The sequence below is a fragment of the Paenibacillus sp. SEL1 genome (assembly GCF_054602535.1).
The window spans coordinates 727,843-785,513 of the sequence record NZ_CM137723.1 but is presented as its reverse complement, the minus strand read 5'-3'; the positions used below and the strand labels follow the sequence as shown (position 1 = coordinate 785,513).

Annotated in this window: 55 protein-coding genes and 1 pseudogene (2 of these 56 only partly in view); 33 read left to right on the top strand and 23 right to left on the bottom strand. The window is 47.2% G+C overall.

What is annotated here, in order from left to right:
- The 3 genes from ACYCSE_RS03565 to ACYCSE_RS03555 form a co-directional block, all read right to left on the bottom strand.
- Window positions 1-193: the 5' end (the start) of a PTS sugar transporter subunit IIC gene (locus tag ACYCSE_RS03565; protein WP_459701425.1), read on the bottom strand. Its footprint begins 1,103 nt before the window's first position; only the first 193 of its 1,296 coding nucleotides appear in the window; the start codon lies at window positions 191-193; the stop codon falls past the left edge of the window.
- Between the two features lie 18 nt (window positions 194-211).
- Window positions 212-535 carry a PTS lactose/cellobiose transporter subunit IIA gene (locus ACYCSE_RS03560; RefSeq protein ID WP_043882570.1) on the bottom strand — a complete coding sequence of 108 codons (324 nt, stop codon included), beginning with the start codon at window positions 533-535 and terminating at the stop codon, window positions 212-214.
- A gap of 168 nt (window positions 536-703) precedes the next feature.
- A complete protein-coding gene (locus ACYCSE_RS03555; protein WP_459701423.1) occupies window positions 704-2,629 on the bottom strand; it encodes a BglG family transcription antiterminator in 1,926 nt (641 codons plus the stop codon).
- Between the two features lie 158 nt (window positions 2,630-2,787).
- On the opposite strand from ACYCSE_RS03555, the gene ACYCSE_RS03550 reads away from it, so the two are divergent.
- Window positions 2,788-3,192, top strand: coding sequence for an Rrf2 family transcriptional regulator (locus ACYCSE_RS03550; protein WP_061830056.1), 405 nt, complete (start codon window positions 2,788-2,790; stop codon window positions 3,190-3,192).
- Window positions 3,193-3,298: 106 nt separating this feature from the next.
- Window positions 3,299-4,204: an NAD(P)/FAD-dependent oxidoreductase gene (locus ACYCSE_RS03545; protein WP_459701421.1), complete on the top strand. Its 906-nt coding sequence runs from the start codon at window positions 3,299-3,301 to the stop codon at window positions 4,202-4,204.
- Window positions 4,205-4,317: 113 nt separating this feature from the next.
- On the opposite strand, the gene ACYCSE_RS03540 is transcribed toward ACYCSE_RS03545, so the two are convergent.
- A complete protein-coding gene (locus tag ACYCSE_RS03540) occupies window positions 4,318-5,346 on the bottom strand; it encodes a LacI family DNA-binding transcriptional regulator (protein WP_459701419.1) in 1,029 nt (342 codons plus the stop codon).
- 243 nt (window positions 5,347-5,589) lie between these two features.
- Here ACYCSE_RS03540 and ACYCSE_RS03535 point away from each other — a divergent pair, with 243 nt between their 5' ends.
- Genes ACYCSE_RS03535 through ACYCSE_RS03520 form a run of 4 tightly spaced genes read left to right on the top strand, consistent with a single transcriptional unit; the run spans window position 5,590 to window position 10,918 of the window.
- Complete coding sequence (locus ACYCSE_RS03535; RefSeq protein ID WP_459702472.1) at window positions 5,590-6,870, top strand: apiosidase-like domain-containing protein; 1,281 nt, start codon at window positions 5,590-5,592, stop codon at window positions 6,868-6,870.
- Between the two features lie 33 nt (window positions 6,871-6,903).
- Window positions 6,904-7,938, top strand: a complete 1,035-nt coding sequence (locus ACYCSE_RS03530) for a Gfo/Idh/MocA family protein (protein WP_459701417.1) — start codon at window positions 6,904-6,906, stop codon at window positions 7,936-7,938.
- A gap of 11 nt (window positions 7,939-7,949) precedes the next feature.
- On the top strand, window positions 7,950-9,059 hold the full coding sequence (eutH, locus tag ACYCSE_RS03525) for an ethanolamine utilization protein EutH (protein WP_459701414.1): 1,110 nt from the start codon (window positions 7,950-7,952) through the stop codon (window positions 9,057-9,059).
- 5 nt (window positions 9,060-9,064) lie between these two features.
- Window positions 9,065-10,918 (top strand): beta-glucoside-specific PTS transporter subunit IIABC, encoded by a 1,854-nt coding sequence (locus ACYCSE_RS03520; protein ID WP_459702471.1) that lies wholly within the window; start codon window positions 9,065-9,067, stop codon window positions 10,916-10,918.
- Window positions 10,919-11,001: 83 nt separating this feature from the next.
- Here the strand turns inward: ACYCSE_RS03520 and ACYCSE_RS03515 are convergent, their stop codons facing one another.
- From ACYCSE_RS03515 to ACYCSE_RS03500, 4 genes and pseudogenes are all read right to left on the bottom strand, one after another.
- A complete protein-coding gene (locus ACYCSE_RS03515; RefSeq protein ID WP_250260513.1) occupies window positions 11,002-12,096 on the bottom strand; it encodes a glycosyltransferase family 4 protein in 1,095 nt (364 codons plus the stop codon).
- A 51-nt stretch (window positions 12,097-12,147) separates the two neighbouring features.
- Window positions 12,148-13,242 (bottom strand): tetratricopeptide repeat-containing glycosyltransferase, encoded by a 1,095-nt coding sequence (locus ACYCSE_RS03510; RefSeq protein ID WP_342418794.1) that lies wholly within the window; start codon window positions 13,240-13,242, stop codon window positions 12,148-12,150.
- Between the two features lie 57 nt (window positions 13,243-13,299).
- A complete protein-coding gene (locus ACYCSE_RS03505) occupies window positions 13,300-14,391 on the bottom strand; it encodes a glycosyltransferase family 2 protein (RefSeq protein ID WP_459701411.1) in 1,092 nt (363 codons plus the stop codon).
- Window positions 14,392-14,588: 197 nt separating this feature from the next.
- Window positions 14,589-15,884 (bottom strand): annotated as a pseudogene (locus ACYCSE_RS03500) (NTTRR-F1 domain); the annotation flags it as partial.
- Window positions 15,885-16,764: 880 nt separating this feature from the next.
- Between ACYCSE_RS03500 and ACYCSE_RS03495 the strand changes: the two are divergent.
- From ACYCSE_RS03495 to ACYCSE_RS03480, 4 genes are read left to right on the top strand one after another with little or no spacing between them, the layout of a single operon-like run.
- Entirely contained in the window at window positions 16,765-17,880 is a 1,116-nt protein-coding gene (locus ACYCSE_RS03495; protein ID WP_069292019.1) for an ABC transporter ATP-binding protein, read from the top strand.
- A complete protein-coding gene (locus ACYCSE_RS03490; RefSeq protein WP_013311725.1) occupies window positions 17,877-18,599 on the top strand; it encodes an ABC transporter permease in 723 nt (240 codons plus the stop codon). The genes ACYCSE_RS03495 and ACYCSE_RS03490 overlap by 4 nt, the downstream gene beginning before the upstream one ends.
- Window positions 18,600-18,604: 5 nt before the next feature.
- On the top strand, window positions 18,605-19,996 hold the full coding sequence (locus ACYCSE_RS03485) for a GldG family protein (RefSeq protein ID WP_254350195.1): 1,392 nt from the start codon (window positions 18,605-18,607) through the stop codon (window positions 19,994-19,996).
- Window positions 19,993-20,931 carry a DUF4340 domain-containing protein gene (locus ACYCSE_RS03480; protein WP_459701408.1) on the top strand — a complete coding sequence of 313 codons (939 nt, stop codon included), beginning with the start codon at window positions 19,993-19,995 and terminating at the stop codon, window positions 20,929-20,931. Before ACYCSE_RS03485 ends, ACYCSE_RS03480 begins: the two co-directional genes overlap by 4 nt.
- Window positions 20,932-21,004: 73 nt before the next feature.
- Here the strand turns inward: ACYCSE_RS03480 and ACYCSE_RS03475 are convergent, their stop codons facing one another.
- Window positions 21,005-21,202 (bottom strand): YvrJ family protein, encoded by a 198-nt coding sequence (locus ACYCSE_RS03475; RefSeq protein ID WP_223822138.1) that lies wholly within the window; start codon window positions 21,200-21,202, stop codon window positions 21,005-21,007.
- A 192-nt stretch (window positions 21,203-21,394) separates the two neighbouring features.
- On the opposite strand from ACYCSE_RS03475, the gene ACYCSE_RS03470 reads away from it, so the two are divergent.
- Genes ACYCSE_RS03470 through ACYCSE_RS03460 form a run of 3 tightly spaced genes read left to right on the top strand, consistent with a single transcriptional unit; the run spans window position 21,395 to window position 22,656 of the window.
- The gene (locus tag ACYCSE_RS03470; RefSeq protein ID WP_340956682.1) at window positions 21,395-21,751 is read left to right on the top strand and encodes a sigma-70 family RNA polymerase sigma factor; all 357 of its coding nucleotides are present in this window, start codon (window positions 21,395-21,397) and stop codon (window positions 21,749-21,751) included.
- 29 nt (window positions 21,752-21,780) lie between these two features.
- Entirely contained in the window at window positions 21,781-21,936 is a 156-nt protein-coding gene (locus tag ACYCSE_RS03465; RefSeq protein WP_254350198.1) for a hypothetical protein, read from the top strand.
- Window positions 21,937-21,990: 54 nt separating this feature from the next.
- Window positions 21,991-22,656, top strand: coding sequence for a hypothetical protein (locus ACYCSE_RS03460; protein ID WP_459701405.1), 666 nt, complete (start codon window positions 21,991-21,993; stop codon window positions 22,654-22,656).
- A gap of 115 nt (window positions 22,657-22,771) precedes the next feature.
- Here the strand turns inward: ACYCSE_RS03460 and ACYCSE_RS03455 are convergent, their stop codons facing one another.
- On the bottom strand, window positions 22,772-24,349 hold the full coding sequence (locus tag ACYCSE_RS03455; protein ID WP_459701403.1) for an esterase/lipase family protein: 1,578 nt from the start codon (window positions 24,347-24,349) through the stop codon (window positions 22,772-22,774).
- 195 nt (window positions 24,350-24,544) lie between these two features.
- On the opposite strand from ACYCSE_RS03455, the gene ACYCSE_RS03450 reads away from it, so the two are divergent.
- On the top strand, window positions 24,545-25,540 hold the full coding sequence (locus ACYCSE_RS03450; RefSeq protein WP_254350200.1) for a YhcN/YlaJ family sporulation lipoprotein: 996 nt from the start codon (window positions 24,545-24,547) through the stop codon (window positions 25,538-25,540).
- A 92-nt stretch (window positions 25,541-25,632) separates the two neighbouring features.
- On the opposite strand, the gene nagA is transcribed toward ACYCSE_RS03450, so the two are convergent.
- Genes nagA through ACYCSE_RS03435 form a run of 3 tightly spaced genes read right to left on the bottom strand, consistent with a single transcriptional unit; the run spans window position 25,633 to window position 28,446 of the window.
- Window positions 25,633-26,853 (bottom strand): N-acetylglucosamine-6-phosphate deacetylase, encoded by a 1,221-nt coding sequence (nagA, locus tag ACYCSE_RS03445; protein ID WP_459701400.1) that lies wholly within the window; start codon window positions 26,851-26,853, stop codon window positions 25,633-25,635.
- On the bottom strand, window positions 26,850-27,578 hold the full coding sequence (gene nagB, locus ACYCSE_RS03440) for a glucosamine-6-phosphate deaminase (RefSeq protein WP_069290271.1): 729 nt from the start codon (window positions 27,576-27,578) through the stop codon (window positions 26,850-26,852). The genes nagA and nagB overlap by 4 nt, the downstream gene beginning before the upstream one ends.
- 1 nt (window position 27,579) lies before the next feature.
- Window positions 27,580-28,446 carry a MurR/RpiR family transcriptional regulator gene (locus ACYCSE_RS03435; protein WP_459701397.1) on the bottom strand — a complete coding sequence of 289 codons (867 nt, stop codon included), beginning with the start codon at window positions 28,444-28,446 and terminating at the stop codon, window positions 27,580-27,582.
- Window positions 28,447-28,803: 357 nt separating this feature from the next.
- Between ACYCSE_RS03435 and ACYCSE_RS03430 the strand changes: the two genes are divergently transcribed.
- The 12 genes from ACYCSE_RS03430 to ACYCSE_RS03375 all read left to right on the top strand — a co-directional run bounded on the left by ACYCSE_RS03430 (window position 28,804) and on the right by ACYCSE_RS03375 (window position 41,155).
- Complete coding sequence (locus ACYCSE_RS03430; protein WP_254350203.1) at window positions 28,804-29,079, top strand: acyl carrier protein; 276 nt, start codon at window positions 28,804-28,806, stop codon at window positions 29,077-29,079.
- A 49-nt stretch (window positions 29,080-29,128) separates the two neighbouring features.
- Complete coding sequence (locus ACYCSE_RS03425) at window positions 29,129-30,322, top strand: radical SAM/SPASM domain-containing protein (protein WP_061828875.1); 1,194 nt, start codon at window positions 29,129-29,131, stop codon at window positions 30,320-30,322.
- 55 nt (window positions 30,323-30,377) lie between these two features.
- The gene (locus tag ACYCSE_RS03420; RefSeq protein ID WP_459701394.1) at window positions 30,378-31,754 is read left to right on the top strand and encodes a peptide ligase PGM1-related protein; all 1,377 of its coding nucleotides are present in this window, start codon (window positions 30,378-30,380) and stop codon (window positions 31,752-31,754) included.
- 17 nt (window positions 31,755-31,771) lie between these two features.
- Window positions 31,772-32,017 carry an acyl carrier protein gene (locus ACYCSE_RS03415; protein ID WP_459701392.1) on the top strand — a complete coding sequence of 82 codons (246 nt, stop codon included), beginning with the start codon at window positions 31,772-31,774 and terminating at the stop codon, window positions 32,015-32,017.
- Entirely contained in the window at window positions 32,010-33,140 is a 1,131-nt protein-coding gene (locus ACYCSE_RS03410) for a hypothetical protein (RefSeq protein WP_459701390.1), read from the top strand. The genes ACYCSE_RS03415 and ACYCSE_RS03410 overlap by 8 nt, the downstream gene beginning before the upstream one ends.
- 71 nt (window positions 33,141-33,211) lie before the next feature.
- Entirely contained in the window at window positions 33,212-34,204 is a 993-nt protein-coding gene (locus ACYCSE_RS03405) for an ABC transporter ATP-binding protein (protein WP_459701388.1), read from the top strand.
- Window positions 34,194-35,000: an ABC transporter permease gene (locus ACYCSE_RS03400; protein ID WP_061828871.1), complete on the top strand. Its 807-nt coding sequence runs from the start codon at window positions 34,194-34,196 to the stop codon at window positions 34,998-35,000. Before ACYCSE_RS03405 ends, ACYCSE_RS03400 begins: the two co-directional genes overlap by 11 nt.
- Window position 35,001: 1 nt before the next feature.
- Window positions 35,002-35,814 carry an ABC transporter permease gene (locus ACYCSE_RS03395; protein WP_061828870.1) on the top strand — a complete coding sequence of 271 codons (813 nt, stop codon included), beginning with the start codon at window positions 35,002-35,004 and terminating at the stop codon, window positions 35,812-35,814.
- 49 nt (window positions 35,815-35,863) lie between these two features.
- A complete protein-coding gene (locus ACYCSE_RS03390; protein ID WP_459701385.1) occupies window positions 35,864-37,396 on the top strand; it encodes a hypothetical protein in 1,533 nt (510 codons plus the stop codon).
- Window positions 37,397-37,413: 17 nt separating this feature from the next.
- Window positions 37,414-38,574 (top strand): UDP-glucuronosyltransferase, encoded by a 1,161-nt coding sequence (locus ACYCSE_RS03385; RefSeq protein WP_459701383.1) that lies wholly within the window; start codon window positions 37,414-37,416, stop codon window positions 38,572-38,574.
- Entirely contained in the window at window positions 38,571-39,659 is a 1,089-nt protein-coding gene (locus tag ACYCSE_RS03380; protein WP_459701381.1) for a Gfo/Idh/MocA family oxidoreductase, read from the top strand. Before ACYCSE_RS03385 ends, ACYCSE_RS03380 begins: the two co-directional genes overlap by 4 nt.
- Before the next feature lie 83 nt (window positions 39,660-39,742).
- Window positions 39,743-41,155 (top strand): type III PLP-dependent enzyme domain-containing protein, encoded by a 1,413-nt coding sequence (locus ACYCSE_RS03375; protein WP_459702470.1) that lies wholly within the window; start codon window positions 39,743-39,745, stop codon window positions 41,153-41,155.
- A 97-nt stretch (window positions 41,156-41,252) separates the two neighbouring features.
- On the opposite strand, the gene ACYCSE_RS03370 is transcribed toward ACYCSE_RS03375, so the two are convergent.
- The 3 genes from ACYCSE_RS03370 to efeO are packed head-to-tail and all read right to left on the bottom strand — an operon-like array spanning window position 41,253 to window position 45,348.
- The gene (locus ACYCSE_RS03370; protein WP_459701379.1) at window positions 41,253-43,076 is read right to left on the bottom strand and encodes an FTR1 family iron permease; all 1,824 of its coding nucleotides are present in this window, start codon (window positions 43,074-43,076) and stop codon (window positions 41,253-41,255) included.
- Between the two features lie 24 nt (window positions 43,077-43,100).
- Window positions 43,101-44,465 carry an iron uptake transporter deferrochelatase/peroxidase subunit gene (gene efeB, locus ACYCSE_RS03365; RefSeq protein ID WP_459701377.1) on the bottom strand — a complete coding sequence of 455 codons (1,365 nt, stop codon included), beginning with the start codon at window positions 44,463-44,465 and terminating at the stop codon, window positions 43,101-43,103.
- A gap of 4 nt (window positions 44,466-44,469) precedes the next feature.
- On the bottom strand, window positions 44,470-45,348 hold the full coding sequence (gene efeO / locus ACYCSE_RS03360; protein WP_025721876.1) for an iron uptake system protein EfeO: 879 nt from the start codon (window positions 45,346-45,348) through the stop codon (window positions 44,470-44,472).
- Between the two features lie 306 nt (window positions 45,349-45,654).
- On the opposite strand from efeO, the gene ACYCSE_RS03355 reads away from it, so the two are divergent.
- The gene (locus ACYCSE_RS03355) at window positions 45,655-45,882 is read left to right on the top strand and encodes a helix-turn-helix domain-containing protein (protein WP_007431813.1); all 228 of its coding nucleotides are present in this window, start codon (window positions 45,655-45,657) and stop codon (window positions 45,880-45,882) included.
- Between the two features lie 597 nt (window positions 45,883-46,479).
- Here ACYCSE_RS03355 and ACYCSE_RS03350 read toward each other — a convergent pair.
- Window positions 46,480-46,698, bottom strand: coding sequence for a hypothetical protein (locus tag ACYCSE_RS03350; protein WP_254326776.1), 219 nt, complete (start codon window positions 46,696-46,698; stop codon window positions 46,480-46,482).
- Window positions 46,695-46,955: a hypothetical protein gene (locus ACYCSE_RS03345; RefSeq protein WP_023990050.1), complete on the bottom strand. Its 261-nt coding sequence runs from the start codon at window positions 46,953-46,955 to the stop codon at window positions 46,695-46,697. The genes ACYCSE_RS03350 and ACYCSE_RS03345 overlap by 4 nt, the downstream gene beginning before the upstream one ends.
- A gap of 492 nt (window positions 46,956-47,447) precedes the next feature.
- On the opposite strand from ACYCSE_RS03345, the gene ACYCSE_RS03340 reads away from it, so the two are divergent.
- The 3 genes from ACYCSE_RS03340 to ACYCSE_RS03330 all read left to right on the top strand — a co-directional run bounded on the left by ACYCSE_RS03340 (window position 47,448) and on the right by ACYCSE_RS03330 (window position 49,101).
- The gene (locus ACYCSE_RS03340) at window positions 47,448-47,930 is read left to right on the top strand and encodes a hypothetical protein (RefSeq protein WP_440723118.1); all 483 of its coding nucleotides are present in this window, start codon (window positions 47,448-47,450) and stop codon (window positions 47,928-47,930) included.
- A 142-nt stretch (window positions 47,931-48,072) separates the two neighbouring features.
- Window positions 48,073-48,564, top strand: a complete 492-nt coding sequence (locus ACYCSE_RS03335; RefSeq protein ID WP_013311697.1) for a hypothetical protein — start codon at window positions 48,073-48,075, stop codon at window positions 48,562-48,564.
- A 153-nt stretch (window positions 48,565-48,717) separates the two neighbouring features.
- Entirely contained in the window at window positions 48,718-49,101 is a 384-nt protein-coding gene (locus tag ACYCSE_RS03330) for a hypothetical protein (RefSeq protein ID WP_459701372.1), read from the top strand.
- Between the two features lie 73 nt (window positions 49,102-49,174).
- Here ACYCSE_RS03330 and ACYCSE_RS03325 read toward each other — a convergent pair whose 3' ends face one another.
- The 3 genes from ACYCSE_RS03325 to ACYCSE_RS03315 all read right to left on the bottom strand — a co-directional run bounded on the left by ACYCSE_RS03325 (window position 49,175) and on the right by ACYCSE_RS03315 (window position 52,933).
- On the bottom strand, window positions 49,175-50,530 hold the full coding sequence (locus ACYCSE_RS03325) for a dipeptidase (protein ID WP_459701370.1): 1,356 nt from the start codon (window positions 50,528-50,530) through the stop codon (window positions 49,175-49,177).
- A gap of 190 nt (window positions 50,531-50,720) precedes the next feature.
- Entirely contained in the window at window positions 50,721-50,897 is a 177-nt protein-coding gene (locus ACYCSE_RS03320) for a YjfB family protein (protein ID WP_023990044.1), read from the bottom strand.
- Between the two features lie 56 nt (window positions 50,898-50,953).
- Complete coding sequence (locus ACYCSE_RS03315; RefSeq protein ID WP_459701367.1) at window positions 50,954-52,933, bottom strand: methyl-accepting chemotaxis protein; 1,980 nt, start codon at window positions 52,931-52,933, stop codon at window positions 50,954-50,956.
- Between the two features lie 164 nt (window positions 52,934-53,097).
- Between ACYCSE_RS03315 and ACYCSE_RS03310 the strand changes: the two genes are divergently transcribed.
- Window positions 53,098-53,514 (top strand): hypothetical protein, encoded by a 417-nt coding sequence (locus ACYCSE_RS03310; RefSeq protein WP_459701365.1) that lies wholly within the window; start codon window positions 53,098-53,100, stop codon window positions 53,512-53,514.
- 223 nt (window positions 53,515-53,737) lie between these two features.
- Here ACYCSE_RS03310 and ACYCSE_RS03305 read toward each other — a convergent pair whose 3' ends face one another.
- On the bottom strand, window positions 53,738-54,865 hold the full coding sequence (locus tag ACYCSE_RS03305) for an SGNH/GDSL hydrolase family protein (RefSeq protein WP_459701363.1): 1,128 nt from the start codon (window positions 54,863-54,865) through the stop codon (window positions 53,738-53,740).
- Window positions 54,866-55,124: 259 nt separating this feature from the next.
- The gene (locus ACYCSE_RS03300; protein ID WP_459701361.1) at window positions 55,125-55,838 is read right to left on the bottom strand and encodes a GT-D fold domain-containing glycosyltransferase; all 714 of its coding nucleotides are present in this window, start codon (window positions 55,836-55,838) and stop codon (window positions 55,125-55,127) included.
- A 216-nt stretch (window positions 55,839-56,054) separates the two neighbouring features.
- Between ACYCSE_RS03300 and ACYCSE_RS03295 the strand changes: the two genes are divergently transcribed.
- Complete coding sequence (locus ACYCSE_RS03295; RefSeq protein ID WP_459701359.1) at window positions 56,055-56,762, top strand: glycosyltransferase family A protein; 708 nt, start codon at window positions 56,055-56,057, stop codon at window positions 56,760-56,762.
- Between the two features lie 19 nt (window positions 56,763-56,781).
- Window positions 56,782-57,671, top strand: the 5' portion of a protein-coding gene (locus ACYCSE_RS03290; RefSeq protein WP_039272612.1) for a polysaccharide biosynthesis protein. Its footprint extends 91 nt past the window's final position; the window shows 890 of its 981 coding nt (coding positions 1-890); it begins with the start codon at window positions 56,782-56,784; its stop codon lies beyond the right edge, outside the window.

Genomic DNA, 57,671 nt, shown 5'->3' with positions numbered 1-57,671 from the left:
AGAACGGCTTAAAATGCGCAAGGCCATTGACCGGGTCCATGACCATATTAGAAATCAATACAGCAAAGGCACCGACAATAATAACAGGCATCAATGTGATAAAAGCTGATTTGATCGCTATAATATATTTAAAATTATTGATTGCATTTGCTACCGATGTGAGGCCATCGACCAGTTTGTCTTTGAATGCCATGGGATAGCGTCCCTCCCTCTACGATTTCGGTACGAATTGATCAATGCGTTCATACAGGTCTACAAACTCTGAGGCCATATCGCGAATGGTGATGGCATTCATCAGATGATCTTGAGCATGTACCATCATGACGGACATCTCTGTTTTTTCACCCGCTGCTTCCTTGCGGATAATTCTGGTTTGAATTTTGTGGGAAGACACCAGTTCTTTTTTTGCTGTAGCTAATTCATCTTTGGCTTCCTGAAATTTCCCCGCCTTTGCAAGCTCAATCGCCTCCATGGCCGAGCTGCGTGCATTCCCTGCGTATAATATAATTTGGAATACAATCTCTGTATCATCCATGTCCTCCATGTTCACGGCGTGCTCTGTAGATTCATCATTATTCACGTGATCCTCTCTCCTTTCAATCATCCTCGTCGTATGGCTATTATAATTTGGAATCGCTTTCAACATAACGCACATTATTTCCTCTTCTTAACGGAAATAAATTGTTCTTCATACTCCTCATGTTCAACAATTTTTATGCAACACTTCTATGAATTCTGTATATGATTTGCAGCGAATAAGCTGCTGGACGAGCTGTTCATTATTTAAAATTTCAAGCAAGATATGATACATAGTCTGTAAATCTTCTGATTTGGTGCGCTGTATACAGAGCATACAAATAAACTGTACCGGCTTGCCATCCCAATCGATTGCTTTTTGTAATGTACAGATGGCCCAAAACGTAGAATCTGCGAAAGGTTCCATCGGATGCGGGATCGCGACCAAGTTGCCAAATGAAGTGGGGGAAACGGCTTCACGCTCTATTACAGATTGCAGCAGGGGGCCTTTTACAAGATCTGCTTCGTGTATTTTTTCGGCTATAAATTCAAGCACTTGGAGTTTGTTCTCAAACTTCTGTTGAAGAAAGACCAATTTTTTTCGTACATACTGCACAGCAGGAAGTCTGGCCTCAGAAATGGCTTGCTCAATTTTAGTAATATCGGAATTGCCCAAAAATGTATTCACATGGATCATGGGGATAGAAAGCGGTTCTGAAATGGGGATCGTGCTAATGACAAAGTCCAGTGTATCCAACGGCATTTGTTTCAGCTTATAAAATTCAGTGGTTCCTACGATATCCAACCTGGAACCGAAGACCGATTGAAGCTTATAATACAGCAGCTTAGCGCTGCCGAGTCCAGAAGCACATACGATCATACATCTTTTGGGCGCGTCCTCCATTTTCTTTCTTTCCATCGCGACTCCGATATGAATGGCTAAATACCCAATTTCATTTTCCTCGATGTGTATATGAAGCCGCTGCTTGATGACTTCCGCAGCAATGATACCTGCTTCAAAGGCAAGCGGGTAATTGGCTTTGATTTCATCCAGCATAGGATTACGCAAATTCATTCCGTATTGATAACGGTTGATCACCGGTTTGAGGTGAAGGCAAAATGCAATTAGCAATTCTTGATCGTTATGAATGTTCATCTTCAACTGCTGATCAATTTGGTCTAGTATTTCGATAGTCAGTTCGTAGATATCTTTATCAATGATCTTTTTAATCTCCACCTCATCCATACGGGCACTAACGACGGTCCTTACACCCAACAGGTGAACAGCAATGTACGCAACTTCAACAAGTGGAAAGGAGTGCTTCATGATTTGTTCCAAGGCGGATACGATCTCAGTCGCCACCCTAAACTCTTTCTGCGCTTCGATTTTTTTCATCTCTTGCGGATAATACGACACATACCTTTCTTCGCGAATACGCTTACATGCTATAGCAATATGAATGACCAGATTGTTCAGGGCAATGTCTGACAACTGAATATCATGGATTTCAATACGATCCAGAATCACTTCTCTTATGAATTCCATATCTTCGTTAGAAATCAGAAGAGGGGGTGACACCTGCTGCTCGCCTATTTCATCTAACCTGTTAAATATATAGTCGGAAATGCAATAACGCAGTTTGGCCTCATTACCTTTGACTCGAATACCATGATAGGGTCTATTCTCCAGAGATAGTCCGTAAGTTGCCAGTAACTTGCGCAGTTCTTTGAGGTCATTCTGTAAAGTAGATCGACTAACATACAGGATCTCGGCTAAATCATCAAGTTTGACATATGCATTGGTAAGCAACAGCTTTTTCATTAAAAAACGGTTTCTAGCTTCAGAAGAACTCGCTAATGGATAGGGCACATGATGATCATAATCCTTTAATTGCTTCAGTAGATGATGAAATGCTTGTTCGTCCCGAACCTCTAACTTGTATCCTGTTCCTTTAAGGGGCTTAACTGCTGCTCCATGCTTTGACAACAACGCACCCAATTCCTTTAAATCCGTTCGTATCGTTCGAGAAGATACCTTCAATGCATTTGCCAAGTGTTCTCCTTTGACCATCTGTTCTGCAACCAGTATACGAAGAATATCAAAAATACGCACAACGAGCCCCCTTTCTTAGCTGTTCTGATGAACAGTATACAACGGTTAGAGCGTAACCAAAAGAAGGATTAACAGCAGCGTGAATGCTAGATGACCTTGACACACTAGCAGATTCGGGGATATAGTGGATACAATAAGTCTTTGATTGAGGTGTAGTTATGAAATTTACAAAAGCAACGAATTATGCTCTGCACACTATGCTCATGCTCGTTACTGATTCGTCGGTGAAGCCGGTAGGTGTTCAGCAACTAGCCGAATCCCAAAATGTTTCACCAACTTATCTTTCGAAAATTTTGACAAGGCTTGTGAAGGCTGGGATGATCGAATCGGTTTCTGGAGCCAATGGAGGCTATCGACTTTCTCGTCATAAAGAGGACATTACCTTTTTGGATATTATCCATGCCATTGAAGGAACCAATTCTTTGTTTGAATGTGATTTTGTCCACGGCTCCGAGTGCCTGATTCAAGCTGTAATGAGGGAAGCAGAGGAGAAAATGGAACGACATCTTAAAAATACGAAATTGTCCGATTTGGCGCAAAAGCAAACGCAAGTTTCAAAGTAAGCGACTTTATATAGAAAGAGGGTGGTTGCCAGTTATGTAAAGCTTTTTTTTTGTTTTATTGCAGACATAAAGAGTCTTTAATATCTCTTAAAAGGAGTTGGGTGTTATGCTGTACGATTGCGCTATTATTGGCGGAGGGCCCGCCGGATTGAATGCAGCCCTCGTGCTTGGCAGGGCCAGAAGAAGTGTGGCTTTGATTGATAATAATCGGCCCAGAAATGCGGTTACGCATGCGTCGCACGGTTTTATTACGAGAGACGGCGTAACGCCGGCCGAGTTCCGCCGTGTAGCTTATGAGGAAGTGTTGCGTTATCCGTCTGTCCATCATCTGCAAACCGAGGTTGTTTCGATTACAAAAAACGAATCTGGATTTGAGGTACTTGATTCGTCAGGCCATCGCGTTCAAGCGCGGAAATTGATATTGGCGACGGGCGTAAAGGAGATATTCCCCGAGATTGAAGGTTTTTATCCGTTATACGGGAAAAGTTTATTTAATTGCCCTTATTGCGACGGCTGGGAGTTGCGGGATCAACCGCTTGTCCTCGTCTCTGAATCGGCGGTTATATTTCATACAGCCAAACTACTCCTTAACTGGAGTAAGGATTTGATCGTCTGTACGAACGGTCAGACATCCCTGTCGGACGAGCAAAAAAAACGACTCTTTTCTAAAGGAATCATCGTAATGGAGCAACCTGTTGCGGCGTTCATCGGTCACAATGGAAAGCTTGAGCATGTGCGCTTTACGGATGGCACTCAAGTCCCGAGGGTCGGCGGCTTTGTGTCTCCCCAGTTTGTACAAAGTGCACCGTTTGGAGAACGTTTGGGCTGTGAAAGAACGGAGTCGGGCGGGATCAAGACGGATGAAGCGGGGAGAACCTCCATACCTGGTGTATATGCTGCCGGGGATTCATCGTACTTCATGCCTTCCCAGTTGATTTTTGCCGCGGCCGACGGCAGTCGAACCGCTGCGAGTGTAAATATGGATTTGACAGAGGAAGATTTCAACGAATGACGATAAATTGAAAATGTCCAATAAGGAGTCCGATAATAGAAAAGGCCGCCAACACGGCGGCTTTATTCTAAAATCATAGAGACAGCAAGTAATAACAAACCAATGATCATAGGTTATTCTGAGGCTATACAAGATTTTCTTTCAATAACCTCCGTATTCACAAGAACCTGGGTATGATGCCCCTGATGATTGTTAAGCCTCTCCATAAGCAAGTTTACAGCAGTTCGGGCCAAAATATCCTTTTTCACATGAATGGTTGTGAGTTCCGGGCTAATGACCTTGGCTTCATGAATATTATCAAATCCCATGACGGAAATTTGCTCAGGCACTCGAATATTCATTTCTTGAAACGTTTTAATGGCACTGATCGCCATATAATCATTTTCACAAAATAGGGCCGAAGGTAGCTCATTCAGTTCATGAATAGCTGTTTTAAATGCGTCCTGTGACATCACAAGCATGGGATGCATATCAAATGTAAGCCCATTTTCTATGGAAAGATTGTGCTCCTCTAAAGCCGCCATAAACCCTTCCTTTCGTTTTGTAAAGTTAAGAATCCTCGTACTGGATTGTACGTATCCTATCTTTCTGTGTCCTGACTGAATTAAATATTGGCCTGCCTGATACCCACCAAGATAGTTGTTAATAGATACGAAACTGGCATCGACGTGTTCAAAGCAAGTATCCAGAATCACAATATTGGAATGAATGGATTGTATGGAATGAATAATCTCAGAAGTTAAATTGGTACCAAGCAGAAGTATGCCTGAAGAAGGCTGATCTTTTTCCAAAGCAGATAATTCTTCTTCGAGGCTATGGCTATCAAAAGACGAAAAAATCAAGGTGTTTCCATGTTCTCTGACCTGATTGGTAATATGATGAATTAACTCGTTGAAAAATGGAAGTGAATCATAATGCTCTGTTACGATGTCTGTATTTTTACAGGCCACAAAGCGTATCACATGATGATTTTTAATAACTTCCTTGCTTGTCTTCATGGTGCGTGGTTTATATCCATGCTCTTGGGCTATTTTTAGAATTTGCTCCTTGGTTTCTTCACTGACTCCGGGTTTGTTATTAAAAGCAAGAGAGACAGCAGATTTTGAAACACCTGCAAGCCTTGCAATATCATCAATTTTCAATGTGGAACCCCCTATTGAACTAAACTACATAAATTATATCATTACTATGCAAGAAAGTTTAGCTTATAAACTAAACTAAACTAAATAACTAAAAATAAAAAAAGTTGACCATTTATGATTTATAGTGTTAATATTCAGGTGTAAAGCGCTTTAATTTAGTTTATTTTGCGAAATAATCATATAAATTTAGTTATTTATTTAGTTTTGTTTAGGGGGTATTGTGAATGCAGCAAGAGAGGAATGGTGATTCATTTGAGTTTAAACATGGCTGAAAGTCAAAGAAGTTTTACAAAAGAGGAAAAACCTTTTTTTTATTTGGCAGATACGGTTTGGAGTGTATTTACCAACGCGACGTTAGAGGAGTGGAGCGATTATCTTGACTATCGGAAGATGCAAGGTTTCAATGTGTTGCAAATCAACATGCTCCGACAATGGGATGCAAGTGAATCGGATCTGAATCTACAGCCATTTGCATTACTGGAAAATGGGGATTTCGACTACCATACATTAAATGAAGCTTATTTTGACCGGGCAGAAATCATGTTGAAAATGGCTGAAGAGCGTGGGTTTGTTCCGGCCCTGGTTCTATTGTGGTGTAACTATGTGCCGGATACATGGGCTGAAATGTTCCAAAAGGGTAATAAAATGCCGTTTGAATGCGTTGAACCCTATGTAACGTACGTCGTAAACCGTTTTTCTCCATTTGATCCTATTTTTCTGATCAGCGGGGATAGTGATTTTCCGACCGAACGTGCCAATTCCTATTATTTAAAAGCACTGGAAATTGTACAACAATTAAGCCCTGCAAGCTTAACTACGCTGCATATTCAAGGAAGATTGAGAGAAATTCCTCCAGCCTTTGAGAAACACCAGGGTCTTGGATTTTATATGTATCAATCAGGACATAATTCCGAGTTTCAGCATGTGGGTCATGAGATTGCTCAACATTTCTACCATAAACCGAATATACGGCCTGTCATTAATGGAGAGCCATGTTATGAACAAATTAGTTATAGCCGCAATGTGTATGGCAGATACACAGCACTGGATGCCAGAAAAGTAGCATGGCAAAGCCTCCTTGCAGGCGGGGGTGCGGGCATTACCTACGGAGCACATGGCATTTGGAGCTGGCACAAAAAAGGAAAGAAATTCGGCATTGTAGAGGGGGAAGGATTCGATAGTCCCTATGATTGGAGAACAGCATTGCGATTTGAGGGAGCATGGGATTATTCCTTTATTAAATATTTGTTTGAAATGTATAACCTGATTGGCGTAAAGCCGTTGGATATTGTTTTAAACAAGACAGAGGAAATCAGAGCTGCGGGGAACGAGAATACCATTGTCTTGTATGTCCCGGTTAACACGAAGGTACGGCTAAGTATCAACGTGCAGGATTACAAGTTTACAACGATTGATTTAGCCGGGAAGCGGTTTGCCCAAACCGACGTGTCCGTCGAAAAGGATCAATCGGTGCTAGACATGCACAGCTTTGAAAGTGATGTTGTCATTATCGGAACGAAATAAAAACAGAGAAGAATGTGGATGGAGTGAAGCAACATGTGGAAAATCGGCGTCATTGGAACGGGATATTGGTCGGAAAAACATATAAAAGCATGGCAGTTTATCTCGGATGTAGAAATCCAAGGATTTTGTGATCGAAATAAAGGCTTACTTTTTGAAAAAGCAGCTCAATTCCATATCCCTACTGAATATTGCTATACCAGTCTGGAGGAAATGCTAAGCGAAGCGGATATTGATGTCGTGGACATCATTACACCTCCTGAGACACATCTGGAACTGGTTCGACTGGCGGCCGCAGCCGGAAAACATATGATGTGTCAAAAACCTTTTGCACGTTCTGTGGAGGAAGCTGAGCAAATTGTAGGTATTGCTGAAGCAGCAGGAGTCAGACTTATGGTGACCGAAAATTGGCGTTGGCTTGAGCCTTTTCAAATTATAAAAAAATTGCTGGCAGAGCATATCGTTGGGAATATGAATGTTATACGTTATACGCATACCGATTTTTATTCGCCGAGGTTTGCTCCGGAAAAAGAGCTGCCGCAGCCATTTTTCAGAGATATGCCCAAGCTCTTGTTTTATGAAATGGGAGTTCATTGGCTGGATACTTGGCGTTTCTTATTCGGTGAACCTCAGCGTTTGTATGCGGAGACCAAGCGAGTCAGCCCATACACACAGGGAGAAGACACAGGCATTATCATGTTAGGTTATGAACATTATTTCGGTCTTATGGACATGAGCTGGGCGACTCGTAGGGAACTGAATGGGCAGCTTCCAGAGCAGGTCCTTCCCGATCATAAAGAACAGCTGGTGATTGAAGGCGATGAGGCCACCCTAAAACTGTATAACACAGGTAAATTATCTCTCATTAATAATCAGGGAGTCGAAAAGGTATTGGTTGACAAGACTGAATTAAACTATGAGGAAAGCCATAAAAAGCTACAGGCTCATTTTATAGATTGTCTCAACACGGGAAAAGAATTTCAAACGAGTGGTCACGACAATATCAAGACCCTTCAGCTTGTATTCGACACCTATGACAGCGCAGAAAATCATAAAGTTCATGTGTATTAAGAGGCAACAGGATGTCCATTAACGATATTGTGATGTATGTTATCGCTCTTTTTTTAGTGCTGGGTGCATTGGATCAATGTATGGGAAATCGCTGGGGGTTGGGACAAGCCTTCAACAATGGGCTCATGACCATGGGTTCTCTTGCTCTGGTCATGATAGGAATTGTTTCCTTGGCTCCTGTACTCGCCTCATGGTTGATTCCTATTGTTTCACCATTATATGTGGCAATGGGTGCCGATCCGGCATCCTTTGCCAATACGATATTGGCGGTAGATATGGGAGGATACGCGCTTGCGGCGGAAATGGCGCACAGCCAGCAAGCGGGTTTGTTTTCATGGGTTTTTCTAGGGACCATGTTTGGCCCAACGCTCGTATTTACGATTCCGGTTGCCCTCGGCATTTTGGGAAAAGAGGATCATCCATACTTTGCAAAAGGTATCTTGATCGGTATTAGTACAATTCCCTTTGGTTGTTTCATAGGGGGAATAACCGCTGGTTTTGACGTGATGATGATTTTAAAAAATCTGATCATCCCCATGCTTCTTTCAATAATCATTATGCTGGGTTTACGTCTATTTACGGAGCTTACGATCCGATTGTTCACGTGGTTTGGTAACGGCATTAGACTTCTATCCCTTGTCGGTTTGGCAGCGATTGGGGTCGAAACCTTAACTGGATTTGTGATCATTCCCAATATGGCTCCGTTGTCTGTCGGTGTGCAAACGGTTGGAACGATTGCTATTGTATTGGCTGGTGCGTTTCCGTTGGTTGCTTGGATTACAAAAATATTTAAAAATCCGCTTCAACGGGCAGGACATTTGCTAAACATAGATCCATCGGCTACTGCGGGTCTGGTAGCTAGTCTTGCTCATAATATTCCTACGTTCACTTTAGTTAAAGAGATGGAGCCCAGAGGAAAAGTGATCAGTATTGCTTTTGCTGTCAGTGGATCTTTCGTTCTGGGGGGACATCTTGGCTTTGTAGCAGGAATGGACAAGAATATGGTGATTGCCATGATCGTGGGTAAACTTGCAGGCGGGATCAGTGCCGTAATTGTCGCAGTTATAGCACATCCAGCTACTACGAATAGAAAAATAGAAAGCGCATCCAAGAAGGAGTGAACATGATGGATCATAAAAAAACAGCCAAAGAAGTATGGAGTGCCGTGGGCGGAAATGAAAATGTGAACAGTGTCATTCACTGTGTTACTCGATTGAGATTTAAACTGAAGGATAATCAATTGCCAGATAAAGAAAAGATCAAGCAGATTGACGGTGTCATTACCGTTGTAGAAAGTGGTGGCCAATTTCAGGTGGTGATCGGGAATGAGGTCCCCAAAGTATACGAAGCTCTTTTGGATACAATGGGAGTAAAGCATGGAGATCAGATGGTTGAAGATGATCAAAAGAATGAAAAAGCGAGCCTATTCAGCCGCTTTGTCGATGTAATTTCAGGTGTGTTCATGCCCGTTGTGGGTGTGCTCGCTGCTGTGGGGATTCTAAAAGGACTATTGGCCTTATGCACATCCCTGGGCTGGATGACTGATCAGATGGGCACGTATAAAATTTTATATGCGACAGCAGACGCAATGTTTTATTTCTTTCCGGTTATTCTAGGGTTTTCAGCAGGTAAAAAATTTGGAGGAAACCCGTATCTGTCTGCCGTTTTGGGAGCAGCGATGGTGTACCCGACCATTACTTCCGCCTTTACGGATAAAACGGCGCTGTCCTTTTTGACCATACCTGTTGTTCTGATTAATTATACTTCTTCTGTTATACCTATCATTATTGGAGCGTTCTTGGCAGCTAAGGTCGAAAAAATGATAAGTAAGTATGCACCTGCTTCCATTAAAATGTTCATGGTGCCTTTTCTGACCTTGGTTATCATATCACCGCTTGTTTTTCTGGTTGTCGGACCGATAGCAACTATAGTCAGCGATGGGTTAGCCAAAGGCTCTATGTGGATTTACCAGTTAAGTCCGGCTGTAGCTGGCCTCGTTCTGGCCGGATTCTGGCAGGGCATTATTATCTTCGGTCTGCATTGGGCATTCATTCCAATTCTCCTGAATAATGTAGTTACGAACGGTTTTGATCCGATTAATGGTATGCTCTTCTGTACGACTTTTGCGCAAACAGGTGCGGCATTTGCCATCGCTTTGAAATCACGGGACCCTAAATTAAAACCTATCGCCACTTCTGCCACAATTGCGGGTTTGATGGGGGTTACTGAACCAGCTATTTACGGGGTTACTTTACCCGCCAAAAAACCGTTTATTTTAGCCTCGATCGCTGGAGGTATAGGAGGAGCTGCTGCAGGCTTACTCGGCTCAACGGCATATGGATTTGCTTCAGGCGGCATTTTTGGTATACCTCTATTCATTAATCCAAAAGGCATGGATGCAGGTTTCATCGGCTTTATTATATCTTTGGTTGTAGCTTTTGTAGTCGCATTTATTTTGACCTATCTTTTCGGTTATAAAAATGCAAAACCTGCGTCTGAGATTAAAATCGCAGATGAAAACAAAGAAGAAGAAAAAGCGGTATTCAGTCCTCTACACGGTGAATTGATTCCTTTAACCGCAGTAAAAGATGAAGCTTTTTCCAACGGTGCGATGGGCCAGGGGGCCGCAATTATTCCGAAAGAAGGAGTAGCCTATGCGCCATTTAACGGAACTGTTGTTACCGTTTTCAAAACCAAGCATGCCATCGGGCTTATTTCTGAGGATGGAGTTGAACTGCTCATTCACATTGGGATTAATACGGTCAGCTTGAAAGGAAAACATTTCACTTCCTTTGTGTCTGAAGGGGATACGATTCAAAAAGGGGACAAGCTGGTTGAATTCGATCCCAAGGCTATAGGGGATGAAGGATATGATATTACCACAACCGTCATTGTAACCAATACAGCCGTGTACACGGATATTTTAGTTGAAGATTCCAAAGATATTCATGCAGGAGACCGCTTACTAAAGATTAGATAGATTACAATATTCCATAATAAAAAGGCAAGTTAAAGCTGACGATGAACCCGTATATAAAAAGGGTTGTCGTCAGCTTTTTTTAGTTACCTCACACCCAGCGTGTTCATCATCTGCCGGAAGGAGCGCACATATTTATCCGGTGCCAACAGACTAACGATTCGCTCCAGCCCTTTCCTGCGGATAGATTCGCGTTGAGGTACGTTGTTCATCAGGTCTAGTCCTTGCAGTATCGCCTGCAAGATGTCTCCCTGCTGATAAAATTTACCTGTTTCGTTGTGGTCAATGAATGCTCGTACTCCGTCTGAATCAGAGCTTAATACCGGGCAACGACAGGCCATCGCCTCAGCAACCGCATAGCCGAAGCCCTCTACCAGCGAGGTCGATAGCAGGTAGCCGCCTGAGTCGCCAATCATGGAGTAGTACAGGGGCATTTGGGCATGAGGTACGCTTTTAAAACGCTCGATAAGGGAGGACATGCCAAGCTGAGCAAGCATGTTCTCGAATTGTATTTTATCCTCCGGTTGAGACAAGGTGTCATCATAAAACATCCAGATTCGAAGATCCGCTCGGTTTTGCAGCATCCAGTAAGAAATGTCGACAAAATGCCTCCAGTTCTTGTTGGGCTCCAACCGCCCAACCCAGGCAATAATCGGATTGATCGGAGGAGTGTTAGGTACATAATTAAATACGCTGGTATCCAGTACGTTTGGAAATACATAACGATTAAGCCATGGACACATGTCGGTAAATAGCTGCACCAGATGAGTTGTATTGGGCAAGAGCACCGCGTTGGCATGTCTCTGAAGATACGGAACTGCATCCGCGACCACCCAAGCAGCCTCTTCGTGAGAACCAAAGCCCTGCGATTCATAGATTAATACCCCCTGATAGCCCAACATTCGCAGTCTGGGGAGCATAGGATAATCCGATGAGACGATAATTGCATCATAGCGGTTAGTAATTACCAGCATTCGAATTTCTTCTTCAGAGGAAGTCATGAATACAGGAATATCGCCGTTCAGGTTTTGCATCCCTGTACCTTGCTGATAATAGAGAAGATGACATTCAATCCCGTCCTGCATGAGCACTTTACAGCGTTGGCGGTTCAAGGTTTCTACGCCGCCGCTCGGTATATAAAAAGTAAATAGAACTTTGATCTCAATAACCTCCTTTGCCAATCACAAGCTCCTATACCAAGTTATTCAACCTACAGGACGGGGTGTGGGTTTCTATGGAAGCCTAGATTGAATTAGCGCATAATTATGGCTAAGGCGAGAATCGTCCGGGGAGCGCTCTGTTGCTTCTCTCGCAAATTCACAAGCTTTGTGTAAAAGGCCTAACTCGTAGCAAGCGAGGGCACCGAGATCATACAGTGTGGCGTCCCAGCAAAAATCTTCTTGCATGTACGTATCGGGTCGTGTTGAAATACGCAACGCTTCTTCAACCATATGATAGACGGCGGACCAGTTCCGTGTATGATAGGCCAGCTGAGCCATTTCCGTGTAAGGTTCACGTAAATATGGCGCTTCCGCAATAGCCCGGTATAACCAACGTGTTGCCTCCTGCCATTGTTCACTTGCTTTATAGGCTCTAGAAATAAAGCGCATCGAAGCGCTGCGTTCATCTGCCCAGCGTGCCTGCGGCATGGCAAGATGTTGTTGCAATGTAGTAATGCACTCATCCCAGCGGCCATGATACATATATTCTCGCCCCAAGTAATGCATGTTGCGGTCATCCTCGGGAAACTCGCGCACAGACTGCTCCAGCAGCGGAAGGTATTGGCTGCGGGATTTGTGCGGATCGGGATCATGATACAAGCGGAGCTGATCGGATCGAATGCTACGTTCTTCACCCTCCCCGATATATTCAAGCACCTCGTGAACCGGGCGTACCCAGCGGTAACCGTGACGAGTGTGTATTTTTTCTTTCCAGAACCATGTATAAACGGTATCTTGCCCAGGCTGTCCATGCGTAAAGGCATATAGCATCCGGGTAGTTCCTTCTTTCCAGTTACGTTCCAGCCGCGACCGCCAACCTTCCTCCCAGACTTCGTCCAGATCCGTACAGACACAAATATCTATATCGTCAGGGACCAGCCGTAGGGACTCATTGCGAGCCTTGTCAAAACGCCAAGGAGTTACCTCGATACGATGCACCTCTGCACCCGCTTCGCGTAGCAGGGAAACAGTATCGTCTGTAGAGCCGGTGTCCGCTACAATGACAACATCGGCTTCACGCATGGTGTGCATCCAGCGTTTGGCGAATCGGGCTTCATTTTTGCTAATGGCATAGACAGCTATCTTGTACCGATTCGATTGTTGCATTCCGCTTGCTCCTCCTTTGACTTACTTAAAGATTGAGGGGGAATATGGGAGACATCTCTATTGGGGAGGATCCAGGATTGAGCTGAAAAATTGCCGATTATGCAGGACATGCGGGTCGTTGGGAACGTACATTGCAGCTTGTTCATTGTGCCAATTCGCACGTGTGTAATCCTTCATCCGAAAATGGCAAATGCATAGCTGGATATGAGGAAACCACGTTTGGTACGCGTCCTGTACCGGGCCCATCGTGTCGGGAGGATTCAGAGTGGTAGCCATGTCGTACCAATAAATAGCTTTGGAGATCTCGTTTTTATGCAAAAAATAATGACCTATCCGACAGCATAGATCTGCCCTGGGCGTATCGAAGGTCAAACTATGGAGAGCCGCGGTAATACTTTGCTCCAGCTTGCCAAGTTGTTGCAGACAGTCGGCCATTTTGCTACATGCACTAATCGCATCCTCTACCCAGCACTGTCCGGTATCCAGAAAATTCTGGTAAGCCTGCACGGCCTGCTCATATCTTTCATTATCTCTTAACTCGTTAGCGTAATAGTAGAGGTCACGAGGAGAGAAGGTATGACCTTGGGCGAGCAACTTCTCATAAATTCGCAGATTTCTTCCTGGAGAGACTGTATGTGTTCTGGTATGAGTTATGGCGATATCGGCATGTTGAATATTCCCGTCTACGGCGAGGTACTCATGCACGGCTCCGTGCCAACGGAATCCGGCTGACCTTCTGATCAAGCGGTTTCGGCGAAAATGTAGGGTGACATTGCCATGATCATCAAAGCCATAATGATAATTCATAGACACGGAATCGACGGTTGGTACGGCTGAGGAATCAAGGGTTTGCTTCAGCTCAAGCAGCTTGACGGCATCCTGCTCCTTCAAAATATCATCGGCATCAAGCCAGAGAATGTACTCCTGCGTAGCTTGCTCAAACGAGTAGTTACGTGCAAGGGCAAAATGATCTACCCATTCAAATGGAAAAATTCGATCCGTAAAGTTGCGACATATGTCAATGGTCCGATCCTGTGAACCTGTGTCCACGATGTTGATTTCATCCACAATAGGATGGACCGATTCCAGGCAACGGCCAATCGTATTTTGGTCATTTTTGACGATCATGCACAGGCTGATACTGATCAATTGAGCATCACTCCTTTGGGAACCATCTAAGGGTTCAGGTCAAACATAAAGTTGGATTTAAAAGAGGTCTGATTTATAGAAGCCCTGCCACAATCGCGGCAGGGCAAGGATAACAAAGCTTTTAACATGCTGTGCGGCTTTGTCGATAAGGTATGGTACATCGCTTAAACATGATGTGGTAGAAAAGGAGGTTAGAGTCCGGTAGGCCCCGTAGGTCCAGTCGGCCCCGTAGGTCCGGTAGGCCCAATCGGTCCTTGTGGACCAGTGTCTCCTGTTGGCCCAATCGGGCCAGTAAATCCAAACGGTCCGGTAGGTCCAGTCGGCCCTGTAGGGCCCGTGTCGCCCGTAGGTCCGACAGGTCCAGTAGCGCCTGTGTCGCCGATAGGCCCGATAGGCCCGATAGGTCCAGCAGGTCCTGTGTCGCCCGTGGCACCCGTAGGTCCGACAGGTCCAGTAACACCAGTGTCGCCCGTGGCACCCGTAGGCCCGACAGGTCCGGTAAATCCAAGGCCGAATGGTCCAGTAGGTCCAGTCGGCCCTGTAGGCCCGGTATCGCCCGTAGGCCCGATAGGTCCGGTAGCGCCTATGTCACCTGTGGCGCCTGTAGGTCCGACAGGTCCGGTAGCACCAGTGTCGCCTGTGGCGCCTGTAGGTCCAACAGGTCCAGTAACACCAGTGTCGCCCGTAGCGCCTGTAGGTCCGACAGGTCCAGTAACACCAGTGTCGCCCGTAGCGCCTGTAGGTCCGACAGGTCCGGTAGCACCTGTGTCGCCTGTAGCGCCTGTAGGTCCGACAGGTCCAGTAACACCAGTGTCGCCCGTAGCGCCTGTAGGTCCGACAGGTCCGGTAGCACCAGTGTCCCCCGTGGCACCCGTAGGCCCGACAGGTCCGGTAACGCCAGTGTCGCCCGTAGCGCCTGTGGCACCCGCAGGCCCCGTAGCACCTGTAGCGCCACTAGCGCCTGTAGCACCAGTTGGGCCGGCAGGTCCGGCTGGACCCACAGCTCCAGCTGCACTTGCTTTAACAAGAGCAATGGAATCAATAGCTACATCAGCGGTGTTAGCCATGGCATTTTTACTAATAATCAAAAAGGCATAGGCTGCGTTGGCTGGTACAGGAGCTGTTACTTCGTATAGGCTTTGCCATGTCCCATTCACAGCGTCTGGCAATGTACCTGCACTCAAATAGGTAGTCAGCCCCGTGCCAAGGAAGCCAAAGGTTGCGTCATAGTAATACAGAAAAATGTTAACTTGAGGACTGGACAGACTTCCTATTTTTGCAGCTGAAAGGCTTAACGTATAACTTTCGCCTGGTGCAGCAAAAACGACCTGGGAAAGAGATGCATCTACTGCGCCTCCTGCCAGGATCGCACTATAAAAATTTGTCTTTTTTACAGATAAGTTAGTGACAGTCACATTGACAGAGCTCCAAAAAAGGGTTGATCCGATCTCGAAGTCGCCGTTAGAAACTAGATTGGTAAACAATACACTCATCGCTTTTATACACTCCCTTCACACGTTGTAATGATAGTAGATGCGAATCCATACCTTAGCGAACCGTACAAGTTTCTGAGGGTAGATGTGTAATTTCGTGTTCACATTTCAGACACATTATTTTAAGCTTCTATTTAAGTGACGTTAAGCTGGAGTTATATGTGGGGGATTATTATTAGAATTTAAAAGTGTAGCATAAGGTGCGAGGAGACCGCTCCGCGAAGGCTTTGGTCTTCCGATCGCTGTTGCCGTGGGATTTTTCTGTGATTAAATAAGACATGTAAAGGTAAAAATCCCAAGGCAAAGGCGAACGCTGGCGCTTCTCCAGCTCCAAATCCTCCGCTCCGCTGCTACCCGCTACTGATGCAACATTTTAGGTGGGGGGGAAGTAGGAGAGACCGCTCCGCGAAGGCTTTGGGCTTCCGATCGCTGTTGCCGTGGGATTTTTTTGTGATTAAGTAAGACATGTAAAGGTAAAATCCCAAGGCAAAGGCGAACGCTGACGCTTCTCCAGCTCCAAATCCTCCGCTCCGCTGCTACCCGCTACTGATGCAACATTTTAGGTGGAGGGAAGTAGGAGAGACCGCTCCGCGAAGGCTTTGGGCCTCCGATCGCTGTTGCCGTGGGATTTTTCTGTGATTAAATAAGACATGTAAAGGTAAAAATCCCAAGGCAAAGGCGAACGCTGGCGCTTCTCCAGCTCCAAATCCTCCGCCCCGCTGCTACCCACTACTGATGCAACATTTTAGGTGGGAGGGAAGTAGGAGGAGGCCGCTTCGCGAAGGCTTTGGGCTTCCGAACTTATCGCTATGGAATTCTTTTGATATGTGTGTGTAGTTCGAAATGATTTGTCAATACGATAAAGGAAAGGGTGGAACATGTGCTCAAAGTGCAGCAGGTGAGCAAGTGGTATGAGGGCAACCGGGGTGTACATAAGCTGGATTTTGAAATGCAGCGCGGTGAAATTGTCGGTTTCCTGGGGCCGAATGGTGCGGGTAAAACGACGACGATGCGCATGATTACAGGATATCTTCAACCCAACGAGGGAGTGATTACGATTGATGGTATCCCGATTCAGGATAAGGGCAGACAGGCCCGTTCCAAAATCGGTTATCTGCCGGAGACTCCCCCTTTGTATGAGGATATGTCCGTAAGATCCTATTTGAAGTTTGTAGCTAGTATTCGTGACGTGCCTGCGAGAGAGCAGAAGCTGCGTATTTCGGAGATGATGTCCAGGCTAGGACTGAATGGGCGGGAAAAACAATTAGTCCGCAGTTTGTCCAAAGGGTATAAACAGCGCTTGGGACTGGCAGGTGCGATTATTCATAACCCGGATTTACTGGTGTTGGATGAACCGACTTCGGGTTTGGACCCCAATCAGATTTTGGAGATTCGTCAGCTCATTCAGGAAATTGGCGAAAATCATACGGTATTGCTTAGCACGCATATATTGCCTGAGGTGGATGCGTTGTGCAATCGTGTTCTCATCATTCATGAAGGGAAACTGGTCATGGATGGGCGCCCTGACGCGCTCGGCGGTTCGATGGAAGATGGATTCAAGGTGAAGGTGGAGGTCAGAGGGAAGCGTGAGCAGGTGCTGGATGTCCTGCGTACTTGGGGAAAAGTAGAGGTTGAATCTATGGCGGCCACGCAGCCTCCAGCGAACACGAAGCTGACTGCCGCAGAGCCAGATATGACCGAATTGCTACTCACAGGAGCCTCCGGTGAGGATTTTCGCGAAGAACTATTTTATGTGCTGTCTGATGCGAAGCTTCCGATTTTGGAGATGAAAAAAGAAAGCCTTAGCTTGGAAAATATCTTCCAGCAGTTAACGACCCGCGAGACGGAAGAAAGTCAGGTCAGCGATCCAGCAGTACAAGATCTACATTCCTCGGAGAATGCAGCCCCTACGGCTATCACGGTGGAGCATGGAGATGCTGCATCCGGCGACGATAAGGCTGAAGAAGATAAGGATACAGGAGGTAATCGGTCATGAGGCGTTTGTTCGCGGTCTGTCAAAAAGAGCTGCAAGCCTATCTGTGGACACCAACGACCTATTTTGCGCTTGCAGTGTACATGCTGCTGACGGGGTTACTTTTTTATACAAATTTTGTTATGTATCAGCCTAGCATTCTGGACTATCGGCTGGTACTCGGTGACACCTTGTCCATGCTGGTGTTCGTCGTCCCATTACTCACGATGAGGCTGGTTGCGGAGGAATTCAGGCAAGGTACGGATGAACTGCTGCTTACCTCCCCTGTGAGTGTGACGGAAATGATCGTGGGTAAATTTTTGGCGTCGCTGGGCATGTTGCTCATATTAGTGCTGTGCAGTCTAGCGTATCCGGTCGTGATGTCCTTTTATGGGTCGCTGGATTGGACACTAGTATTTACATCTGTGATCGGTCTATTTATGCTTGGCGCAGCCATGATGGCGATCGGCTTATTCGCTTCGACGCTTTCACAGCATCAGATGATGTCAGCGGTCGTCGGTTTTATTATTTTACTTGTGTTCTGGATGCTGGATTCGTTTGGTGGACAGACGGGTGCATCTGCGGCGGTACAGCAATGGCTGGAACCTTTTTCACTAACCGCACGGTTTGACAGTTTCACCAAAGGATTGCTGAATGGAGCCGATGTGATGTACTACGTGACAGTGGCGGTGCTCTTTTTGCTATTCAGCATCCAAGTGGTCGAACGGAAACGGTGGAGGTAATGAATATGAAAAAATGGCTGGGTCATACCAATAGTGTGGTACTATCAGTTGCTGCTGTAGGGATTTTTATTTTATTGACGTTATTTCTGCGGTCGTTAGGGGGCTTTCAACTGGATCTGACGGCAGGCAAGCAGTATACGCTGTCTGACCAAACGTTGACGACCATCCAGGGGGTAAAGGAAGACGTACGGCTCATTGCTTTTACCGTATCTACTTCACAAAATCAGAAGCTGAACCGGGATGTTACGGACATGCTGAATGAATATGCCAAGCGTAACAACAAGCTCAAAGTCGAGCAATACGATCTGAATCAGGAACCGATACTGGCCAAGCAATATGGTGTTACTTCAGCATCTATTGTGTTGGTGCAGGGGGAGAAGAAGCGGGTTATAGATATTGGGAGTCTATTTACGCAAGCTCAGGGGAGTGGTGAAGGGGCATACCAATTTACCGGGGAAGAAAAGCTGACTAGTGGACTGTTGGGATTATCATCTACCCGTCAAGGGAAAGTGGTCTTTCTGACTGGACATGAGGAAATCCCATTGTCCCAAATGACTGAATTAAGCAGCTCACTGTCACAAGATAATGTGAAAACAGAGGAAGTTCAGCTTAATCAGGCGGGTAGCGTGCCCAAAGATGCGTCTGTATTGGCTATTGTCGGACCAGAACGTGATATCAGTGCAACGGAACTGAAGAGTATTCGTACGTATCTGAATGATGGCGGAAAGCTTTTTATGGCACTAGGCTTTCACCCGAACATGGGGTCCGATTGGAAAAACCTTGATGCATTAGCAGCTGATTATGGAGTGAAGGACACTCATGCCATCGTGGTGGATCAGGAACAGACGAATACACTTGGACCTCTATGGACGGTTCCTACCTTTGGCAGTCATGCGATCACCGATAAGTTGGCGGCTTCCAATCTGTACCCGGTTCTTTCACTGTCTATTGCTTTGCAGGCAGGAGAGCAGAAGGATTGGAAGACGACGCTTTTGATGAAATCTTCTGCAGCCAGCTATGGTGAAACGAATATCCAAGGACTGCTGAACAACGAAACGCAGAAGGATGACAAGGACCCGCAGGGGCCGCTGAATCTCGGTTATGCGGTAGAAGGGAAAGACGGCAAGCCCAAAGCCGTTATTCTCGGAACGTCGGCCCTCTTAAGCGACACTGAGATCAGCACAGGAGGCAATCGAGACTTTGTGCTGAACAGTCTGAATTATGTGCAGGAACACTCTGATGGGCTCACCATTCGTCCTCGTCAGGAGCAGGATTATAAGGTAGCTTACTTGACTCCTGCACAAGCGAAAACGATATTGACTATATCTGTTATCGGATTGCCGTTGCTGTTCGCGGTCATCGGAATCTTATTATGGTGGAGGCGAAGAAGAGCATGAGAAAATGGATACCCACAGTGCTACTGTTAGTTGTATTGGGAGCGGGTATAATCTATGCAAAGAGCCAAAACTTCTTTCGTGAAACAGCGCCGGCGGCTCGCCAGCTGGTTCAGCTTACGCAAGAGAATATTACGTCTTTCGCGATCACTGGAAAGGACGGCAAGTCGGTGGAACTTGAACAACATGATGGCCAATGGAGTATGAGCAAGCCACGGACTTACCCATTAAACCAATATACAATAGACAATTGGCTAGCGGCGATTCAAAATGTAAAGTTGGGTGAAGTGGTGGAATCTTCTCCTACAGACGTAGCCAAATATGGGATCAGCGCTACCAATGATCAGATTGAGATTAAGAACAAGAAGGGTGACGTTCGTACCTTTGCCTTCGGTGAAACGTTGCCTTCCGGAGATGCTGTTTATGTATTATCAGACAAAAAAGAGATAGCTTCTGTACCTATCGATACACTTTCAGGGTTGTTGCTGGGTGCTAATGATTTTATAGATACAACACCGTTCGATTGGGACGATACCAAGCTGAGCGGAATAGAGTGGGAAGGCCAAAATGCTTCATGGATGCTCAAATCCTCCGGTAACAGCGGAACCGGAGACAGTGCTTCCACATCTTGGACGCTGAACGGAAAGTCAGTAGCCAGTGACACGGCGACTTCCCTCTCGCAGCAAATCAAAAACCTAGCCAGCAGTCAGGCCTTGCGCAAAGCCTCTGAGCTGAACAAGCCTGTTCACCGCTTTACGCTGAGCGTATCGCTGGGTAAGGATGATTCCCAGCTGGTCTATCAGGGCTGGACGCTTAACGATGATCCAGATACCGTATGGATTGTACCGCCACAAAGTAACTGGGCTTATGGTCTGTCAGTATCTGACGTGAACCGTGCTGAACAGAATGGACACGACCAAGCTCAGACTGGAAAATAATCATTAGAATTAAATTAGCGCACAAAGAGGCTCCAACGGCGGATGATCGTCGTCTGGAGCTTCTTTGTGTTCGTTACTCGTCAGGTTTGCTGCTTTTGGAAGAAGAATTGTTAGTGTCGTTTAATTCTTGGATAACCTGAATCAGCTCATGAAGTGAGAGATCCAGCTTGTCCAGCTTTTCCTCCATCGTGTGCAGGATGTGCCGCAACAAAATAAAACAAAGTCCAGCTGGAAAGCCTACGTTGGTAACCAGAGAAAGAGCATCATCCATTTGCAATGTATTCCCTCCTTTTTAGCCATATATAAAGGAAGGTAAATTAAAAGAACCATATACAACTGATTGTAAAAATAGTATAATAAATAAGAACAAGTGTTCTGATTTTGGTTGTAGAATAGGTTTGAAAATTACCCTATAGTATGAGGATTAGAAAAAGTCAAATCCAAAGAGAAAGGGTGATTTACAATGGATCAGTCTCAGCTAACATTGGTAGAACAATATCGAAAGAAGCTGTACCGCATTGCCTGGAGAATCCAGTATCGTGCTCGGGTACAAACCAATCATGAATTTGTAATGGAAAAGAACGAAGCCGTCAGTGTCCCATCTTTTACAGAATCTTCAAACTCTAATATGTACACATTACAGCTTATCAACTCTCTATCTTCTGAGATCGGAAAAATGATCATCTTTGACCTTTACATACTAGATAAAACCGAAGCACAGATTGCAAAAGAGTTAAAGCTATCCCAACAGGCGGTGAATAAATGGAAAAAGAAAATGCTCAAAGAGTTATTTCGGATGCTGAGTTCGTCCAATTGCTAAAATTAGTACGAAGTGGAGATCAGGAGGCCATGTATAGGATACTTCAATTGTTCGAGGAAGACATTCAAAAGACCAGTCGGTATATCCGTATGTCCCGTGAAGATGCTGTCCAAAGCATTGTGACTGATTTTATGGAAGAACTGCGACAAGAGTTAAAGACAGTAAAAAGTGGACAATGGATATAGCCTTGGCTATCCTTATCCGTAGGTTTACTTATTTAACGGAGGGCTTATAAGTTTATGAGTGATAACAGGGCTTCTTTTGAGAAAAGTATGAAGATGTACCCAGTCAACAGTATTCGTTCCAATGTCATCATTCTTGTTTTATTACTGTTAGATCTGTTTCTGGTTATCCCCTTAGTGGGAAATCCATACATTGCAGTTTACGTTTATGTACTGTTGCCACCGATTGTTATGATAAACATTTGGGCTCTAGTACTGGTCATCATGCCACGCAAATTGCAGTTGAATTACATTTTATTCCGTGGTGTATTTGGTTTGATTTGTTCTATGGGCTTCATGATCATGACACAAAAGTTTGCTTATGGCATGTTGGGTCTGGATACTTCATGGTATTTTATAGGTTCCTTTGCCCTCTATGGAGTCGCCTTGTACTCCTTTATAAAATATAATTTGGCGAAATTCAAAGAAGCTTCAAATCATAAGAAAAAACCAAAAGTTAAGAAAAAAAACATGCGTAAGTCTGTAGTAACGATCACCACATTTACTGGGGCTGGTTATCTGATAGCTAATGTTTCCCTCGGATTTGCTACACAACAATTAGTTGCCACAGTATTGATCAGTGTATACTCCATGCTGGCATTTGTTCTTTTCCACTTTATTATGGATTTACACCGCTACTATTGGCTTCATAAGCTGAGGAATCAGAATCAAACAACCGATTGAACACAAGAATGGGATTACAAAGTATTACCACTATCAAGAAGTTTTGTAATGAATAATAGCCTGCAAACGCCCCATATATGTAGGGGTTCGCAGGCTTTTTAGGTTGTAGATTTATTTAGTCAACATACTTATTGCCGTCAGCATCAATATAGATGGATTGAACAGCTGTGCGACGGTACGGATAACCTGCTTTTGTGGTACCGCTAATTTCATAGGTTACAGAATAGATGCCGGGCTTGTCCGCTTTGGATAGCTCTATTTGTCCGGTAGGGTTAACGGTTTTTTGCTGTACCGTCAAACCTTTGGAGGCAGAAGTGACTCCTTGCTGCGGATCACCATAATATTGAACTTGGTAGGTAACTTGTGTAACGCTGTCCGGGGAATCCTGTGGTTTCAGGTTTAGCTTCGGGCCCACTGCATTCAGATTGTATTTCAGCTCAGGAACTTGAACAGCCTGGTAACGTGCAATCAGGAGATATGCTCCTTGATCAGGAACCGTGACGTTCAGTTTATAGGTGCCCGGTTTTGGATTTTGAATGACGGCGTTATGATGCCAGGCACCAGCGAAAATATCGTCATCATAGCCTGCTTTCAGATTAATAATTTCACTGGTACCGTCAGGCTTGGTTAGTTCCAGCTTACTCACACGTTTATCGCTGATCCAGTCCAGATCAATGGATTTGACACCATTTTCAACAGTGAGGGTTTCTGAGGCTTTTCCATTATAATCGCCGCCTCGGATAAAGTATGAATTATTGATCTCGTTATAGGTGGATTGTACAGCAGAAGCAGTCAGGGAAGATGCTGAAAGTGCTTCAGTTTCCTGATTCAATGCTGGAGTGTTCGCTTGGAGGTAGGGTTGGATCAGGGAGAAGACGTAAGAACCGGTACGAACCTTGGCATGATCCCAAGATCCGATTTTAACTACACGTCCGCCGGGGAGCTTAGAGTTGTCGACTGTGACCACCCCATCATTTTTACCAAAGGTTGAGAGGTAAAGTCCGCCGAGTATGTAGGAAGCAGTGCCGTCAGACCAGTTATCACCAGCAAACGTGAAGAATGGAATTGTAGTCGAGTTGCTGAGTGCATCGGTCTTGGATCGGAAATACTTCATATAAGATGTTTGTAAAGTGGAGGTACCGGGATTTTGTGAGCCGACGATGTCTGCCAGCCATCCGGCCCAGCTGCTGTAGGCGAGATCTGCAAGTTGTGAGCCATGATGGGGACTGCTAAGGGTGATGACACGTTGAACATAAGGAGCAGCTCCGTTATATACGAGAGCGGTTTGAGTATCCACTCCACCTTTGCTGTGGGCGATGACAATGAGCTTTTTTCCAAAGTGATTACTGATGACCTTGATTTTGTCGGCTAAAAGCTTACCATTGTCCCACATATCCTGGGATGTACCATTTGTATCGTACAGATTAATGGTGGCCGTCTGGTATCCGGCGTCACGTGCGCGATGAAGCATGTCGTTATTATTTTTGGTCCAGACTTCAGCGCTACTGTTCAAACCATGTACGAATAATAATGCAGGTTTGGCAGGATCAACGCGATTAGGTGGTGGGCCTTCTGCCCAGCTTCCGGCGGGATCTTTCGGGGGTTGGGGTGTAGTGGAGCCTGCAAAAGCGCCGACGGGTACAAGGGTAACGGATAACAAAAAAATGAGCATCAAAACAGTGATCTTTTTCAAATTGAAAATCCTCCTTTGTAAAATAAAGTATTTTTCAAGCTTATTATACATGCCATCTTGTGGTAAATCATCAATTGTATTTCATATTTACATTAAAATTTTATTTTTTTAGTCATTTTTTAGTCAGGATATCCCTATGATTCATAGCGCATGATAATCTCGTCACACATTTTATAATGTATGGAGGATGAGTTCATGCCAGGAACTAAGAAGGTCATCAGTTTTACGATTTCTGCTGCTTTACTCGCCAGTATGGCTGCTTTGACCGGGTGCGGAAATGCCGATCATAACGTTCGTACGAACAGTACACGCTATAACGCGCAAAGCACACATCATATGGATGGTGTGAACCGTAATGGTATGGATGGTGTGAATCGTTATGGGGTTAAGTCCAATGGTATGGACGGGATGTCATTGAATGAAAATGGCAACCGAACCGGACATCCAGTCCGTAATCTGCAAGTCGATCGCAGTTTGTCCAAACGTATATCTGAGATGCCGGATGTAAAGTCTGCGACAGTGCTGGTCGGTGAACGACATGCCTATGTAGCCGTTTCCTTGAAAGACCAAGCCAACGGAACAGGTGTCGGTGCTCCAAGTATTGACGGTACTCCAAGTATTGATGGTACTCCAGGTGCTAATAGTATTGGACGTAACGGTAATGTACCGAGTGTGAATGGCGTTAATGGCACTAGAGGAAACCGTACTACGGATACTACGACGCCTGGAATGACAGACAATGGAGTTGCCGGAAATGGAGTTACCGGGAATGGAACACCTGCGCGTCGTGATGACGGTTTATTCGGTACGATGGGTACAGGCTCGTACGGTATGTTGCGTGGCTTGACGGACAACAATCGCGGAGATAACGGAAACACCACAATCGAGGGAGCAAGAACTGCATATGAACCAAGTGATGCAGTCAAGAGCCGTATCGCGAATAAAGTTAAGCAATTTGCACCTTCGATTGAACAGGTACATGTATCCGCTAACCCGGACTTTGTCAAACAAGCCACTGACTTCACACACAGTGTGCAAAACGGTCATCCGATTAGAGGCTTGAGCAATGAAATGGTGGATGTGATTGAACGTGTATTCCCGACCTCGGCGGCCGATACAAACCGTCCAATGGAAAATACAGCACCCACACGCCCACAAAATCATACGCCCGCGCCGATGAATCATCGCTAATTCAAACCCTATGCCAAAGAAAGAGCTATCCATCTCAGCGAATACGCTGGTGGATAGCTCTTTAGTTTTGGGGAATGATAACTATAACTGAATTATTTGCGCAATCCTTTAATCCATACGCCTTGCAGCTTTAAGTCTCCATCCAGTAACAGGATATCTGCTTGTTTACCTGCTTCAAGCGAACCTGTACGATCAGCAATGTGCAAGGATCGAGCCGGATTCAGGCTGGCCATTTGTGATGCCGCGGGAATACTCATACCTACATGTTGAACCAAATAGCGGAAGCCTTCAATCATCGTTAGTGTGCTTCCTGCCAAAGTGACCCCATCCTCCAGTCGTGCTACACCGCCCTGCACGATCACCGGCAAATCGCCGAGCGTATATTTCCCGTCTTCCAGACCCGTAGCAGACATGGCATCTGTGATGAGAATGAGATTATGATCCTGCTTTAACCTAGCGAGCAGGGAAATGGCGGCGGGATGCACATGAATGCCGTCCGCGATGATTTCTGCTTCAATGCGCGGATCAGCAAGTACGGCTCCGGCGGCTCCCGGCTTGCGATGATGCAGCGGAGTCATAGCATTAAATGCATGCACCGCATGGTTCAGCCCCGCCGTCGCTGCCTGTTCAACCTCTTCATACGTAGCATCTGTATGACCGAGAGCCGCGGTAATGCCATGGCTGCAAAGCCATGCAATCAGTTCCAGCGCTCCTTCCCGTTCGGGCGCAAGCGTGAGCTGGCGAACAAGGCCTGGATAGCGTTGCTCCCATTCTGTCACCCATGAGAGATTCGGTGGCACGATATGTTCCGGGTTTTGCGCTCCCGGCCAGTTCGGACTGATGAACGGCCCTTCTAGATGTACGCCCTCCAACTGAGCATAGGGCATAGGTAGTGCCATATAAGCGTGGACTTCACTCAATACTCGGTCAATCTGTTCCTTAGGCGCGGTCATGGTGGTAGCCAGCATGGCCGTCGTTCCTTGTGAACCGTGAAAGGAGGTGATCGTATCCAGCACCTTTGGACTGGAGTCCATAAAGTCCTCACCGTTACCGCCGTGAACATGAATATCAATAAAGCCTGGTAGCAGATAGCCTCCTTCCAGACGCACAATTTTTACCGCTCTCGCTGCACTTTCTTCCTGATTTGCCAAGACTACCGATGTCCAATCGGCGGGCAAATTTCCCTCGGAACCAGCATAAACAATGGACTGCCCCTCAATGACGACAACCCCTTTTTCAATGATGTCATTTCCAACGACAACTTGCCCATACAGTAGCTGGGGTACGTTACCACTCATTTCATCTGACTTCAATTGAACCATCCTCCCGCTTTCTGATCCAGTAAAATAAGTACGTTGGGGTGACATTGCAGCAAAGAAGCCGGACACTCAGTCGTGACAGGTCCAGTTAAAGCCTGCTTTATAATGTCGGCCTTATCCGCACCAAAAGCTACCAGTATAATTTGCTTCGCCTTAAGAATCGTGCCTACTCCCATCGTAACTGCTTGCCTGGGTACAGCATCTATTTCGCCAAAAAATCGAGCATTCGCCGAGCGCGTACTTTCTTTCAAATCTACAACATGTGTGGCTCCAGCCAAGCTGTGACCGGGTTCGTTAAAGCCGATATGCCCATTATGACCAATGCCAAGCAACTGCAGATCCACGGGGCCATGATCCAGAATAGCCTGCTCGTGCGCTGCACATTCTGCTGCCAGATCTAGTGCATTCCCGTCAGGAACACGTGTATGGGATATGGGAATGTCGATATGCTGGAACAAGTGCTCATTCATAAAGCTTCGATAGCTCTGCGGATGTTCTGGGGGAAGACCAACATATTCATCAAGATTCACAGAATAGGCGCGTGCAAAACTGACCTGTTCCTTGCGGTACATATCTGCAAGATGTTGGTAAATACCAATCGGCGTACTACCGGTGGCCAGGCCAAGCATGGCCTGTGGTTTGGATAGCAGCAAGCTAGCGATCACAGCGGCGGCAGTAGCGTTCAGGTCTTCACGGCTGTTCAAAATGCGTATGTTCATCTTAGTGACCCCCTGGTTGTTTTTTGAGCTTGCTCACTTGTTGATATGAACCTTCCAATCTTGGAATATATTTGTAAAAATCCGCGCTCACCATACCTGTAAACAGAATATCTATAATATGAAGCTGGGCGATGCGAGAGGCCATATCCCCACGTCGCATTCCTTCCTCCAATGAAGAGGAAAATAGCGCAATATCCGCAAGGCCTGCCAGCGTATTGTTTCCGAAGGAGGTTAGGGATAGTGTCTTGGCCCCCTGTTCCTTTGCACAGCGTAGAGCCGCAATGGTCTCCTGGGTTTCCCCTGAATAAGAGACGGCAAAGGCGACATCTTCCGCTCCGAGCGAGGAGGCGGAGGTGATCTGCATATGGGAATCTGCAAAGGCAGTGCTGTTCTTGCCAATACGGATGAGCTTCTGGTAAAAATCCTGGGCCACAATCGACGATGTCGCCATGCCATAAAGATCAATGCGGCTCGTGGCTGACAGCCATGCAATGGCCTGCTCCAGCTTGTCGAAATCCAGCAGTCGGGTCGTGTCTGCAATGGATGCGGTATGGTTCGCCTGAATAGCCTGCACGATTCGGGAAAGTGAATTTCCGGCGACAATATCCTGATAGGATTCTTCACCATTACGGTTGGAATGAGACAACTCGGCGGCCAGCTTCATTTTGAAATCGGGATAGCCTTTAAAATGTAGTGATTTGCAAAACCGCGTAACGGTCGCCGCACTTACACCACAACGCTCTGACAGCTCCCGAATACCCAGATGCAACACATCTTCCGGAGATTGCACGATGGATTCTGCCAGCTTGCGCTCCTGTACGGGCAGCTGCTCCAGTCTATGGGCTAATGTATGAAGAATGGGGGACATGAGCTGTGCTCCTTTGGCTGTAGAGTGTTTGTGTGAAAATAAGTATCGTAAATAAGGAGGATATAAAGAAAAACATTTTCACGCGTATTGTAAAATAATTCTGCTGCTCATGCAAGAGATGTGAGAAGAATTTTTATTAGATTTTGCGAAAAAATAGCCAGCGAAAATTGTAGAAATTATCATACATTAATTTACAAATTGCGAGTTTTACTTACAAAACAACCTATTGACTTGTCTCTTCATTGGAGGAGTATAATTGAATAAAGTTCCAGTGAAGGAATTTTTCTAGGAGCTTTCTTTGCAGAGGGCATCGTTGGGTGGAACGAACAGAATCTCATTCACAAGGAGGAGTTTGCTATGCAAAGCCAAGTGATTGAAATGATCAGCGCGGTTAAGGAAGATCCTGAACTGGTCGCTAAGCTGGATGGACATTCGGACATTATTCATGATGCGGGACTGGATTCGTTGCAGTTGGTTCATTTCATGCTGCAAGTGGAGGATGCGTTTGATGTGGAGATTGATTTTGATTCCTTTGAGCTAGAGCATTTGAGCTCGGTAGATGCGTTTTGCAGCTACATTCAGGGGATCAGCGATGCGGAACAAGCGCATCTGGAGGGAATGGAGACGGTCTGACGTACAGCTAGGTACATGTGCCTGAAAATCCATTAAACGAGGTGTTAGCATGCAGCCCAAAAGCAATGTGCTGATTGATGAGAAAGCGTTCAAGCTCATCAAGCGTAACCTGAAAAACGCTTCTGTATCTTACCGTAACGCCACACAGGACCCTACTTTCAAAACGGACATGCCCCAGACGATCGGCATTAAGCTGACTAACCGCTGCAACCTGAGATGTACACACTGCTTTGAATGGAACGAGGAAGGCTACCATCACCAAATGGATAAAGAAGAACAAAACATGGATCTTGCTCCGGACATGCTCCGGCAAATTTTGAGCGAAACCAAGGAAGCCAAGTCCAGACTGTACATGTGGGGCGGCGAACCGATGTTTCATCGACGTTTTGATGAAATTTTGGACGTGCTGGCGGAAGATCGGCGCGAAATGACCTTTTGTACAAATGGGTTACTTATTGATAAATATTTGGACCGGATTTTGGATTTGTCCGAAAATCTGGAGTTATTAATAGCGATTGAAGGTTTTGAAAGAGAACACGATTTAATCCGCGGTAAAGGCACTTTTCAAAAAACAATGCGGCAGATGGATAAGCTGATTGAACTGCGCGACCAGGGATTGTACAAGGGACGGGTAACTGTCCATGCGGTCATTAACGATAACATGATCGGACGGATGTACGAATTTCTGCAAATGCTGGAGGACAAAAGGCTGGATCTGGTGCTGCTGACGTTCCCCTGGTACATTTCCAAAGAAACCTCCCTCAAAATGGATGAATATTTCACACGTAATTTCTCCTGGCTCCGACAACTTGAAGAAAAAAATATTAGTAGCTGGCATGCTTTCAAATATAAAATCAACCCGGATAACATCGATCCTCTGATGCAGGAACTACAGCGGATCAATGAGCGAGTATGGAACATTCGCGTGCGCTATCAGCCCGGTTTGGATTATGAGGAAATTGATAAATTCATCCATGGCGAGGAAATGGTCAGCCGTTGTTCCAATCATTGTTTGGCGCTCACCTCCAGAACAGATATTTTACCAGACGGGAAGGTCATGCCATGCAAATTTTTCAGTGAATTCACGATTGGAAGCATGCGTGAGCATAGTCTGAAGGAGATATGGAACTCGGATGCGTATGAGAAAACTCGTCAAAAGATTAATCATGAAGGATTGACTCCGGTGTGCTCCAAATGCAGCGTATTGTATCTGCATGGGGCAGGCTCTCTGAAGTACATTTAGTTTTCTATGGATGTTGTTTGTTACTGGATGGAAGAGAGAGGGATGATGACAAGACGTGACGACTAAAACTATTAACCTTGTGGAAGCGCTTGCGCATGAACGAGACCATGGAGTCCTGATTTGGCTGTTTAATATCGGCGCAGAGCAAGTGTGGCATCCATCCCCTCGCAAGGGGGGCATGGTAGACCGGGATGAACAGCAAGTCGTAAACCGGATGGAGGAAATGAATCTCCTGCTATGTCGAAGTCAGGATGTCATTGTACTTCGGGAACAGCCGGATGAGGCGTTTCTGGACATGCTTCAACGGTTGGGCTTTAGCCTGCCGCGTATTGAGGTGCCGGAGCCTTCTGATCCGCTAACGCCGATCTCAGAGCTGGTGCTGGCGGATGAGGCGCTTTTGGCACGACTGCGTGCGGTTGCAGATGCAGGCCACAGCAGCGGCGGAGCCAAAGCGTGGCTCGTCCCCTATGCGGTCACACCGCAGGAGGAAGCGATCGCGGAGCTTTGCGGGCTGGAGCTGATCGGCGCTCCATCCGCGGTCAGTGCTCAGGTGAATGATAAAATATTCAGCCGCCTGACCGCGCAAAAGCTTGGTTTTGCTGTCAGCGAAGGCGCTGTATGTGCAGACGAATCGGCGATCCGCAGGGAGTGTGCCAGACTGGCTGACTTATCGGATGGACCTGTGAAGCTGATTATCAAGCAGCCGCACGGTGCCTCGGGACAAGGCATGTATATGCTGGACGAGCTGTCCAAGCTGGACACGCTGCTGAGTGTGATGAGGCGCTTTGGCGGCTCGTCGCCATCTTCCGGCGGCTGGCTGGTGGAGCGCTGGCACAATAAGCAGATGGATCTGAACTACCAGCTCTGCATTGACGAGGGCGGTGGTGTGACGATGTTTTCGCTAAAAAGACAAAACGTGGATGGCACCGTATATATCGGATCTCAAGTGCCGGCTGAGATTGGTGATGCGCTGGAGGAAGAAGTGAGACGTTGCGCCTATCAGCTGGGTACGTATCTCTATTCCATTGGGTACACAGGAATGGCCTCTATTGACGGTTTTGTTGACGAAGAAGGTTTGCTGGTTCCAGTCATTGAGATTAACGGTAGGTTTACGTTATCTACCTATATTTCATTCCTGTCATCCGTCCTGGGAGAACAGCATAAAACATTATCCCGTTATTACCGCAACGTTACCGCTACGCCTCTCACTTACAGCCGCTTGTGCGGGCTGCTCGCGGAGGAGGGCTTGCTCTATACGCCCGAACGTCCAGAAGGGGTGTTTGTATATACGGCGGGTACATTGTCTGGTATTCCTGTGAAGCGGGGCTATGTGAACCGGATTTTCACACTTATTTTGGCAGACAGCTGGCAGGAAGCTGATGCTTATGCGCACAAATTGGAAGGTATCATTGCTGGATTAGGATGCTCATAAATGGGAGGGAATCAAAAATGAAAACAGATGTATACCATGTAGTACCCTTGCTGGAAAAGGTTTTGAAGCTGGCTCCGGGAGAGCTGGAACAGTTGACTCCGGATCAGGATCTGCGAACCTTGGGGCTGAATTCCTTATCCGCTGTGGAATTAATTGTAGAGTTGGAAAATGAGCTTGATATTACGATGGACGACGACGATCTAGTGCTGGAGCATCTATCTACACTGCAAGGCATTGAGCGTCTGCTGAGCAAATATGCATAAGAGCGCTGAACAGACAAGGTTGATGCAGGAATCCGATGTGAAGACTCGTCATGATTCCGTTGTGGACTATGGTGCAGAAGAAGTGGCAAACGCTCTTCCAGGGAAGCATTGTGTATATTCTTCCCTGCGTACCTCGTTGCGGAGGTACGGGGTGACCATGGCCGAATCCGAGCTATTCATGCTGTGTGGGAGTATGTGCGCAGAGTATGGTGGAGATTTGAAGCGCTTCGGACCTGAGAAATATCCAGAGCAGCTTCAAGAAATGGCAGCTAGTGGCGGACCTGTTATTCGGGTGGAACCGTGGGTCGCAGGTGTCAGCGATGAAACCGACCTGTTGCGGGTACTCACATCGGGCTACGGTACCATGCTGCATACGTCGAGCACCGCTTTAACCTATCACGATGTATATGTGAAAAATTACCCAAGAGGCCACGTGATTGAGTTGTGCGGGTTGGACTTGCAAGAACGGACAGCACAGGTGAATGATAGCTTTCTGCTCGATTCCTCGGGACATGCCATGACTTATGTGGGCTCAGCTCGGCTCGACGATCTGATGCAGGGCATTATTGAGTATGCATGGCTGGTGGAGCAGCCTACCCCGCTTTCGCCAAGTGAGATGCATGCTGCGTGTGCTCATCATATTCGACAGTATTTGACTGGACACGAAGCCATCTGGAGAGGCGTACCTACGTCTAATGAGTCGGAAAATCAAACGGGGAAAGCTGTAACAGGCAAACAGGTCAAGCGGGGAGATGAGGGGTACCGGGCATTTGTCGGTGACTTCCGTCTGTTGGCAGACATGGAGGATCAGGATTTTCGGACGTACTGTCATGAAATCTATTACAATCTGCGATTGGGCAGTGCCCTTCATTTGACGGATTATACAGCTGATTATTGCCTGCTGCATCAAGCCACGCTGGGGCCACAAACACAGCATGTAATTGAATTGGCACAGGGGCTGTACGCGGATTGGCACAAGCTTAATCTGCATATTTACAAAACAGGGCTTCAACTGCGCAAGCATCGGATGCCTGAGATTACGGAACGAGCTTTGCATTTAATTGAAAGACAGCGGCATATGCTGGAGGAACTGATGATTTTAGCAGAGCAAGCAGCCGAGTAGTCCAGAGCACTCGGCCTTATCAGGCACGTTCATCCAGGGGTTACGCGCAGAGGAAAGAGGAGGGGAATTGATTGCCGTCCATTACATTAAACCAATTGTCGAAAACATTTACGTACTACAAAAAGGAGCCGGGCGTGCGCAAATCGTTACAAAACTTGTTCAGGCGTCAGCAGCTGACCAAAGAGGCTGTACAAAATGTCAGCTTTAGCATTGAGGAAGGCGAAATTGTCGGATTTCTCGGTCCAAATGGAGCGGGCAAAACAACGACGCTCAAAATGCTGTCTGGCATTCTCCATCCCACGGACGGGGAGGCATCCGTACTCGGCTTTACCCCGTGGAAACGACAAAAAGAGTTTAAACGTCAGTTTTCCATTGTAATGGGACAGAAAAACCAGCTCTGGTGGGATTTGCCTGCAAGCGAGTCATTCGAGCTGAACAAGCTTATCTATGAAATTGATGAAAACCGTTACAAAGAGGCGCTGGATGAACTGGTCACCCTGCTTGGGGTGGAGGAGCAGCTTCATGTGCAGGTTCGGCGGCTGTCTCTCGGCGAGCGTATGAAAATGGAACTAATCGCCGCGCTGCTGCATCGTCCACGGGTCATTTTGCTGGATGAGCCGACTATCGGACTGGACCTTGTTTCTCAGCGGCGGATTCGAGAGTTTTTCAAAGCCTATAACCGCACGCACCGGACGACCATCCTGCTGACAAGCCACTATATGAAGGATATTGAGGATTTGTGCGGTAGATCCATCATTATCAGCGGGGGCAGATTGGTCTATGACGGAGACTTACACAAGGTGAATGAGGTCATCGGTGCCCGTAAATTACTTAAGGTTCGACTGGAGATCCCTGTATCCAACCTAACATTGGCGAGCCTCGGCAAACTTCGCTCCAACTCGGAGATAGAGGCGGTATTTGAACTGGATGCAGAAGATACCTTGGCTTGGTCCAAAAAGATTTTGGACGCACTGCCTGTCGTTGATTTTACGATTGAGGACGTCCCGCTGGAAGAGGGGATAGCCAATTTGTACGATGGGGGCAGGCTGGCCGATGCGAAATAACAAATATGTGAAGGTACTCCAGCTTGGCATGCAAAACGAAATGGAGTATCGGGCTAATTATTGGCTCCAAATGGCGGGATTTATGCTGCCGATCATGACGCAAATTTTTCTCTGGCTAGCTGTATTCGGTTCTTCGGGACAAGCAAGAGTGCTGGGCTATTCTCTGCCAGAAATGCTGGTGTATGTGGTCATGGCGGGAGTAACTGGGAAACTGATTGCTACGGGTTTTGAATACGAAATTGCTACAGATATCAAGGAAGGTGGACTGGCAAAATTCATGGTACAGCCTGTGCATTATTTCGCTTACCGTTTTTGCCGGTTTATCGGAGGCAAAGTCATACAGTCCGCGGTCGTGCTGCTGGCGGCTGCTATTTTGCTGTTATGTCTTAGCCTGGAAGGACAAATCAGCTTCGGGCTATCGTACATCTTGCTTTACATATTGGCGTTGCCGGGAGCGCTTGTGCTTAATTTTGTGGTCTATTATGCGCTGAGCGGCATAGCCTTTTGGGTGACGGAATCGGCGGGGCTATTTTATACGTTGTCGCTTGTCATTTACGTAGCTAGCGGTACCGTGTTTCCGCTGACGATTTTTGGAGATGTTTTGGCCCGTCTGTTCAGTCTGCTGCCGTTCAGCTACACCGTATTTTTTCCGGTGAATGCGTTAACGGGCAAGCTGACTTTGCTGGAAGCCGCTAAAGGCATTGGCGTGCAATGGCTCTGGATTGTAGTGCTGGCGGCCGTATCACGCTGGGTGTGGCAAGCCGGGGTCAAACGCTTTGTCTCGGTGGGGGGTTAACATGAAAAATGTTTTCCGAAACGTTAGGCGCTACATCAGACTGTACTGGAAGTTTGTCCAGTTTTCCGTCATGTCGCAGATGGAATACCGCATTAATTTTATAACGGCATTTCTGGTTGAAACAGCTTATTTGCTTATCAAGCTGCTGTACGCATCGGTTCCATACCGCGCCGGGACGGACATTAACGGCTGGTCTCCTGACGCCATATTGTTATATATCGGCGTGTTTACGATGATGAGCGGATTTTATAGTGGATTGTTCTACAGTAATTTTACAAGCCTGCCTGACAAAATTCGTACCGGCTCACTGGATGTGCTCATGACCAAACCCGTATCGCTGCAATTTATGGTGACACTGCGTCAATTTGAACTGGGCTATACCGTGCCGAATGTAATTGGCGGCGGAATTATGACAGGGATTGGCTGGTATCGACTCGGATTGCCGTTTAATTTTGAAACCGCGGGAGGGTTCTCTGTGCTGCTCGGATGCGGAGTGCTTACGGCATACTCCGTATTTTTGCTCCCCCAACTGCTGGCCTTCTGGATTATCCGCACGAACGGCGTTACGGAGCTGTCCAACAGCATTTTCGAGACAAACTATGTGCCGATGGCCGTGTACAGTAATCTGATTCAGCGTATCGGTTTGTTCGTGCTTCCAGTGTTTGTCATTTGTAATTTTCCGCCCATGTTCATTCTCGGCAAAATGGATACCGGGTTGGTGGTATGGGCATTTCTCGCACCTCTCTGGCTGCTGGCGATCATCCGCCTGATATGGCAGTTTGCTCTACGTGATTATACGAGCGCGAGCCAGTAGTGCTACCGTGTAGCGGGCCAATAATGAAGCAGGAAAGGAAGCAAATCATATGAATGCGATACCGAATCAGCGTCATTTGTATATGGGAACGTTCGAAGCGGAGGCTTACTGGCGGGATGCCCAGTTAGCTTCCCTGCCAGCCCTGCCTGACCGGGCTTCTTCTGCGATTGTAGCAGCCATGGATGAACTGCTGTTCAGCTTTTGCCAGCCAGGAGATGCGTTATTGACCCGTTATGCTATTTCGCCTGTACATCGTCAGTATATCGCGCAGTTGGGCTTTCATCCGGCTGTCAACGAACGAGATTTGACCGACGGCATGGAGCGTGCAGGCAACGTATCGGCCGCTTCAGTATTTGAACTGCTGGGCAGTCGTAAGGCCGATGCCGGAGAGGGGTTTCCTCAACTGGAAGGCTGTGTGCTTAGCCCGTTTGCGGGTTTACCGCACGTGGAGGAGGCTGCACGTGCTTGGGGTATAACACTGCATCAGCCGCCGCTGGAAACGATTCGCAAGGTAAATGCCAAAACGTATTCCTCTGATCTGAAACGCAGCCTTGGTCTGCGCAACCCGGGCTATATCGTGACTTCGTTTGCAGATGTCGCTGAGGCGGGGCGTAAGCTGCTGCGGGATGGAAGCTTTTTAATCAAGGATGATTTTGGCGTATCGGGCAAAGGAAACCTGCACATTACCTCGACACAAATGCTGGACCGGATCGTATCGTATTTGCGTGGACAGGAGCGCAAAGGCAAACGGGTGCTTTTCCTTTTGGAGCCTTTTCAGGAGAAAGAGCAGGATTTTTCATGCCAATTTACGATTGGTGATAATGGAAGTGTCGATATCCTATCTGTACAATGGTTGGCTAATACTCAATTCTCTTATCGGGAATCCTTGTCGCCGGACGGGGCTTTTTTAGAGCGGCTGGAGCGCGAGGGCTATTTTAGCTTAATGCAGGATGTGGGACGGCAATTGTATCAGGATGGTTATTACGGCGATGTATGCATTGATTCCATGACACTTCGTGGTGGGAAGCTGGAGCCTATTATCGAAATTAATGCCAGAAAGTCGATGAGTTTGATCAAGCATCAGCTCGATACCTTTCTGGCCGGGAAAAATATGCGTGGCACGCTGACGAATTATTCACTGTCCCATGATGGCAGTCTATCCTATGAAGAACTGCTGGAAGGGCTGAAAGGTGAAGGATTGCTGTTCACAGGTGAACGTGAAGAAGGTGTCATGCCTCTGGGTGCCAATACATTATATGTGAACACAGGTGGACGAGATGGCGAGAACAAGATTGTAGGCCATACAAGCACGCCAAGCAGAAATGCAACCGGGCGCGGAGGCAGATCGCCTGCCAAGCAGGTTCGTGTGAGCGGGATTGGGGCCAGCGATGGCGGATCAGAAGGGAACGGCATGGCTAAGCCGGACTTGAATGGTAAAAAAGAAACTGCTGGAAGCGAACGGGCACGAGGCAAGGGGCGTCTTTATTTAGAGCTGGTTGCTGCGAGCGATGAGGATAAAATGCGGTTGACTACAAAGCTGGAGCGTTTTTTGGCAGAGCATCATTTTACAGTGCTGAATTAAACGGGAGGCGTATGAGCATGCGTAAGAGTAAGGATAAGCTTATGAAGGTAACGATTTTGTGTTCCGGTTTCGGATTGGGCTTTTATACCCCTGGCTTGTTATTGCAAGCGGGTCTTCGCAGGCTGGGCGTGGATACGGCGATTCATGTATTTGAAAATGTGCTGCCAGAATCGGCTCGTCTCAAGGTCGACAAAAGCCGCAAAGCTTACCATGACAATTTTGCGGTGGCCTTAATGTCACAAAAGGTTCCGCAGGATATGCGTAATTCACTGGATCTCGCTGCGATGGAAGTGCTGCTGAACCAATGGATGGAGGAGGATCGGCGGTATTTTATATGCTTATCCGGTCATTGGATGTATGTACTGGAGGAGTATCGTAAGCGCAGAGAACCGGAGTCGGTGCATGTGGACATCGTGTACATGGATTCGACACCTTCTCCTTCCTGGAAAAATCTAGCCAAGCATAACCCGCGTTTTGCGGAGGGCTGTGGAGAAATGACCTTTTTTGAAAATGATAAGAATAGAGTCAGCCACTATATTGATGTGCCAGCCGTGGAGTATGTACCATTTGAAGCACGGCAATCCCGCTTATTCGTACATGGCGGCGGTTGGGGCATGGGCACATATCGTGACAAGGTTGGACGGTTGGAAGAAGCGGGCTGGGAGCTGGATCTGCTGTTGTATGATCAGGATCAACCGGATGAACAGCGGGAAAGTATACGCTATTTTCAGATGGACCCGCAGTGGAGGACATGGCAGCGTAATGAAGCCGGGGAGCATACATTTCCGCCTTTCGGAGAGGTGAAAAGAGGCGAGAAGACAGTGTATCAGGTCGGACCGGATTACCATAGCATGCTGGACCAAGCATGTCGTGTCCAGGCCATTGTCAGCAAGCCAGGTGGTGGCAGCCTAACCGATTCGTTCGCAACGGCCACTCCACTCATTATGCTGGAGCCATTTGGTGTGCATGAGAAGCATAATGCGGATCTGTGGGAACGTTTGGGATTAGGTATGCGCTACGATACGTGGATACAAACCTATGACGGCAGTGCTCAGATACTGGAGGATATGCATCGCAGGATCGTAGAACTGCGTAGTCGGACGCCGCGTTATATAGAGTCGTATGTGAATAGCATACAAATGCAGGCAAGAGCATCGGGAATGGAGCAGGGATTATGAACGCTGCCGCGGCTGCGCAAGAGCCTGCGATGCGAGATATTCGCTTTGGGATCATTGGCTGTTCTGCCATTGCTCCCCGTGCGTTGCTGGAACCGATCCGACATGTTGCAGGGGCACGCGTGACCGCGCTTGCGAACCGCACGGTTGCCAAGGCAGGAGAAATGGCAGATCGTTTTGGCGTCAGTGTCGTTTATCGGCATGCTGAGGATATGCTAAAGGACCCGGAGATCGATGCTGTATATATTGCGCTCAGCAACGATTTACATGCCGAGTGGATTGGCAAAGCACTACGGGCTCATAAGCATGTGCTGGTGGAAAAACCGTTATGCCTGAATACGGCTGATCTGGCTCCCTTGGCAGTGACAGTCGAACAGAGTAGCGCTTACCTGCTGGAGGGAGTCATGGTGCAGCACCATCCTTGGCAGCATGAACTGCGGAGGATGGTAGAATCGGGGCGTTATGGTCGCTTACGCTCCATAGAGACGAGTCTATGCATTCCGGCAAAAGAAGGACATGCGGACAATTACAGATCTCGTCCGGAGCAGGGTGGGGGATGCTTTTGGGATCTGGGCGTGTACTGGCTACAGCTGCTTCAAGCCGTCGTTGGATTAGAGCAGGCGGAATTCCACAGTCAATCGGATTTCGATGGTCCTCATGGCTGTGACTGGACATTTCGTGCGCAAGCCCGTTATCCGAGCGGATTGGAGGCATCTGCCCTCTTTTCATTTGAGCGCCCTTATCGCTGTGCTCATGTACTGACCTTTGATTCGGCAGTAGTCACTTTAAAGGACTGCTTTCGGGCCAATTTAGGTTTTTATAAAATGACACTCAAGACAGAAATAAAGAAGGATATCATGCCGAATATAACGGATGTGGACGCACTGCCTGTGTTATCACAGACATCTTCGCATACCAAAACGGTTTTCGAGCCTATGAACTATTATGTCAATCAGTTGAATACCTTTTGTAGCATCATCCGGGGAGAAGCGGAGCCCATTCCATTTCGCGAGGCTGCTGAACGCGTCAGACTGCTGGCAGCCATTCATGAAGCAGCACGCTCGGGCGAGACGATTTATGCAGTATGAGTATGATTGTGTTTTCGAGCGGAGGGAAGCGAATGATGCAAAATACTGAGTATCAAGGCATAGAGAGGAGGAGAACTCAGGTGATGGATAAAAAGGACGAAGCCTTACTGGAGCGTTTCGGCGAGCATCCGACGCCATTTTACTATTATGACGGGGACGCGCTGCATGCCCACGTCAGCTCGTTGCTATCCCGATTGCACCCGGCCGTGCGTGTACATTACGCGCTCAAGGCTAATGGTAACGTAGCCTTGGCTGGGTTGCTGCGTTCGTTAGGTTGTGGTGTTGAGATTGCTTCGGCTGGAGAAATGTTCGTCGCTATGGAGGCCGGGTATGCTGCGGAAGACGTGCTGTACGCCGGACCGGGAAAAACAGTAGCCGAGCTGACCGAGGCGATAGCCTATGGAATCGGCTGTATTCATGTCGAATCGGTGAGGGAGCTGCGTCTGTTGGAGGACATTGCTGCCCAAGCGGGCCAGCTTGTCAGGGCAGCGGTTCGTATCAATCCCGATAACGATCTGTCTGGAGCAACAATTAAAATGGGTGGTGTTCCGCGCCCTTTTGGAGTGGATGAAGGGCAGCTGGATCACTTTTTTAAGGTGCTGGAAGATTGCCCACACGTCCATTTTCAAGGTATTCAGGTATATACAGGTACGCAAATGTTGAAATCGGATCAGATTTTAGCTTCATTTGCGAATACGCTGCAGCTGGCAGAACGGGTACAGGCTCAGTATGGTGTGGCAATGCATACGGTCAATTTGGGCGGCGGGTTTGGTATACCTTATTTTGCTCATGAGCAACCGCTTGATATGGATCACGTCATTGACGGACTGAACGCACTCGCGGAGCAGACCCGAACCCGCATGCCCGGGGTTAAGCTAATCATCGAAAGCGGCAGGTATCTGGTTGCTCAATCGGGCATGTATGTCTGCCGAGCATTGTATACAAAGGAATCCAAGGGAGAGAAGTTTGTCGTGGCTGATGGTGGCATGAATCACTACGCCGCAGCTACTTTTCGAGGACGCCGTATTAGGGACAACTACCCGGTGCGAATTATGCGCAGGCAAGCGGGAGAATCGAAAGAACCCAAAGAACGAGAAGTGGAAGCAACCCTACGGATGGGGCAGAGAGATGCTTCTGCTCAAACGGCTGTTACTGTCGAACAATCATTAGAAGAGGTCGCAAGCCGAATAGGGGGGCCTCCGGAGGAAGCATCCTTGGAGCTTGAAACGGTAAGTATTGTTGGTCCGCTTTGTACACCCGAGGATTGTATTGTGAAAAAAGCGCAGCTTCCTCCGATTCACGAGGGCGATTATATTGCCTTTCCGAATGCAGGTGCCTATGGATTAAGCTATAGTCCACTACAATTTCTGGGACATGCTACCCCGGCGGAGCTGCTCGATTTTCGTGGGGAGGTGCATGTCATTCGTGAACACGGTGACCGCACAGACCTGCTGCATCATCAGCGCATGATTCCGTTGCCTGAGGATGCGTTGTAAGTATGTAAAAAAACGCCAAACTCATGGGAACCGATACAAATCGGACCTGTGATTTGGCGTTTTTTACATGATGAGTAGGGTAGTATCGACTTCATTGTTACTTGGAGCTGTGCATTTCTTGACGCACAAGCTGCCATACCATAAAGATCAGTACAGCGATTTGTGGGACAAAGGTTTCCCAAGTTGGATACATTCCCAGCCAGCTAATGGACGGAAGCGAGGAGGCAGTGTGCCCCGGAAGCTTGCCAGCCACCTGAAGCGAATGAATACTTTCGCCCAGAAATCGGAATACGAGATAGTAAATCAGTACAGTCGCAGTCAGGAAAAAGGCACGAATCGGCAATCGTACACTGAACTTAATGATCGCAAACGCCAGAATGACTAGAACAACCGTCGCCGAGCTAATGCCGAGCAGCAATTGCGAGGTTTCGATGGCTGGAGCCATACCGACATAAAAGATAGCTGTCTCGGCTCCTTCACGCAGAATTGCGAGCGCAGAAACCGCAAATAGTGACCACAGACTTCCCCGTGCCAGCGCGTTGCCCACGCTGTTTTCCACAAAGCGGTTCCACGCGGCAGCATTGGATTTGCTATGCAGCCAGCTACCAACGGTCAGCATCAGCACGACCGCCACCAGCCCGGTGACACCCTCCAGCAACTCACGCATGCTGCCTGATGCGGCAGCTGCCACCAGTGTGGTGAATAGTACTGCCAGAATTCCGCTCAGCACCAGCCCCGTTCCGGCTCCTGCCCATATCCACCGTCCAGCCACGGCTTCGCCGCTTTTTTTGGCATACGCCAGCAGAGCTGCGAGCACGAGAATGGCCTCCAGGCCCTCACGCAGCAAAATCAGCGCAGCATCCCACGCAGTGTAAGAACGTTCTTCCGTCAACGGACGGAGTCTGTCCAGCATCTGATCAAGAGTCTGAATGGCTTTGTCCGTATTCGGTGGAGAAGACAGCAGATATCCTGAAGTCTCGGTCATTTCATTTTCAATTGCAGTGTAAGACGTCGGATCGGCAATTTGTACATGTCCTTCGACAGAAGGCCACAGAGCGATAAACTGCACTACCTTGTCAGCCGCTTGCTCTGGCTGATTAGCTACAGCATTTTGGCGTGCGGATTCGAGCAAGGTGACTGCATCGCCTAGGGAAGCAGCCGAACCATTCGCCGTTCTGGCAGCCGTATTGCCTGCATTCGTTCCTTGACCTGTGTTCATAGATTTACCCTGACTATAATCAGACAGCAGAGTCGTTAATTCCTGCATTTCCTTGAGAGCCTGTTCTTGGCGAATGGGCTCAGCTTGCATGGAGATGCGGATGAGACTGATTTTAGTTTCGAGCGAACTGTATACCGGAAAATTGTCCAAACGAATCGGTGTTTCTACCTGATACCAGTCTTTGACGATTCGATCGTAATCCACCCGGGCAGCAGCCCAATCGCCTTTTTGCATGGCGGCCAGACTGCCCTTCGCCATAGGAAGCAGTTTTTCCGCTGCTTTGGCTCCAGCCGGGGCTGGTTTGTCCCCTTCGGCAGCAGTGACGTACTCATTGACCGAGCGCGCCAGCACGGATAAGGCAGCTTTCGCTGGTTCCCCACCGCCACTGGCGAGTGTCTGCTCCGCATCGGTGAGTGCTTGATCTACAGCCGCGATGTGAGCTGAATCTCCGCCATTCGTTTTGGCGGTCTCCCACAGCGTGCGGAATTCTTTCAGATCCTTGGAGGCTTCCGTCCATTGGGCTTGTCCCGCCTCCACCAGTGCTCCGCCCACTACAGGCATTAGCTGATCATTGGTGACAGCTTTGGCATCTGTTTGTGCAAAAGCGACCGACCCGGAGCCGGAAATGAACGGAGCTACGGTCAGCAGCAGAGCTGCCACCAGCACAAACACCCATCCCAAGCTTTTATTGCGCCGATTCATATAAATCCCCTTCCTTGCCTGCTGCTAGAATAACGTATCCCCGATGTAGCCGCCTTGCGATACACCTGGGAAGCAGGCGAACACCGCACTGCCTTTGTGTACAATGTATTCGTTCAGCTTGTCATTGCGTGCAAGCTTCTCCTGAATATGAACGAACTGCTTGAACAGATCACGCTGGTAGCTGATGAACAGCAGCCCAGCATCCAGCTGTCCTGTTTGCTTGTCCAATCCGCTTGAATACGAATAAGACCTCCGCAAAATATTAATGCTTCCGTCCCCATGAGCCAAAGCCACATGAGAGGTGGGAGGTGTAACCGGCTTGCCTTCCGGATTTTTGGCCGCCAGATCAAGCTTGTCGAACTCCTTGACCTTGCCGAGTGGGGCACCGCTGCTGCGATGACGTCCAAAAGTATCCTCCTGGTCGCCCAATGTTGAACGATCCCACACCTCTACCCGCATGCGTACACGGCGAACAGCCATATAGCTGCCGTTGCCCATCCATGCTGGTCCGTCACTGGTCTGTGTCCACACCAGCCGATTCATCTCGTCTGCCTTGGAGGTGTCGGGGTTCCCTGTACCGTCCTTGAAGCCCAGCAAATTGCGCGGTGTGCTTCCCGCAGGATCGGCCTGTGCTGTCCGCTGGAAGCCTTCCTGCGTCCAGCGAAGCACCGCCGTTCCTCTGGCGATACGTGCCAAATTACGCAGGGTATGGAAAGCTACCTGCAAGTCATTGGCACATACCTGCACTCCGATGTCGCCACCGCACCATTGCTCCTCCAGGGCATCCCCTTGAAAACGGGGCAGCTCACGGAACCCGGCAGGTTTAAGCCCTACCAGGCCGTATCGTCCATCAAAAAAGGATGGGCCCACACCAAAGGTGATCGTCGTGCGGGATGGCGACAATCCTGCCGCCTCGCCCGTATCGGAAGGAGGGAGGTTGAGGTTTTCATTATCGTTGCCAAGCAGCACGCCAGAAGTCATTGTAGCGCTTGCTTCCGTCCAGGCTTTGAAGAGGCTGCGCACCTGTTCCTTGTCGCTGGTTGTTAGATCGAAAGCGGCGAAGCAGATGAAATCCTGCGCCGGAGTCACAATACCTGCCTGATGCTTACCGTAAAAAGGGATTACATCTTTGGTATCCGCATCCGTCATCATGCTTTCGAGACGTTGACCGGCTGACAGCACGGCTCCCACGCCCCCGCCGCCAAGCAGGAGGCCTAGTCCACCTACCCCGGCCAGCTTCAATAGGTCTCGGCGTGATACGGATTTGCTTTTTCCTGACGGCTCATCTTCCACTAGCTTCGCATCCTTTTTTACCAGATCGTCCTGTTCATTATGGGATTCCGCATACTGCGGCTTTTCTTGCCCTTTTTGCCGCTTAAAGCCTTTCATATCATTACACTCCTAACAATTTCCCCATTTGGGACAACGGTTCTGCCAAGGCATCGAGGTTTTGACTCAGCTTTTTAACTTCTTCCGGTTTCAGTTTTGTATACGATACATAGCCTTCTCCGTCCTTAAAAGGAGCCAACTCCTGCTGTAAGGCCGTAAAGCGCTCACCAATTTGTTTTTCCAACGCCGCATCTTTTTGGTTCAGATCTGTTTTCAAAATGTCATATATCTTTTGTGCGCCCTCCACATTGGCTGCAAAGTCGTACAAATCCGTATGAGAATATCGCTCCTCTTCACCCGTCACCTTCGAGGTGGATACTTCATTCAACAACTCGACTGCACCCGTTACCATCAGGCTGGCGTCAATATTAACTGTTTCTACTTTGGCACGCAGCAGCTTGGCATCACTCAGCAGTCGGTCGGAAAACTCGTCCATTCCTTTGGTTGTGTTTTCTTCCCATAATGTTTTTTCAATCCGGTGAAAGCCGCGCCAATCCGCTGCATCCACATCACCGTCACGTGCATCAATATTCGGGTCAAGATCACCCAGCGCTTCTGCAATCGGTTCAATCCGTTCATAGTACATACGTGCAGGAGCATACAGCGCCTTGGCTTTATCCAGCTCGCCAGCTTTGACTGCGTTCGTGAATTCTTCTGTCTTCTTCACAAACGTATCGCATTGCTCGATGGCATAGGTGCGGTAAGCTGCTACCGCTTGATCAAAATTGGGGGCAGAAGCGGCAGGAGTCGTTGTCTGTGTTGTTGCTCCTGCATCTTTGGTCGTCGCGGCAGGCTGCTGAGTAGCAGTTCCGGTTTGTCCGCAACCTGCGAACAGAATAGAAGAGACCAGCACTCCGGCCGGTACGGCATAACGTAGTTTCATAATCAATGAACACCCTTTCTGGCCAAACTGGCCTTGAACCATAGTCTGTTGCGCGATACCTATATCGAATTTTTATTTTGATAATGATTATCAGTCGCGGTTTTTCTTATCATAAGGCTGGCCCATATGCCTGTCAATACATAAATTAGACGCAGAGTCCAACCCTCCATCGAAGGGAGTTAGTAAGGTGCCTATGCCCATTTTTATCCGCATATTGAACCATACCTGAGCACATGACATAAAATGTGTTGACTGTATCCCTTAACCTTGTTACACCACACAAAACCCGAGCAAGGAGGGGTGAAATTGACGAAGGGTAACGACCACAAAAACAAGTTTTTGTTAACTCACCGTGAACGTGAAGTATTTGAACTGCTCGTGCAGGACAAAACAACACGTGACATCGCCGGACAGCTATTCATTAGCGAAAAAACGGTCCGAAACCATATTTCCAATGTAATGCAGAAACTGAACGTAAAAGGTCGTTCACAGGCGGTCGTGGAATTAATCAGGCTTGGAGAATTAAAAATCTGACCTCTCGTTCCTTGCGGGGTACAAAGTCTTCTCGATGATCCTTCGACAGTGAAGGGTGGTCGGGAAGGCTTTTGTTTTGTGGTATGTTAGCTGATCAAACCTAGTAAGTTTATTCTATATTTCAAATTGAGGAGAGAAGCTGGAAAATCTATTGTAAACGTAAAACAAGCGAGTGTCATAGCAATGGACATTCGCTTGTTTTGATCGTTTTTTAGTTTAGAAACGATAATCCTGAAGCTGTTCCCGGCAGTTATCTATTCTTGCTAGCTCTGATTTGGGATAGCCCAGTCGTTTTGTTTTATTACTGCACATCCAGCAGGAACAATGGATTTTTCCTTTGGAGAATACACCATCGAATTTGACGACCCATCCCCGGTGGCTGAAAGCCGTTTTTTACGCTGAATAACACATTTTCTGTGGTGCCTAAAATAAGCTCGATTACGATTTTTTTGATTAGGTTTCATTACCATCACGCTCCCTTGGGCAAAGGCTTAGCCCGCAGGAGAAACCAAGGGTATAAGTAATACTTCTACGGGCTGAGCATGATGGTAATCAGATTTAAAGGAAGAGACATGTGTCCACCTGCTTGGAATTATTTTAAAGGTGAAAGTGGGGAGTGGAGCCCACGCCGTACATCCGCTTTGCTCTCCCGTTAATGAAATCAATGTGAATGCCGATTTGGGCAAGTAAATCCGTATCAAACACTGTTGCAGCGCACCCTGTATCGAACAATACGTTTGGTAATAGAGCAGTTTGGTCGTGATGTCTCAATGTTAAGGAAACAATTGGCAAACCATTATGAAGGTTAATCTTCATGTACGCTGCCGTACTCCTGAGAAAAACTCTTCTACAACCTCGACATCGGATCGACTGGTATGGAACACATACAGTTCGCGTGACGGATACAGTTTGTGAAAATGTTTATACCCGCTCCATGCATCTTTTGGGTTATCGTAATCCTGAATAACCGCCATGTCTTCAAGATTGCGCACGCGGTTATTGGAACTGGCTTTTATAGCCTCAACCAACACAAATCGCCTTGGATGTGATTCGGCAATTTCTTCCCATTTCATCGACTTCACCTCGCTCTTTTTGCTTTATTTTATTATAACATAATCGGGGGGACGGCAAGGAAGCAGTAACCTCTACCATGTGATCAGTCCCGTTACCCTTTTAAAAAGGATGAAGGCTTTTGTTTTACAGAATAACCGCTGAAATATGTGGGAATTTGCGTGTAAATGATGTACTATATATAGAAGGAAGAAACTACCATTAGGGATCATAGTGCAACTAACAGGAGTGATCAAAACATAAGACTGTACCACAAAGTTATACTAAGATAGAAATGCATCTGGTGATAGTCTAAGAATATAAATCCCTACAAAAGCAGTATTCAGCATGACGACAGGATGGAAGATGGATCAGGTTTTGAGCTATACTTTTATATATAGGTGTTGAAGAAGAATCACAAGGCAGAAAAAGCTCATTGCTTCAGGTAGTAGAAAGTAGCTTTTGCCTAGAGCTACCTGTGGTATATTCTTGATCGGAGGTGAATGTTAAGACATATGACACCCAACCAACACTTAATGACTTATACGCTGAACAGTGGTATAAAGGGAACGGTCGACCTATCCAGTAAACAGGTGCAGGAATGGATTAAAGCATATCGAATTGGCAGCAAATTTGTAACAGTTGTGGGCAAACAATATTTTGGTTTAAACCCTGAGTTGGTAGCAGATTTCAAGGTACATAATGAATACTCGGAGCAGAGAGAACACATATCCATGATACAGCCTGTAATGGAACGCAAATCTGTAGATCTGGACCCATTGGTAGAAGCGTACAGCCAGTATAAAACATTAATTCAGGTAGAATGTAAATGTGGTGCTTCCTATATAGAAGAGTCACCGCACAAAAGAACCAAGTGGTCATGCAAGGAGTGTAATAACATTGTGTTCCTGGATCGTAAAAAGGGCATGGTGGATACGGATAAAGGCAAGGCATGGTACATGACCAACAAATACTATGTGGAAAGACAAAGCAACTGACAGATTGTCAGTTGCTTTCTAACTATACACTCACACCTCTGGTGTGCCTACTAAAATGATATTAGGTCTTTTGCCAAATAATAAAATTGATGTTTTTTACGCTTTGTAGTACATTATCAAGTGTATTATAAGGAGGCTTCTCATGTACGGACATAGACAAGATGATACTTTATACATCATGACTTACACATTAAATAGTGGTATCAAGGGCACAGTGCCTTTGTCTAATCAACAGATACAGGAATGGCTTGAGTGTTACAGAATCGGCAAGAAATTTGTAACCGAGATTGGCAAAGAGTACTTTGGACTGCATGCGGAACTGGTGGCTGATTTTAAGGTGCATAATCAGTATTCAAGCTATCAGGAGGTTATTATCCCGATTCAACAGCCGGATACTGGCCTAAAAGAGTTGTCCCAGGCTTACAAATCAACTGAAACCTTAATTAAAGTAGATTGCAAATGTGGTACATCGTATGTAACAGAATCTCCCTTTAAGCGGACCAAGTGGTACTGCACCAAATGCCGGGAGATTGTTTTTCTCGATAACAAAAAGGGAATGGTGGATACTTCCAGAGGCAAGGCCCATTATATGACCAATAAGTATTTTGTGGAACGGGAAACAACTGGCGTATAAGCCGGTTGTTTTTTTTCGCAAGGTTTGTATAGGTCCTGACTTTTCAAAGCCGATTGCGCTATAGTGAAAAAGGGGAAAGATGAATCTTGATATAACGATAGTCAGGTGGTGAACGTCATCCGGGAAGATCATACCAATGGTGCAAGAAACCGCATGAGCACGAACAATGTGTACATAAACGAAACGCTCCATATGGAACAAATCATAAGTGACCTGCGGGTGATGGGCTATGTGGCTTTTCATCATCATCCGCAAATCACAGGTGAGCTTGAAGAGCTGGAGGCGTTAAAAGAGCAACTATTGTCGTTTTTTCAGCATCATGTATTGTGGATTGAGCTTGACCCGCTAACGCAATATGTGGTGGTGAATAACATGGGGAAGGCCACGGTTCTCAAACTCATGGGTCGAAAAATGAACCCGCTCCGGGATATGAGAGCAAACGCTGCTTTGGCTGGACAGCCGCTGCATGAGTTGGATCGGGAGATAGAACGGCTCAATCGGCTGGCTCACCTGTTGCGCTACACCCGTTTTTCTTAAGCGACGGAACTAACGTGAAAAAAGCATTCACGAAGTATGGATGATCCCATGCTGTGAATGCTTTTTAGTTTGCTTACACCGATTTCAAAAACTCTACAATCGTCAGCAGACCCTTATCAAAATTATCCAAGTTAAAATGCTCATTAGGCGCATGCAGGTTCTCATCTGGCAAGCCGAAGCCCATCAGCACGACTGGGGCAGTCAGCACACGGGAGAAGGTTTCCACGATTGGGATGGAGCCTCCATCCTTGGTAAAGAGGGCACGCACACCGTATACCTTCTCAAAAGCATCGGCTGCCGCTTGCAGAAACGCGTGTGACGGGTCGATGTTAAAGGCGTTTGCTTTTTCACCTTGCTCAATATCCAGAGTAGCTCCTGCCTGAACATGAGCGCGCAAATGGCGCTCGATTTTGTCCAGAATGTCTTGCGGATTCTGGTTAGCCACCAAGCGGCACGTGATTTTAGCATGAGCTTCTTTCGGAATGACCGTTTTCGTGCCTTCCCCTTGGAAGCCGCCGTATACGCCGTTCAGCTCCAGTGTCGGACGCGCCCCAACACGCTCAACGAAGCTGAATCCTTCTTCGCCATAGAGGGAATCAAGTGCAAGATCTTGTTGCAGCTTGCTCTCATTGAAGCCTTGCTTCTCGAATTCTTCTCTCATCTCTGCCGATAATGGAGCGACATCGTCGTAGAATCCTTCGACGCTTACGCCGCCTTTGTCGTCATGCAGGGTTGCCAGCAAGGACACCAGAGCATGCAGGGCATTCGGCACGCCGCCACCGAAAGAGCCGGAATGTAGATCTGTGTTCGCCGTGTGAATGGCGACTTCCAGTGAACATAGTCCACGCAAACCTGTGCAAATGGCAGGCTTCCCTTTTTCGATCAAGGAAGTGTCGGACACCAGTACAGCATCGGCAGCCAGACGTTCAGCTCCAGTTTGTAAAAACTCAAGCAAGTTCGGACTGGACACTTCTTCCTCGCCTTCAATGCAGAATTTGATGTTCAGCGGCAATTTGCCTTCCTGCTTCAAAATGGCCTCAACTGCCTTAATGTGCAAGAAAACCTGTCCTTTATCATCTGTCGCTCCGCGCGCATACAATTTTCCATCACGGATGGATGGCTCAAACGGCGGAGTTTCCCACAGGTGAAGCGGGTCTACGGGTTGTACATCATAGTGTCCATACACGAGGATCGTTGGTTTACCAGGTGCGTGCAAATGATCGGCATATACCAGCGGGTGCCCTTTGGTTGGAATGATTTCAACGTTTTCCAGACCGGCAGCAGTCAGTTTGGCAGCCAGCCAATCAGCTGCTTGGTTAATGTCCTTTTTGTGCTCCGATAATGCTGAGATACTCGGAATGGACAGCCACTCCTGTAACTCGCCCAGTTGTTGCTCTCTGGCTTTTTCAAAATATTCGGAATAACTCATAAACTATGTATCCTCCTTTTTCAATGTAAATCGTGTGAATGTTGCGCTATCCTCCGAACCGAGGTTGTGGACGATATGTCTAGTTTACTACGTTTTGTGCTGAACGAAAAATAGGGAGATAAAAAAACGATTCTACCCGGGTCTGTTCAGACCTGAGCAGAATCGCCCTTAACCAAGCATATGGATGCACTTATGCGCGAATGTCCAGTTGACCCCCGAGATGAGGCTGTACGCTTTTTTCCATCATCTGCACTAAAGCCTGTCCTTGTTCACTGGCCTGATCCTTAGCCATACTTAATACTTTCACACTTACGGCTTGAGCTAAGCTGGCCTGACTCATACCTGTTGATAATGCTGCGATATCCATGTTCCAACCCTCCTTCATTGTGAAGACTCTTTCTCTGTATTTATCGGTTGGAACGGTTATTTTGTTTCATCTAATTGGAATTGTGTCAGTAAATCTTGAAGCTGCTCTGCCAGACGGGTCAAATCTGCGGCAGACGAACCGATCTCTTCCATGGAGGCGAGTTGCTCCTCTGCGGCTGCGGACACGGTCTCTGTATGGGATGCCGCTTCTTCAGCGATGCGTGTAATTTCCTCCATGCTGCTGACGACTGTACTCGTTCCATCTGCGACGCCAGCGGTAGAAGCTGCGACGTTATCAAGCTGCTTCGCTGATTTGGCTACTGCTCTACGGATGCGAGAGAAGGAGCGACCGGATAGGTCAATGGAATTGATACCATCATTTACGCGTTCCTTCGCTGATTCCATAGCAACCAGAGCTTCAGACACACCGTTCTGTATCCCTTGAATTTGTTCACGAATTTGTTGTGCGGAATGAGCTGAGTTTTCAGCCAGCTTGCGGACCTCTGTCGCCACGACAGCAAAACCTTTGCCATGCTCTCCTGCGCGTGCTGCCTCAATGGAAGCATTCAATGCGAGCAGATTAGTCTGGCTGGCAATTTCCGTAATGACAGTGACGATCGTTCCGATTCGTCCAGATCGGTCACTCAAAGCACCGATAATCGTATCCAGTTCTTCCACGGTAGTACGAATGCCGTCAATGGAGACGACGCTGTTGCCGATATGCTCACTGCCTGCATCCGACGCCTGAATGGCCTGTGTGGAGTAAGTGGTCATTTCAGCCATAGTTTCAGTCATCGCGGTGATGTCTGTTGCCATGTCGCTAACCCGTGTCTGATTAGCTTTAGCGCTGCCCACTTGGCGTTCGCTGCCTGCAGCCACATCTTGAATGGCTATGGTCACATGCTCGATAGCCCGGGTCGTTTGTTCTGCACCTGCTGCAAGCTCCTGCGAGGATGCCGACAAATTGCCTGTCATCGCTTGAATTTCTTTAATCATGTTACGCAGGTTATCTACCATTTGTTGAAAATATCTTGATAATTCACCAATTTCATCTGTGCTGGTCGTAGCTACGTTAATCGAAAGATTACCTTTGCTGATGGCATCCATAGAATTACGTAATCTTTGGATGGGCTTAAGTATACTGCTGATTAGCCACATTGCGAGTACACCAATGATGATGGCTGCAATCACCAACACGATGATCGTCGTGATAAGAATCGGCTGGGCGGAGGCACTGGTTTCTGCTTTGTCCATCGTTCCGGCAATTTTCCAGCCCGTCAGCGCATTAGTTTTGAAAATCAGGTGTTTGTCTACGCCATTAAAATCGTAACTAAAGCTACCTTCCTCGGAGGCAAACAGTTTGGGTATCGTTTCCCCTATTTTGGTACTTCCGCTGACGTCTGTCGGGTGGGTTACGATACGTTTGGTACCATCCAATATCATAATAAAACCATTTTGTCCTATTTTTAACTTTGTGATTTCTTTTAAATTATTCAGGTTCAGGGAAAGACCGAGAACGCCGCTGTTGTCGGGAAGTGTGCGTGAAATATACACAACGGGGACCTTAGCCGTATTGAGTCCAACAGGGCTGATTACGGTTTGTCCGGGTTTCTCCATGGCCTGTTTATACCACGGACGCTCACGAGGATCGTTTGTGGAGCCTACGGCTTTGCCAATAATGAGTTTACCTTCGGGAGTTCCGACAAACATATCAACAGCTTCTGCATGCATTTTTAAATATACTTGTAATTTTTTCAGAATGGCATCATCTGCTTCAGCACTGTTATCACTAACCGTCATCGTTGTAGAGTAATATTCGAGATCAGCGATTTTGGCCTGAATCGTTTGAGTAACAGCACGATCAGATGCGGTAACGCTAGACGTTGCACTGTCCAGTAATTGGCGATCTGTCTGGTTGTACGCTGCCTGATAGGAGAAAGAGCCCACAATAATACTAGGAACAAGCATGACCAGTAGAAATGCTGCTGTCAATTTCTTGCGTAGTGTTAATGTTTTCAGTCGTTTCAGTTGTTTCATCAAACCCCTGCTTTCTATCTACATATTCATTTCTGATATTTATACCATATGTATTTACTATCGGTTATTTTGAGCTGAATTGATAGATTTATTACTAATTTGTCCAATACGCTAAAGAATTTCTTGCATAGCATGGAGTATCTTGCAATTTGGAGGGATAAGGTATGGGTTTTTTTCTGGATATGAGAAGCTCCACCAATTCATCAAAAACAGGTGAGGGTCCCGATATACAGCTGGGTCCTATACCGGAGCGGTTCGGTTTGATCACCCTGCGAACCTTTCTTGTGCCGGGTCCGATTGTAACTTTTAGTGGTTCCATTGGTCTGATCGGTGAGATTGGCGATACGTATGCGGTTGAAATCGTGCGTGGAGCCGACTATGATCCGAGCGAAGTAGTCTACCGCGCCGAGGGGGTATTGGGCGTGACTGGATCTAATGAAACGCAAGCTTTTAATGCACAGGATCTGTCCGCTCCCTGGGCAATACAAACCGTATATTCTTCTTATATTTCTGGTGTATCGACCACTGTTCGTAATGGTCCAGAGGTGTTCACGGGCATCGCTTCGACTCCGTTTTTGTAAATATATCAGACAAGGATTTTTTATTAAGAATTCACTGACTGTTCATAGTTCTCCTATGATTAGGTCGCTGCGCTCCGAGCTTATCAGCCACGAGTCTGGGGCAGACATTTGCCGCAGGCTCGTGGCCATGATTTTTAACCACAACACCCAGAACACAATGGACCTAGTTGTTGTAATTTCCTTTATGAGCGTGTTCTACAGAGTTGATTGTGCTTCTCGGATTCTATTTCTTTAGAATCTCTCGCAAATACACTGTCAACTCATCTGCTGCTTTGGCATGGGCGGAGAGCCCGGGATGGCTGCGAGATCCTATCGTTTCTTCCGTCGTGTTAGGCAGTTGGAATACGGACACATTCCGATCCCTCGTTCTTTTCTTGTACGCGTCTACCGCTCGGTAGATTGAGGGCATCATCGGAGTACCCAGCATCCCATAGGCCCACACAATATGAGCAGCAGGATTGCAGGTCCGAAGCTTGACAAGAAAACGTTCGATAGCGCTTTCAAAATCTTGTAAATCCTCTTCATTGAATGTACCGTCCTCGTTCAAGCGTTGCTTGTACACTTTCCCGCTTGCTGGGTCCGTCCATGCAGGAGAATAAAAGGCTCCCCCGTCATTAGTCCCCAAATTCACTACGACCACGTCCGGCTGCCATGAGGTAAAATCATGATCTGAAAATGCCCCTAATGCTTCATTTCTCTCACCGGTTAGCACACCACATACCTGCTCATAATATGCGGGTATGTTTGCATGCGGATTATTATCCCAGCTTGTTAGGACACCCCATCCGCTTTGTGATAACACTCGGTAGTCCGCATTCAGTGCTTCGGCTGTTATGGCTGTATAATTGCGTAGTGCTGTGAACAGCATGGGAACCCAGTCTGTCTCCTCCTTCGCTCCAATCGTTCCTTCTCCCGAGGTAATGCTGTCACCGATAAATTCCACCTTGAGGGACTTATCAGTGACTGGCAGCAATTCCCCGTCCACCTTCAGGGCATGGATTTGCAACAAGCAGCGCGAGTCCGAACTCATAGGCTGGACATCCTTGACCACACGGACATTTTTGACCGTATCAGGGTTCAACCCTCTCAAAACACAGGTCCAATGTCGTCCTGCGGTCACCATCAGGCGACTCATCGGAACACCATTGATGACAATACTGATCCAGGGTTCATACACCTGGTAATCGGCCTCAATTTCAATCCACAGCTCTGAGCCTTTGATATTCAATTCAATGCCACTGCCTGTCCAAAACAGAGTAAGAGGTGTACATGTGGGCGTAGTTCGACCATGAACCTTTACATGCTTTGCTTTTGTAAGTGGGTATGTCTTCAATCTCTTGTTATGTGACATTTCAACACCCTCCTCATGATATATAAATGAATGCTAGTTTCTGTAATATTGTAAAAGAAGTGACAGGGAATCTCAAATTCTATTTCTAAACAAGCAAGGGTCCAAGGCTTTATATGGATTATTCTTTTCGATCCCGGACTTTAGAACAACAAATGATATCAAAGAAGCACCAGCCCATTGAATTTTGCTGGTGCTTCTTTGATATGCGGAGCAAAGATTACTTGCTAAGTGGATTTTTTCACAAATATTATTTTATCTATTAATTAGCTTTGCCAAACATGACGATATTAATCGCCTTGCCGAAGTCTATACCTATTTTTCCAGTTAGCTCTGCTGTTTTTTGTGCTAACACGACTGCATTGACACCACAAGAGAACAGCGCAATATCAAAGTCATCTTTGTGTGCTGCGATCCATTGGAGTGTTTCGGGCATTTGTTCATATTGATGAAATGCCAGCGTGTGCGCGATATGCAGCTTGTACGGATCAGTCTCAAGAACAGGCTTTACTTCAGCGGCCGTTCGGGTGACCAGCAGAATGCGTCGATTTTTCAGCATGTCCCAGAAAGCGGGTGTCTTAGCCAAATACCGATTCAGGCAGGCATGGCAAGTCAGCGCGGGGGAAAGAGCATAGTGAGCAAAAACCTGATCGGTCAGCTCCCGCTTCATATAGGATGGTGCTTTAATAGATTCGTCATCATATGGCAAAATGCCAGCAATGCTGGCTTTGCTCACTGCCTCAGCCACCGCGTCCCGTAGTTCCGTATTCGGTAGAAACAGTCCCTTTTGACCGAGATTGGCTTTGACCGCCCAACGTTCCTGTAATACCTTTTCCATCGGCCAGACGGTGTCCTGCGACAACACCAAATTTTCACCATCCCCAATACGAATGAGCGAAAAGGACTGGTGCTGATCGAGTGCCAGCTTCAATCGTTTCAGTACCTCGTCAATCTCCAGATACCTTGGATTCGTCATATCATGTTACCTCCCTGTCGTTCCCTGCTTGTTCAACTTTTCAGATGGAGTAAAAAACTTTGTATTCTATCATATGTCGAAAGCGAAAAGGTTTTTGTATGAACGGCTATTCTTTTTGGATTCTACCTATTTTTACAAGATTCGTTGCATCTGTACGTGCCGTTTCAGGAGCGTCTTCATAACTTGAGAGAAGACGGTTGAAAGGGAGGAAGATCAATGAATCGCAAGATTGTAATTGAAATTAATTTTAATAACTATGGGATGAATCCCAACCGCCTGACACGTGAGTGGATCAGTGAGCGACTGGATATATTCAGAACCTTTACGCTGCGTAGTTTACTCAGTCAGACAAATACGGATTTCTTATCTGTCGTCAAGCTGGCGGGCGGATGCAGTGACATTGTGGAAGAGGAGCTGGCCAAGTATGAGCCCATTCCCGACCGCATTCGTTTTGGTACGAGCATTGAAAGTAAACGTCGTATCAATGCGTATATCGAAGACGCGGACGACCTGCTCATTGCTCGAATTGATTCTGACGATTTGTATCACCAGTCATTTGTACAACAGTTGCATGATTACAAGTTTCAACCGGAGACGGTTGCGTTGGTGAACCAGATGGGTTACCTGTGGGATGCGGTTGAGGGACAGATGGCACCGGTGTTTCACCGTTCGCCTTCTTTTTATGTGTTTCGCTATCAAGTGGAGGATTTTCTAAATGATTACCGTGTCGTCATTCCTGGGAAGGGTACGCACGGATATGTAACGGAGCTGCCGCATGAGGTCATTCCGCTTCGCAACTATGTGAACGTCATTCATGCCGCCAATACTTCGGTGAAAAAAGTGCCAGAGAAGGATCGGCTGTCAGAAAATGAAATGAATGCTGTGCTGGCTGAATTTCTGGGAACAGGCATTGCCAATTCGTAACGGTCAGGAGGAGATTATATTGTTCAAAGGAAAAAAACTGCTGGTGACCGGAGGAACAGGATCTTGGGGGCAACGCCTAACGGCTGAATTGCTGAAGGAGGGACCGGCAGAAATTCGTATTTTCTCACGCGGTGAATTTGCACAGATTGCCATGCAGCGGCAATTTCAATCTGATCCGCGCCTGAATTTCATGATTGGAGATATTCGAGATCTTCAGGCATTGCAGGAGGCATGTCGCGGAGTGGACTATGTATTCCATTTGGCGGCATTAAAGCATGTCCCCGTGTGTGAGAGACAGCCGGAAGAGGCTTTCAAGACGAACGTACACGGTACGGAAAATGTGATCCGGGCCAGTATTGAACAGGGAGTCGCCAAGGTAATTGATGTCTCTACAGACAAGGCGGTAGACCCGGTGAATGTATATGGCATGACGAAGGCGATAGGTGAAAGACTGATGATCCGCGCCAACACTTTAAGTGAGCGTACTCGCTTTGTATGTATTCGTGGCGGCAACGTGCTCGGAACAAGTGGAAGTGTCGTGCCCCTGTTCAAGCGCCAGATCGCGGAAGGGCAGGATTTAACGCTGACGAGTCCAGATATGACACGCTTTTTTCTCACGCTCGGAGAGGCGATTGGCTTGCTGCTGAAGGCTTCTGTCACGGCGATTGGGGGAGAGACACTTGTGATGAAAATGAAGGGCTGCAATATTGCAGATCTGGCAGAAGTGATGAAAGAACAGGCGGGGCAGCCTGCGTTGAAAGTGAAGGAGATTGGTATACGTGGTGGGGAAAAGCTGCATGAGGTGCTGATTTCGCCCTATGAGGTGCCGCACACGTATCGCTATGATGATCGTTATTTTGTTATTCTTCCCCAGCAAGCAGACGAACGCTTACTGAGCCAATATGGTGG

What these genes read in the sequence shown, in the direction of transcription:
- ACYCSE_RS03560 (WP_043882570.1), bottom strand. Translation starts at nt 535, where the DNA reads ATGGATGATACAGAGATTGTATTCCAAATTATATTATACGCAGGGAAT.
- ACYCSE_RS03550 (WP_061830056.1), top strand. Translation starts at nt 2,788, where the DNA reads ATGAAATTTACAAAAGCAACGAATTATGCTCTGCACACTATGCTCATG.
- ACYCSE_RS03545 (WP_459701421.1), top strand. Translation starts at nt 3,299, where the DNA reads ATGCTGTACGATTGCGCTATTATTGGCGGAGGGCCCGCCGGATTGAAT.
- ACYCSE_RS03530 (WP_459701417.1), top strand. Translation starts at nt 6,904, where the DNA reads ATGTGGAAAATCGGCGTCATTGGAACGGGATATTGGTCGGAAAAACAT.
- eutH (WP_459701414.1), top strand. Translation starts at nt 7,950, where the DNA reads ATGTCCATTAACGATATTGTGATGTATGTTATCGCTCTTTTTTTAGTG.
- ACYCSE_RS03520 (WP_459702471.1), top strand. Translation starts at nt 9,065, where the DNA reads ATGGATCATAAAAAAACAGCCAAAGAAGTATGGAGTGCCGTGGGCGGA.
- ACYCSE_RS03510 (WP_342418794.1), bottom strand. Translation starts at nt 13,242, where the DNA reads ATGCAACAATCGAATCGGTACAAGATAGCTGTCTATGCCATTAGCAAA.
- ACYCSE_RS03490 (WP_013311725.1), top strand. Translation starts at nt 17,877, where the DNA reads ATGAGGCGTTTGTTCGCGGTCTGTCAAAAAGAGCTGCAAGCCTATCTG.
- ACYCSE_RS03485 (WP_254350195.1), top strand. Translation starts at nt 18,605, where the DNA reads ATGAAAAAATGGCTGGGTCATACCAATAGTGTGGTACTATCAGTTGCT.
- ACYCSE_RS03480 (WP_459701408.1), top strand. Translation starts at nt 19,993, where the DNA reads ATGAGAAAATGGATACCCACAGTGCTACTGTTAGTTGTATTGGGAGCG.
- ACYCSE_RS03475 (WP_223822138.1), bottom strand. Translation starts at nt 21,202, where the DNA reads ATGGATGATGCTCTTTCTCTGGTTACCAACGTAGGCTTTCCAGCTGGA.
- ACYCSE_RS03470 (WP_340956682.1), top strand. Translation starts at nt 21,395, where the DNA reads ATGGATCAGTCTCAGCTAACATTGGTAGAACAATATCGAAAGAAGCTG.
- ACYCSE_RS03465 (WP_254350198.1), top strand. Translation starts at nt 21,781, where the DNA reads ATGTATAGGATACTTCAATTGTTCGAGGAAGACATTCAAAAGACCAGT.
- ACYCSE_RS03460 (WP_459701405.1), top strand. Translation starts at nt 21,991, where the DNA reads ATGAGTGATAACAGGGCTTCTTTTGAGAAAAGTATGAAGATGTACCCA.
- ACYCSE_RS03450 (WP_254350200.1), top strand. Translation starts at nt 24,545, where the DNA reads ATGCCAGGAACTAAGAAGGTCATCAGTTTTACGATTTCTGCTGCTTTA.
- nagB (WP_069290271.1), bottom strand. Translation starts at nt 27,578, where the DNA reads ATGAACATACGCATTTTGAACAGCCGTGAAGACCTGAACGCTACTGCC.
- ACYCSE_RS03435 (WP_459701397.1), bottom strand. Translation starts at nt 28,446, where the DNA reads ATGTCCCCCATTCTTCATACATTAGCCCATAGACTGGAGCAGCTGCCC.
- ACYCSE_RS03430 (WP_254350203.1), top strand. Translation starts at nt 28,804, where the DNA reads ATGCAAAGCCAAGTGATTGAAATGATCAGCGCGGTTAAGGAAGATCCT.
- ACYCSE_RS03425 (WP_061828875.1), top strand. Translation starts at nt 29,129, where the DNA reads ATGCAGCCCAAAAGCAATGTGCTGATTGATGAGAAAGCGTTCAAGCTC.
- ACYCSE_RS03415 (WP_459701392.1), top strand. Translation starts at nt 31,772, where the DNA reads ATGAAAACAGATGTATACCATGTAGTACCCTTGCTGGAAAAGGTTTTG.
- ACYCSE_RS03410 (WP_459701390.1), top strand. Translation starts at nt 32,010, where the DNA reads ATGCATAAGAGCGCTGAACAGACAAGGTTGATGCAGGAATCCGATGTG.
- ACYCSE_RS03400 (WP_061828871.1), top strand. Translation starts at nt 34,194, where the DNA reads ATGCGAAATAACAAATATGTGAAGGTACTCCAGCTTGGCATGCAAAAC.
- ACYCSE_RS03395 (WP_061828870.1), top strand. Translation starts at nt 35,002, where the DNA reads ATGAAAAATGTTTTCCGAAACGTTAGGCGCTACATCAGACTGTACTGG.
- ACYCSE_RS03390 (WP_459701385.1), top strand. Translation starts at nt 35,864, where the DNA reads ATGAATGCGATACCGAATCAGCGTCATTTGTATATGGGAACGTTCGAA.
- ACYCSE_RS03385 (WP_459701383.1), top strand. Translation starts at nt 37,414, where the DNA reads ATGCGTAAGAGTAAGGATAAGCTTATGAAGGTAACGATTTTGTGTTCC.
- ACYCSE_RS03380 (WP_459701381.1), top strand. Translation starts at nt 38,571, where the DNA reads ATGAACGCTGCCGCGGCTGCGCAAGAGCCTGCGATGCGAGATATTCGC.
- ACYCSE_RS03375 (WP_459702470.1), top strand. Translation starts at nt 39,743, where the DNA reads ATGGATAAAAAGGACGAAGCCTTACTGGAGCGTTTCGGCGAGCATCCG.
- ACYCSE_RS03370 (WP_459701379.1), bottom strand. Translation starts at nt 43,076, where the DNA reads ATGAATCGGCGCAATAAAAGCTTGGGATGGGTGTTTGTGCTGGTGGCA.
- efeB (WP_459701377.1), bottom strand. Translation starts at nt 44,465, where the DNA reads ATGAAAGGCTTTAAGCGGCAAAAAGGGCAAGAAAAGCCGCAGTATGCG.
- efeO (WP_025721876.1), bottom strand. Translation starts at nt 45,348, where the DNA reads ATGAAACTACGTTATGCCGTACCGGCCGGAGTGCTGGTCTCTTCTATT.
- ACYCSE_RS03350 (WP_254326776.1), bottom strand. Translation starts at nt 46,698, where the DNA reads ATGAAGATTAACCTTCATAATGGTTTGCCAATTGTTTCCTTAACATTG.
- ACYCSE_RS03345 (WP_023990050.1), bottom strand. Translation starts at nt 46,955, where the DNA reads ATGAAATGGGAAGAAATTGCCGAATCACATCCAAGGCGATTTGTGTTG.
- ACYCSE_RS03340 (WP_440723118.1), top strand. Translation starts at nt 47,448, where the DNA reads ATGACACCCAACCAACACTTAATGACTTATACGCTGAACAGTGGTATA.
- ACYCSE_RS03335 (WP_013311697.1), top strand. Translation starts at nt 48,073, where the DNA reads ATGTACGGACATAGACAAGATGATACTTTATACATCATGACTTACACA.
- ACYCSE_RS03330 (WP_459701372.1), top strand. Translation starts at nt 48,718, where the DNA reads ATGAGCACGAACAATGTGTACATAAACGAAACGCTCCATATGGAACAA.
- ACYCSE_RS03325 (WP_459701370.1), bottom strand. Translation starts at nt 50,530, where the DNA reads ATGAGTTATTCCGAATATTTTGAAAAAGCCAGAGAGCAACAACTGGGC.
- ACYCSE_RS03320 (WP_023990044.1), bottom strand. Translation starts at nt 50,897, where the DNA reads ATGGATATCGCAGCATTATCAACAGGTATGAGTCAGGCCAGCTTAGCT.
- ACYCSE_RS03315 (WP_459701367.1), bottom strand. Translation starts at nt 52,933, where the DNA reads ATGAAACAACTGAAACGACTGAAAACATTAACACTACGCAAGAAATTG.
- ACYCSE_RS03310 (WP_459701365.1), top strand. Translation starts at nt 53,098, where the DNA reads ATGGGTTTTTTTCTGGATATGAGAAGCTCCACCAATTCATCAAAAACA.
- ACYCSE_RS03305 (WP_459701363.1), bottom strand. Translation starts at nt 54,865, where the DNA reads ATGTCACATAACAAGAGATTGAAGACATACCCACTTACAAAAGCAAAG.
- ACYCSE_RS03300 (WP_459701361.1), bottom strand. Translation starts at nt 55,838, where the DNA reads ATGACGAATCCAAGGTATCTGGAGATTGACGAGGTACTGAAACGATTG.
- ACYCSE_RS03295 (WP_459701359.1), top strand. Translation starts at nt 56,055, where the DNA reads ATGAATCGCAAGATTGTAATTGAAATTAATTTTAATAACTATGGGATG.